The 55,897-nt window shown below is 71.7% G+C and carries 54 protein-coding genes (1 of these 54 cut by a window edge); 23 read left to right on the top strand and 31 right to left on the bottom strand.

Features of this window, described 5'->3' with window-relative positions; translation table 11 throughout:
• The 5 genes from DEJ12_RS13760 to DEJ12_RS13740 all read left to right on the top strand — a co-directional run.
• Nucleotides 1–627, top strand: the 3' portion of a protein-coding gene (locus DEJ12_RS13760; protein ID WP_111030419.1) for an SMP-30/gluconolactonase/LRE family protein. The gene continues 240 nt to the left of window position 1, outside the view; 627 of the gene's 867 nt are visible here — the last part of the coding sequence; the start codon falls outside the window, past its left edge; its stop codon occupies nucleotides 625–627.
• Nucleotides 624–1,223: a hypothetical protein gene (locus DEJ12_RS13755; RefSeq protein WP_146245549.1), complete on the top strand. Its 600-nt coding sequence runs from the start codon at nucleotides 624–626 to the stop codon at nucleotides 1,221–1,223. The genes DEJ12_RS13760 and DEJ12_RS13755 overlap by 4 nt, the downstream gene beginning before the upstream one ends.
• Before the next feature lie 49 nt (nucleotides 1,224–1,272).
• Complete coding sequence (locus DEJ12_RS13750) at nucleotides 1,273–1,641, top strand: SdpI family protein (protein WP_111030417.1); 369 nt, start codon at nucleotides 1,273–1,275, stop codon at nucleotides 1,639–1,641.
• 22 nt (nucleotides 1,642–1,663) lie between these two features.
• The gene (locus DEJ12_RS13745) at nucleotides 1,664–2,581 is read left to right on the top strand and encodes a phosphotransferase family protein (RefSeq protein ID WP_111030416.1); all 918 of its coding nucleotides are present in this window, start codon (nucleotides 1,664–1,666) and stop codon (nucleotides 2,579–2,581) included.
• Nucleotides 2,582–2,806: 225 nt separating this feature from the next.
• Complete coding sequence (locus DEJ12_RS13740; RefSeq protein ID WP_152377666.1) at nucleotides 2,807–3,814, top strand: SPFH domain-containing protein; 1,008 nt, start codon at nucleotides 2,807–2,809, stop codon at nucleotides 3,812–3,814.
• Between the two features lie 186 nt (nucleotides 3,815–4,000).
• Here the strand turns inward: DEJ12_RS13740 and DEJ12_RS13735 are convergent, their stop codons facing one another.
• From DEJ12_RS13735 to DEJ12_RS13715, 5 genes are all read right to left on the bottom strand, one after another.
• Nucleotides 4,001–5,269, bottom strand: a complete 1,269-nt coding sequence (locus DEJ12_RS13735) for a sugar ABC transporter permease (RefSeq protein ID WP_111030415.1) — start codon at nucleotides 5,267–5,269, stop codon at nucleotides 4,001–4,003.
• Complete coding sequence (locus tag DEJ12_RS13730; protein WP_111030414.1) at nucleotides 5,266–6,030, bottom strand: ATP-binding cassette domain-containing protein; 765 nt, start codon at nucleotides 6,028–6,030, stop codon at nucleotides 5,266–5,268. Before DEJ12_RS13730 ends, DEJ12_RS13735 begins: the two co-directional genes overlap by 4 nt.
• Nucleotides 6,031–6,159: 129 nt before the next feature.
• Nucleotides 6,160–7,275: a sugar ABC transporter substrate-binding protein gene (locus DEJ12_RS13725; protein ID WP_111030413.1), complete on the bottom strand. Its 1,116-nt coding sequence runs from the start codon at nucleotides 7,273–7,275 to the stop codon at nucleotides 6,160–6,162.
• Nucleotides 7,276–7,481: 206 nt separating this feature from the next.
• The gene (locus DEJ12_RS13720; protein WP_111030412.1) at nucleotides 7,482–8,654 is read right to left on the bottom strand and encodes an ROK family transcriptional regulator; all 1,173 of its coding nucleotides are present in this window, start codon (nucleotides 8,652–8,654) and stop codon (nucleotides 7,482–7,484) included.
• Nucleotides 8,655–8,770: 116 nt separating this feature from the next.
• Nucleotides 8,771–9,706, bottom strand: coding sequence for a ketopantoate reductase family protein (locus DEJ12_RS13715; RefSeq protein ID WP_111030411.1), 936 nt, complete (start codon nucleotides 9,704–9,706; stop codon nucleotides 8,771–8,773).
• Between the two features lie 78 nt (nucleotides 9,707–9,784).
• On the opposite strand from DEJ12_RS13715, the gene DEJ12_RS13710 reads away from it, so the two are divergent.
• Nucleotides 9,785–10,351, top strand: a complete 567-nt coding sequence (locus DEJ12_RS13710; protein ID WP_111030410.1) for a TetR/AcrR family transcriptional regulator — start codon at nucleotides 9,785–9,787, stop codon at nucleotides 10,349–10,351.
• A 4-nt stretch (nucleotides 10,352–10,355) separates the two neighbouring features.
• Here DEJ12_RS13710 and DEJ12_RS13705 read toward each other — a convergent pair whose 3' ends face one another.
• The 3 genes from DEJ12_RS13705 to DEJ12_RS13695 are packed head-to-tail and all read right to left on the bottom strand — an operon-like array spanning nucleotide 10,356 to nucleotide 12,918.
• Nucleotides 10,356–11,315, bottom strand: a complete 960-nt coding sequence (locus tag DEJ12_RS13705) for a hypothetical protein (protein ID WP_258370498.1) — start codon at nucleotides 11,313–11,315, stop codon at nucleotides 10,356–10,358.
• Complete coding sequence (locus DEJ12_RS13700) at nucleotides 11,312–12,274, bottom strand: NAD-dependent epimerase/dehydratase family protein (RefSeq protein WP_111030409.1); 963 nt, start codon at nucleotides 12,272–12,274, stop codon at nucleotides 11,312–11,314. Before DEJ12_RS13700 ends, DEJ12_RS13705 begins: the two co-directional genes overlap by 4 nt.
• Complete coding sequence (locus tag DEJ12_RS13695) at nucleotides 12,271–12,918, bottom strand: MerR family transcriptional regulator (protein WP_111030408.1); 648 nt, start codon at nucleotides 12,916–12,918, stop codon at nucleotides 12,271–12,273. The genes DEJ12_RS13700 and DEJ12_RS13695 overlap by 4 nt, the downstream gene beginning before the upstream one ends.
• Before the next feature lie 339 nt (nucleotides 12,919–13,257).
• On the opposite strand from DEJ12_RS13695, the gene DEJ12_RS13690 reads away from it, so the two are divergent.
• From DEJ12_RS13690 to DEJ12_RS13675, 4 genes are read left to right on the top strand one after another with little or no spacing between them, the layout of a single operon-like run.
• Nucleotides 13,258–13,827: an alternate-type signal peptide domain-containing protein gene (locus tag DEJ12_RS13690; protein WP_111033128.1), complete on the top strand. Its 570-nt coding sequence runs from the start codon at nucleotides 13,258–13,260 to the stop codon at nucleotides 13,825–13,827.
• Nucleotides 13,828–13,850: 23 nt separating this feature from the next.
• Complete coding sequence (locus DEJ12_RS13685) at nucleotides 13,851–14,402, top strand: hypothetical protein (RefSeq protein WP_111030406.1); 552 nt, start codon at nucleotides 13,851–13,853, stop codon at nucleotides 14,400–14,402.
• Nucleotides 14,399–15,667: a fibronectin type III domain-containing protein gene (locus DEJ12_RS13680; protein WP_111030405.1), complete on the top strand. Its 1,269-nt coding sequence runs from the start codon at nucleotides 14,399–14,401 to the stop codon at nucleotides 15,665–15,667. The genes DEJ12_RS13685 and DEJ12_RS13680 overlap by 4 nt, the downstream gene beginning before the upstream one ends.
• Nucleotides 15,664–16,335, top strand: coding sequence for a signal peptidase I (locus DEJ12_RS13675; protein WP_181433039.1), 672 nt, complete (start codon nucleotides 15,664–15,666; stop codon nucleotides 16,333–16,335). The genes DEJ12_RS13680 and DEJ12_RS13675 overlap by 4 nt, the downstream gene beginning before the upstream one ends.
• Here the strand turns inward: DEJ12_RS13675 and DEJ12_RS13670 are convergent.
• The gene (locus DEJ12_RS13670; RefSeq protein ID WP_111030403.1) at nucleotides 16,241–17,422 is read right to left on the bottom strand and encodes an epoxide hydrolase family protein; all 1,182 of its coding nucleotides are present in this window, start codon (nucleotides 17,420–17,422) and stop codon (nucleotides 16,241–16,243) included. The two genes, DEJ12_RS13675 and DEJ12_RS13670, sit on opposite strands and share 95 nt — an antisense overlap.
• Nucleotides 17,423–17,515: 93 nt before the next feature.
• Between DEJ12_RS13670 and DEJ12_RS13665 the strand changes: the two genes are divergently transcribed.
• Both DEJ12_RS13665 and DEJ12_RS13660 read left to right on the top strand, forming a co-directional pair.
• Nucleotides 17,516–18,109 carry a MarR family winged helix-turn-helix transcriptional regulator gene (locus tag DEJ12_RS13665; RefSeq protein ID WP_111030402.1) on the top strand — a complete coding sequence of 198 codons (594 nt, stop codon included), beginning with the start codon at nucleotides 17,516–17,518 and terminating at the stop codon, nucleotides 18,107–18,109.
• Nucleotides 18,106–19,026, top strand: a complete 921-nt coding sequence (locus tag DEJ12_RS13660; protein ID WP_111030401.1) for an NmrA family NAD(P)-binding protein — start codon at nucleotides 18,106–18,108, stop codon at nucleotides 19,024–19,026. The genes DEJ12_RS13665 and DEJ12_RS13660 overlap by 4 nt, the downstream gene beginning before the upstream one ends.
• Here DEJ12_RS13660 and DEJ12_RS13655 read toward each other — a convergent pair.
• The 3 genes from DEJ12_RS13655 to DEJ12_RS13645 form a co-directional block, all read right to left on the bottom strand.
• Complete coding sequence (locus tag DEJ12_RS13655; protein WP_111030400.1) at nucleotides 18,995–19,312, bottom strand: hypothetical protein; 318 nt, start codon at nucleotides 19,310–19,312, stop codon at nucleotides 18,995–18,997. The two genes, DEJ12_RS13660 and DEJ12_RS13655, sit on opposite strands and share 32 nt — an antisense overlap.
• Entirely contained in the window at nucleotides 19,309–19,578 is a 270-nt protein-coding gene (locus DEJ12_RS13650) for a hypothetical protein (RefSeq protein ID WP_146244995.1), read from the bottom strand. The genes DEJ12_RS13655 and DEJ12_RS13650 overlap by 4 nt, the downstream gene beginning before the upstream one ends.
• Before the next feature lie 144 nt (nucleotides 19,579–19,722).
• Complete coding sequence (locus DEJ12_RS13645; protein WP_111030398.1) at nucleotides 19,723–20,544, bottom strand: hypothetical protein; 822 nt, start codon at nucleotides 20,542–20,544, stop codon at nucleotides 19,723–19,725.
• Between the two features lie 256 nt (nucleotides 20,545–20,800).
• Between DEJ12_RS13645 and DEJ12_RS13635 the strand changes: the two genes are divergently transcribed.
• Complete coding sequence (locus tag DEJ12_RS13635; RefSeq protein WP_111030396.1) at nucleotides 20,801–21,400, top strand: TetR/AcrR family transcriptional regulator; 600 nt, start codon at nucleotides 20,801–20,803, stop codon at nucleotides 21,398–21,400.
• Nucleotides 21,401–21,412: 12 nt separating this feature from the next.
• Here DEJ12_RS13635 and DEJ12_RS13630 read toward each other — a convergent pair whose 3' ends face one another.
• The 11 genes from DEJ12_RS13630 to DEJ12_RS13580 form a co-directional block, all read right to left on the bottom strand.
• Nucleotides 21,413–22,552, bottom strand: coding sequence for a nucleotide disphospho-sugar-binding domain-containing protein (locus DEJ12_RS13630; protein ID WP_111030395.1), 1,140 nt, complete (start codon nucleotides 22,550–22,552; stop codon nucleotides 21,413–21,415).
• Between the two features lie 22 nt (nucleotides 22,553–22,574).
• On the bottom strand, nucleotides 22,575–23,945 hold the full coding sequence (locus tag DEJ12_RS13625) for an FtsX-like permease family protein (protein WP_111030394.1): 1,371 nt from the start codon (nucleotides 23,943–23,945) through the stop codon (nucleotides 22,575–22,577).
• A 1-nt stretch (nucleotide 23,946) separates the two neighbouring features.
• A complete protein-coding gene (locus DEJ12_RS13620; protein ID WP_111030393.1) occupies nucleotides 23,947–24,681 on the bottom strand; it encodes an ABC transporter ATP-binding protein in 735 nt (244 codons plus the stop codon).
• On the bottom strand, nucleotides 24,678–25,370 hold the full coding sequence (locus DEJ12_RS13615) for a hypothetical protein (protein WP_111030392.1): 693 nt from the start codon (nucleotides 25,368–25,370) through the stop codon (nucleotides 24,678–24,680). Before DEJ12_RS13615 ends, DEJ12_RS13620 begins: the two co-directional genes overlap by 4 nt.
• A gap of 129 nt (nucleotides 25,371–25,499) precedes the next feature.
• The gene (locus DEJ12_RS13610; protein WP_220034782.1) at nucleotides 25,500–28,325 is read right to left on the bottom strand and encodes a LuxR family transcriptional regulator; all 2,826 of its coding nucleotides are present in this window, start codon (nucleotides 28,323–28,325) and stop codon (nucleotides 25,500–25,502) included.
• A gap of 72 nt (nucleotides 28,326–28,397) precedes the next feature.
• Complete coding sequence (locus DEJ12_RS13605) at nucleotides 28,398–28,913, bottom strand: MarR family winged helix-turn-helix transcriptional regulator (protein WP_111030391.1); 516 nt, start codon at nucleotides 28,911–28,913, stop codon at nucleotides 28,398–28,400.
• Between the two features lie 94 nt (nucleotides 28,914–29,007).
• Nucleotides 29,008–29,364, bottom strand: coding sequence for a nuclear transport factor 2 family protein (locus DEJ12_RS13600; protein ID WP_244993449.1), 357 nt, complete (start codon nucleotides 29,362–29,364; stop codon nucleotides 29,008–29,010).
• A 60-nt stretch (nucleotides 29,365–29,424) separates the two neighbouring features.
• On the bottom strand, nucleotides 29,425–29,916 hold the full coding sequence (locus tag DEJ12_RS13595; protein ID WP_181433040.1) for a nuclear transport factor 2 family protein: 492 nt from the start codon (nucleotides 29,914–29,916) through the stop codon (nucleotides 29,425–29,427).
• Entirely contained in the window at nucleotides 29,909–30,868 is a 960-nt protein-coding gene (locus tag DEJ12_RS13590) for an alpha/beta hydrolase (protein ID WP_111030389.1), read from the bottom strand. Before DEJ12_RS13590 ends, DEJ12_RS13595 begins: the two co-directional genes overlap by 8 nt.
• Nucleotides 30,869–30,950: 82 nt before the next feature.
• Nucleotides 30,951–31,898, bottom strand: a complete 948-nt coding sequence (locus DEJ12_RS13585) for an SDR family NAD(P)-dependent oxidoreductase (RefSeq protein WP_111030388.1) — start codon at nucleotides 31,896–31,898, stop codon at nucleotides 30,951–30,953.
• Nucleotides 31,891–32,490, bottom strand: a complete 600-nt coding sequence (locus DEJ12_RS13580; protein WP_220034783.1) for a type 1 glutamine amidotransferase domain-containing protein — start codon at nucleotides 32,488–32,490, stop codon at nucleotides 31,891–31,893. Before DEJ12_RS13580 ends, DEJ12_RS13585 begins: the two co-directional genes overlap by 8 nt.
• 89 nt (nucleotides 32,491–32,579) lie before the next feature.
• Here DEJ12_RS13580 and DEJ12_RS13575 point away from each other — a divergent pair, with 89 nt between their 5' ends.
• Entirely contained in the window at nucleotides 32,580–32,963 is a 384-nt protein-coding gene (locus tag DEJ12_RS13575) for a helix-turn-helix transcriptional regulator (RefSeq protein ID WP_111030386.1), read from the top strand.
• Here DEJ12_RS13575 and DEJ12_RS13570 read toward each other — a convergent pair.
• Together DEJ12_RS13570 and DEJ12_RS13565 are read right to left on the bottom strand one after the other, a co-directional pair.
• Nucleotides 32,960–33,706, bottom strand: a complete 747-nt coding sequence (locus DEJ12_RS13570; protein ID WP_111030500.1) for an NADPH-dependent F420 reductase — start codon at nucleotides 33,704–33,706, stop codon at nucleotides 32,960–32,962. The two genes, DEJ12_RS13575 and DEJ12_RS13570, sit on opposite strands and share 4 nt — an antisense overlap.
• Nucleotides 33,707–33,742: 36 nt before the next feature.
• Nucleotides 33,743–39,214 (bottom strand): discoidin domain-containing protein, encoded by a 5,472-nt coding sequence (locus DEJ12_RS13565; protein ID WP_111030385.1) that lies wholly within the window; start codon nucleotides 39,212–39,214, stop codon nucleotides 33,743–33,745.
• 151 nt (nucleotides 39,215–39,365) lie between these two features.
• On the opposite strand from DEJ12_RS13565, the gene DEJ12_RS13560 reads away from it, so the two are divergent.
• Complete coding sequence (locus tag DEJ12_RS13560; RefSeq protein WP_181433041.1) at nucleotides 39,366–40,520, top strand: low temperature requirement protein A; 1,155 nt, start codon at nucleotides 39,366–39,368, stop codon at nucleotides 40,518–40,520.
• A 76-nt stretch (nucleotides 40,521–40,596) separates the two neighbouring features.
• Here DEJ12_RS13560 and DEJ12_RS13555 read toward each other — a convergent pair whose 3' ends face one another.
• Together DEJ12_RS13555 and DEJ12_RS13550 are read right to left on the bottom strand one after the other, a co-directional pair.
• Nucleotides 40,597–42,426: a BCCT family transporter gene (locus DEJ12_RS13555; protein WP_258370501.1), complete on the bottom strand. Its 1,830-nt coding sequence runs from the start codon at nucleotides 42,424–42,426 to the stop codon at nucleotides 40,597–40,599.
• 53 nt (nucleotides 42,427–42,479) lie between these two features.
• Nucleotides 42,480–42,764 carry a YrhK family protein gene (locus tag DEJ12_RS13550; RefSeq protein WP_111030383.1) on the bottom strand — a complete coding sequence of 95 codons (285 nt, stop codon included), beginning with the start codon at nucleotides 42,762–42,764 and terminating at the stop codon, nucleotides 42,480–42,482.
• Between the two features lie 258 nt (nucleotides 42,765–43,022).
• Between DEJ12_RS13550 and DEJ12_RS13545 the strand changes: the two genes are divergently transcribed.
• The 4 genes from DEJ12_RS13545 to DEJ12_RS13530 are packed head-to-tail and all read left to right on the top strand — an operon-like array spanning nucleotide 43,023 to nucleotide 48,720.
• Nucleotides 43,023–44,294, top strand: coding sequence for an ABC transporter substrate-binding protein (locus DEJ12_RS13545; protein ID WP_111030382.1), 1,272 nt, complete (start codon nucleotides 43,023–43,025; stop codon nucleotides 44,292–44,294).
• 25 nt (nucleotides 44,295–44,319) lie between these two features.
• Nucleotides 44,320–45,291 carry a carbohydrate ABC transporter permease gene (locus tag DEJ12_RS13540; RefSeq protein WP_111030381.1) on the top strand — a complete coding sequence of 324 codons (972 nt, stop codon included), beginning with the start codon at nucleotides 44,320–44,322 and terminating at the stop codon, nucleotides 45,289–45,291.
• On the top strand, nucleotides 45,288–46,199 hold the full coding sequence (locus tag DEJ12_RS13535; RefSeq protein ID WP_111024510.1) for a carbohydrate ABC transporter permease: 912 nt from the start codon (nucleotides 45,288–45,290) through the stop codon (nucleotides 46,197–46,199). Before DEJ12_RS13540 ends, DEJ12_RS13535 begins: the two co-directional genes overlap by 4 nt.
• Nucleotides 46,200–46,209: 10 nt before the next feature.
• On the top strand, nucleotides 46,210–48,720 hold the full coding sequence (locus DEJ12_RS13530; RefSeq protein WP_111030380.1) for a TIM-barrel domain-containing protein: 2,511 nt from the start codon (nucleotides 46,210–46,212) through the stop codon (nucleotides 48,718–48,720).
• A 68-nt stretch (nucleotides 48,721–48,788) separates the two neighbouring features.
• Here DEJ12_RS13530 and DEJ12_RS13525 read toward each other — a convergent pair whose 3' ends face one another.
• The 4 genes from DEJ12_RS13525 to DEJ12_RS13510 are packed head-to-tail and all read right to left on the bottom strand — an operon-like array spanning nucleotide 48,789 to nucleotide 52,094.
• Nucleotides 48,789–49,835: a LacI family DNA-binding transcriptional regulator gene (locus DEJ12_RS13525; RefSeq protein ID WP_111030379.1), complete on the bottom strand. Its 1,047-nt coding sequence runs from the start codon at nucleotides 49,833–49,835 to the stop codon at nucleotides 48,789–48,791.
• 54 nt (nucleotides 49,836–49,889) lie between these two features.
• Complete coding sequence (locus tag DEJ12_RS13520) at nucleotides 49,890–50,603, bottom strand: GAF and ANTAR domain-containing protein (protein WP_111030378.1); 714 nt, start codon at nucleotides 50,601–50,603, stop codon at nucleotides 49,890–49,892.
• A complete protein-coding gene (locus tag DEJ12_RS13515; RefSeq protein WP_111030377.1) occupies nucleotides 50,600–51,313 on the bottom strand; it encodes a GAF and ANTAR domain-containing protein in 714 nt (237 codons plus the stop codon). Before DEJ12_RS13515 ends, DEJ12_RS13520 begins: the two co-directional genes overlap by 4 nt.
• A complete protein-coding gene (locus tag DEJ12_RS13510) occupies nucleotides 51,306–52,094 on the bottom strand; it encodes a helix-turn-helix transcriptional regulator (RefSeq protein WP_111030376.1) in 789 nt (262 codons plus the stop codon). The genes DEJ12_RS13515 and DEJ12_RS13510 overlap by 8 nt, the downstream gene beginning before the upstream one ends.
• A gap of 184 nt (nucleotides 52,095–52,278) precedes the next feature.
• Here DEJ12_RS13510 and DEJ12_RS18080 point away from each other — a divergent pair, with 184 nt between their 5' ends.
• From DEJ12_RS18080 to DEJ12_RS13495, 4 genes are all read left to right on the top strand, one after another.
• Nucleotides 52,279–52,611: a hypothetical protein gene (locus tag DEJ12_RS18080; RefSeq protein WP_071405799.1), complete on the top strand. Its 333-nt coding sequence runs from the start codon at nucleotides 52,279–52,281 to the stop codon at nucleotides 52,609–52,611.
• A complete protein-coding gene (locus DEJ12_RS13505) occupies nucleotides 52,605–53,645 on the top strand; it encodes a helix-turn-helix domain-containing protein (RefSeq protein WP_181433042.1) in 1,041 nt (346 codons plus the stop codon). The genes DEJ12_RS18080 and DEJ12_RS13505 overlap by 7 nt, the downstream gene beginning before the upstream one ends.
• A 134-nt stretch (nucleotides 53,646–53,779) precedes the next feature.
• A complete protein-coding gene (locus tag DEJ12_RS13500) occupies nucleotides 53,780–54,889 on the top strand; it encodes an acyl-CoA desaturase (protein ID WP_110864824.1) in 1,110 nt (369 codons plus the stop codon).
• Between the two features lie 16 nt (nucleotides 54,890–54,905).
• Entirely contained in the window at nucleotides 54,906–55,115 is a 210-nt protein-coding gene (locus DEJ12_RS13495) for a cold-shock protein (RefSeq protein WP_071405807.1), read from the top strand.
• Nucleotides 55,116–55,897: the final 782 nt, after the last annotated feature.

Below are 55,897 nucleotides of genomic sequence, written 5' to 3'. Positions count from 1 at the left end.
GTCGTCGCCGTCGACCCGGACGGCAGCACCTCGGTGTTCGCCGACCTGTCCACGATCGAGTCGTCGCTCGTGAACGACCTGGTCGTCGACGCCCAGACCGGGCGGACCTACATCGGTGCCTTCGGCTACGACCTGTACGCGGGCGAGGAACTGCGCCCCGGCCCGCTCTACGTGATCGACACCGACGGCTCGGTCCGCCTGGCCGCCGAGGGCCTGGTGTTCCCGAACAGCGCCAACATCCTGCCCGGCACCCGGACCCTGGTGGTCAGCGAGACGTGGGGTGGCCGCCTCACCGCCTTCGACATCGAGGACGACGGTTCGCTGACCGGGCGGCGCGAGTGGGCAGCCCTGCCCGGTGGCGTGACCCCGGACGGCAGCACCGTCGACCGTGACGGCGCGATCTGGGTCTGCTCGGTCGACACGGGGGAGTTCCTACGGGTCGTCGAGGGTGGCGAGGTGACGGACCGCATCGACGCACCCGGGGACTGCGCGATCGACTGTGCGCTCGGTGGCGAGGACGGTCGCACCCTCTACCTGGCGACCGCCGACAGCTACGACCCGGCCGTGACGGCGACGACGCGCGCCGGTCGGATCAGCTCGGTGCGGGTCGAGGTGCCCGGGTGGTGAACCCGAGCGACCTCGCCGAGGCGACGCGTCGTGCCGAGTACCTGGTCGAGCACGGGCCGACGGTGGTCGTCATGTCGCAGCAGGCGGGGTTCGCCGGCATGTCGATCCTGTGGGCGTTCATCAGCGTTCCCTCCGTGCTCCGCACCGACTCGGTGATCTGGTTCCTGTTCGCCCTGGCCGGAGCGGTCGTGAACGTGACCGCATGGGTCCGTGCTCGACGCCACCGCAGGCTGCTGCCGTACCTCGTCGAGACGCCGCAACAGCCGCTCGGCGTGCTCGCCCCGGCGGACCGCAAGTCCGTCACCCGACAGGTCAGCGGACGAGTACCGGTGCCGCCCGAGACCGTGCCGCTCGTGCGGGCGATGCTCGCGTGGCAGCGGCGGTCCATCCGAACCTCGGCGCCGACCCTGATCGGCACCGGGCTGAGCCTGTTGGGACTCGGAGGCGCCACAGCCCCGACGTTCGGTTCGGATTGGGCGTTCCTGGTGTTCATCGCCGTCGTCGCGGTGTTCGTCACGGTCGCGACGGTGATCGGCGTGCGTCGAAGCCGCCGAGTCCTGGCCGAGCTCGATCGAGCAGGCGCGCCCGTCTCCTGACCTCGTGCGCGTTGCCTCCACCGCGTTAGCGTGGTGCGGGGAGGTCGTGATGGACAGTCCAGGTTGGTGGGCGGCGATCGGCTGTGCCGTGCTCCTGCTCATCGTCGACGCGGCGATCTGGGGCATCGTGTCGGTCGCTGCGGACGGCCTGGGGCGGAACCGTGCAGCGGGCATCCGGCTGCCGTCACTCATGCGGAGTGGCGCGGCCTGGCGCGCTGGGCACCTCGCCGCCCGCCGGGTCATGCGGCCGTTGCTCATCGGTGCCGCGGTCGTGGCGATCGTGTCCGTTCCGGCCCAGCTCATCCCGGCGCTCTACGTGGTGCTGCTCGGGCTGTTCTTGGCGACCACGCTGGCGGCGCTCGTCGTCGGTGCGGTTTCGGCATCCCGCGCCGCGAACAGCGTTCCTCGCGACGATTGATCGGAGCGGCCATGCTGGTCCCATGTCGGACGAGGTGGTCGAGCAGGAGTGGTTCCGAGTCGTCCTGCGCTCCGTCGGCGGATCGGTCGACCGGATCGAACGGCTGCACGGCGGGGCGGTGAACCACACCTACCGGGTGGACCGTGCGGGTGCTGCTCCGGTCGTACTGCGTTTCCCGGTTGACCCGCTCCGGCAGGACGAGTACCCCGTCGAGTCGTGGGCCGCACGAAGCGCGAGCCGGGTCGGCATCCCGGTCCCCGAACCGCTCGCCCACGGGTCGGAGGGCGGTGTCCACTTCTCGGTGTCGGCGTACGTCGCGCCTGACCCACGACCGATCGACCGCCCGTGGCGGTGGCTCGGTCGCTCCGCGCGAGCCGTCGCCATGATCCCGCTCGTCGATGCGCCTCGGTCGTTGTTCACGAGGTTCGGCGACGACCTCCGGCTCGCCTGGACGGCGCACCTCGACTACAACCTCGACGCGCTCGGCGACGACGATCCGCTGCTCCGTGACGGTGCCTACGCGTCGCCGGACCGGTTGCGTGATCGTCTCGCTCCGCTGTCGGAGGCGCAGTTCGAGTTCGGGCTGGCCCACGGCGATCTCGCACCTCGCAACCTGATCTCCCGCGGTCCGGGCCAGCGGCCGGTGCTCATCGACTGGGGCGCAGCGGAGACCGGGCCGGCACCGTGGACGGATGCCCGCCGGGTGTTCACGTGGACGTTGATCGACGGGTCCGTCACCCGCGCGGACCACGACGAGTTCATGACGGCTGCCGGACTCACGTCGGACGACGACCACCGGCGGCTCGCGTCGATGACTGCGCTGCACCTGCTCGACGTCACACGGTGGGCGCGTGACCGGCGACCGGACCTGTACGACGAGTACCTCGGACGCTGCCGCAGCGGACTCGAGCGCATCGAGGAGATCGTCGGACCGGCCTAGCCCACGCGGCCCCGACCCGAGCGCATCCGCGCGGTGCGAGGTTGTACACGTGGTGCGAGGCATCCGGGCTCGCACCAGGTGTGCAACCTCGCACCAGACGGAACCGGCGCCCGGCGACAGGGGCGACACGGACGGCGCGCATCGCCCGCCACCACGCGCACCCGCGTCACCCGCACCCCTCCGGGTACGGCAGACTCAACGGACAAGCATCCAGGAGTGATCGTCATGTTCGTCGCCGCCATCGTCTTCCTCGTCATCGCGCTCGTCGCGCTCTTCTTCCGAACACGCACCTACTCCACCCCCGCACGACCGGCCACACCCGGTCGCGAGGCACGTCCCGCTGTCCCGACCCGCCGCCCGAACCTCATCGCGACGTGGACAGCAGCAGCCGCGGGCGTCCTGTTCGTCGGGCTCACGCTCGGCAGCACCCTGTACGCGCAGGACACGGGCGAGTCGAAGGTCCAGGTGGACATCTCCGGCAACATCGTCGGACAGACCACGGACTCCGGGTTCCACTTCAAGGCACCGTGGGCGACGCTCCACACGTTCAACATCCGGAACCAGACCGTCACGTACATCAACGCGGTGAACGGCTCCGACTCGGACAACAACGGCAACGTCCGCTCCGGCCCGTACGTCACGGTGCAGGACCAGGACGGCGTCTCGTCGAACGTCAGCCTGAACCTGCAGTACAGCATCGACGCGAAGTCGGTCACCGACATCTACCGGTCGTACAAGACCGAGGAGAACTTCAAGACGCAGTTCATCGGCAACTCGGTGCGCAGCGTCGTCCGCCAGGTGCCGAACGACTTCACCACCATCGAGCTCATCACCAAGCGCGGCACGGTCGAGAAGGCGATGATCCAGGCGCTCGAGACGCGGTGGAAGGGCTCTGGAGTGCACGTCGACAACTTCGCGCTGCAGGAGATCACCCCGCCGAAGTCGGTCATCGACGCCTACGCCACGGCGCAGCAGGCGCAGATCCAGGTCACGAAGGAGCGCGCGCTCCTGGATGCCAAGAAGGTGCAGGCGCAGCAGCAGGTCGCCGAGGCGCAGGGTCAGGCCGACGCCAACGAGGTCCTCAACGAGCACCCGCTCTCCGACGCCGCGCTCAAGCAGCGCGAGATCGAGGCGCTCAAGAGCGCCGGCGACAACGGCTCGCTGATCGTCGTGCCGCAGGGCACCGACAACATCCTCAGCCTGCCCGGTACCTCGGGTTCGAAGAGCAAGTAGCGCGCCGAGACGCCGCCCAGTCGCCGAGACGCCTCCGTTTTCGGAGGCGTCTCGCGCACGGGGCGGCGTCGCGGGAACACGACGGCGTCTTCCGGATCCGAGACGCGCGCCGAGACGGACGGGAGGCACGGTGCCAGCTGGCACCGTGCCTCCCGTCCGTCCGCGTGGCGGGGTCCGGGGCCCCGCTCAGGCCGCGCCGTGACTGGCGCGACTGCGCCGCGAGAGCGAGTCGATGATGACGGCCAGCAGCAGGACCGCGCCGGTGATCATGTAGCGGATCGACGAGTCGAGGCTCAGCAGGGTGAGCCCGTTCGAGATCGACTGGATCACGATGATGCCGAGCAGTGCCGACCAGGCGCTGCCTCGGCCACCGAACAGGCTGGTCCCGCCGATGACGGCTGCGGCGATCGCGTTGAGGTTCGTGTCCCCGGCGCCGGACGACAGGCTCGCCGAGTTCAGTCGGGCGGCGGCGAGGATGCCGCCGACGGTGGCGAAGAGCGAGGTCAGCATGAACACCGAGATGTAGATGCGGTTCACCCGGATGCCGGAGCGCCGTGCAGCCTCGACGTTGCCGCCGACCGCGAAGACCGAGCGGCCCCAACGGGTGCGCTTCAGTACGAAGTTCATCAGCACGACCAGCACGATGAAGAACACGAACGAGGTGCCGGTGCCGAAGTCGCGCGACAGGTACCAGACCATCAGCGCGAGGCCGAGGAACAGGGCGACGGCCTTCACGACGGTCAGGGACATCGCCCCGGTCGACAGCCCGGCACGGCGGCGGCGGGCAGCGCGACGGACCTCGGTGAAGAAGAGTCCTCCGGCGGCCAGGACGGCGAGCAGGTACGCGAGCCACGGCGGCAGGTACGACGCCGACGCGAACTGCACGATCGGGGAGTCGTACGGCAGGTTGATCGAGCCGTTCGGGCCGAGGATGAGCAGCTGCAGCCCGAGGAACCCGAGCAGACCGGCGAGCGTGATGACGAAGCTCGGCACCCCGAAGCGGGTGAACAGCAGGCCGTAGAGCAGGCCGGCGGCGGCACCGACGGCCAGGGCGACGGTGAGCACGAGCCACAGCGGCCAGCCGAGCGTCGTGAGGCCCTGGCCGAGGATCGCGGCGGAGAGCCCGCTGACGCTGCCGACGGACAGGTCGATCTCGCCGAGCAGCAGCACGAGGACGATGCCGATCGCGATGGTGCCGACCGCGGCGCACTGCAGGGCGAGGTTGACCAGGTTCCCCGGGGACAGGAAATCGGGGGAGAGTGCCTGGAACACCGCCCAGATGACGATGAGCCCGACGACCACCGGCAGCGAGCCGATGTCACCGCCGCGCACCCGGCGGACGAACGCCTTCGCCGCGCCGCCGATCCCCTGGTCGCGCAGGAGCCGCTCGTCCTGCAGGTCCGCGGCCGAGGGCGGCGGGGTCGCTGCGGTGAGGGTCTCGTCGGTCTTGCTCATGCGCTGGTCTCCTGCTCGGTGCGGGCGGCGGCGCGACGGGTGACGGCGTTGTCGGTGGCGCCGGTGATGGCCGCGATGATCTCCTCGTAGGAGACGTCGTCGATGCGGAACGTGCCGTTGTTCCGCCCGAGTCGCAGGACCGCGACCCGGTCGGCGACGGCCTGCACGTCTGCGAGGTTGTGGCTGATGAGGACGACGCCGAGGCCGCGCTCGCGCAGGCGTTCGACGAGGTTGAGGACCTCGGCGGTCTGCGCGACGCCGAGTGCTGCGGTGGGCTCGTCGAGGACGACCACCTGCGGGTCGCCGATCAGCGAGCGGGCGATCGCCACGGTCTGCCGCTGCCCACCGGACAGCGACGCGATCGGGATGCGCACCGAGGGGATCCGGGCGGCGAGCTGCTGCAGGAGCTCCCACGATCGGCGCTCCATCTCCTCCTCGTCCAGGAACGGGTGGGCGATCTCGCGACCGAGGAACAGGTTCGAGACCACGTCGAGGTTGTCGGCGAGGGCGAGGTCCTGGAACACCGTGGCGATGCCGAGGGTCTGGGCCGCCGCGGGGTTCGGGACGGTGACCTCGTCGCCACCGAAGGTGATCGTGCCGTCGTCGGGCGTGTAGACCCCGGCGAGGATCTTCACGAACGTCGACTTTCCGGCGCCGTTGTCGCCGACGATGGCGACCACCTCGCCGGGGTAGACGTCGAAGTCGATGTCGCTGAGGGCCTGGACGGCGCCGAACCGCTTGGTGATCCCGCGCAGGGACATCACCGGGTCGGCGGAGGGGTGTGCTGCTGGTGACGCGTTGCTCACGGGTGTCGTGCTCACGGGTGTCGTCCTCGATCGGTGAGGCCCGCCCGGTCCGCAGTCGGACCGGGCGGGCAGAGGGGGTCGGACCTACTTGATGCCGGCGCTGTCGCAGGCCGACTTGTACTGCGCGGTGCAGATCTTCGACACCTCGTACAGGCCGTCCTTGACCACCGTCGACTGGACGTTGTCCGTGGTGACGGCGACCGGGTCGAGCAGCGTCGACTGGACGCTGGCGCCCCCGGCGGTGTCGACGGTGGTGTCGCCCTTCGGGGTCTCACCCTTCGCGAACTGGATCGCCAGGTCGGCGGCCTTCGACGCCTCGGGCTTGAAGGCCTTGTAGACGGTCATGTACTGCTCACCGGCGAGGATCCGCTGGATCCCCGCGAGCGAGGCGTCCTGCCCGGTGACGGGCGGGAGCTCGGTGACGCCGGCCGACTTCAGGGCCGCGATGACACCGCCGCCGGTGTCGTCGTTCGCCGCGTAGACGCCGGTGATCTTGTCCTTGCCGAGCTTGCTGATCTGGCCGGCTGCCCAGTCCTGCGCCTTGGCGGGGTCCCATCCGGGGGTGTCGTACTCGGCGAGCACCTCGTAGCCGCTGTCGTCGATGACCGAGTGGGCGCCCTTCTTGAACTGCGAGGCGTTGTTGTCGGTGGGGGAGCCGTTCACCATGATGATGCCCGAGCCCTCCGGGACCTTCTTCGCCTTGAGGGCGTCGACGAGGGCCTGGCCCTGCAGCTCACCGACCTTCTCGTTGTCGAACGAGATGTAGTAGCTCAGGTCGGGGCTGTTGATGAGCCGGTCGTAGGAGATCACCGGCACCTTCTTCGCCTTCGCCTGCTGGACGATGGACGCTGCGGCCTCGCCGTCGAACGGGTCGAGGACCAGGACCTTGACGCCCTGCGTGAGCATCGACTGGGCCTGCTGCAGCTGCTTCGACGCGTCGCCGTCGGCGTTCGCGTAGATGACCGAGCAGCCGCTGCACTGCTTCTTCACCTCGGCGGTGAAGAGCGGACGGTCGGCGCTGGCGTAGCGGGCGGTGACGGAGTCGGGCAGGAGCAGGCCGATCTTGGCCTTCGACGCGTCGCCGCCGCCTCCGCCGGAACCGGTCCCGGCGTCCGCGCCGTTGGAACAGCCCGCCAGGGTGGTGATCGCGAGCAGCAGGGCGCTGACGCCCAGCATCGCTCGTGTGGTGGATTTCTTCATTGAAACGTCCTCCAACAGTGGACCGCCCCCATCGGCGGTGCCCTGAGTGTGACAGCGAGCGTTCTTGGCTGCAAGAGTTGAACGCAAGGACCGCGCGCCGTGACGAAAACGTTATCCGGAGGGCGCGGAGCGGCACGGCCGGCGCAGCGCGGAGCGCCCCGGCCTGCACGGGGTGCCCCGGCCGGCACGGCCCGGCGCGTCTCCGCCTAGCGTGCGCGCGTCACGTCCACGGCCTCGATCGCCAGGGCCAGCGCGCCGGTCACCGAGGCCTTCTCGCCGAGCTGCCCCTGCACCACGTCCGGCGTGCCGTCCACGTCGACGATCAACGACGACTCGAGGGCCTGCCGCATCGGTCCGAGCAGGAGCTCCCCGGCACGCGCGAACTCGCCGGTGACCACCACCCGCTCCGGGTCGAGGACGTTGCACAGGCCCACCGCCGCCGAACCGATCGCCCGCCCGGCGTCGGCCACGGCACGCATGCAGACCTGGTCGCCGCCCATCGCCCGCAGGATCAGGTCCGCCAGCTTGAGGGTGCCGACCTCGTCGCGGACGCCCTCGAGCACCGCGGGCGCGCCGGCGATCGCCTCGAGGCACCCGCGGTTCCCGCACCGGCACAGGGGCCCGTTCGGCAGGACGGGGGTGTGCCCGAACTCACCGGCGATGCCGTGGTGCCCACGGAACAGGTGCCCGCCGAGCACGAGTCCGGCACCGATGCCGTTGCCGACGTCGAGCGTCACCACGGTGTCTCGGCCACGGGCCGCCCCGCTCCGGTGTTCCGCCAGGGCGGCGAGGTTGGCCGAGTTGTCGACCTGCACGGGCTTGTCCATCCGCCGGGCGAGCGACTGGCCGAGCGCGACGCCGTCCCAACCCCGCAGGATCCCGCCACGCGCCGTCATCCCGGTGCGTGCGTCGATCGGGGCGGCCACGGCGAGGCCGACTGCGAGCACCTCGTCCATCGACGACTCGATGGATTCCACCATGTCCAGCACCAGCAGCGCGGTCTTGTCGAGCTCGGCGTCGGCCCGGTGGTCCCGGGCCAGGGGCATGTGCCGCTCGGCGAGGACGGCGCCGTTCAGGTCCGACAGCGCCAGCCGCAGGTGCCGCGGCGAGACGTGCACCCCGGCGACCAGCCCGAGGCCGTGCGGCAGGGTCACGCGGAGCGCCCGACGGCCGCTCGAGGTGCTCGGCGTCGCGTGCAGGGCGCCGGTCGCGACGAGTTCCTTGACGATGTTCGAGACGGTCGCGGGGGAGAGTCCGGTCACCCCGGCGAGCTCGACCTGCGTCAGCCCGCCGTGCCGCTTCACCGCGCTGACGACCCGGACCCGGTTGGCTTCACGAAGTGAAGCTTGGTTCCCCGGACTGCGGCGCGGCTCTGACACGGGGACAGCGTAACGGGCGGGTCCGGAACGCTCGCCGTGACGGACTGGAGGCACGGTGCCAGCTGGCACCGGGCCTCCAGTCCGTGCCTGGCCGCGTCCACCGCCCGCACCCGTCGTCAGACGCGTCGCGCCGTCCGGTCGAGGCGCGGGGTCGGGATGTCCAGGGCGGCGGCGGTGCGCCGGACGTCCTCGAGGACCGCGAGGGGTTCGGCGGCGGAGGGGTCGTCGTGCGCGGCGAGGCTCGCCCGCGCGATCGGGACGAGCGCCGTGGCCGTGGCCACCACGGCGGCCGTCACCCCCGGGCGTCGGACGGGCAGGGTCGTGGAGCGGTGTCGGGAGAGGTCGACGCCCCGTGCCTCCAGGACCGGGCGGAGCTCGCGGCCGGTCAGGAACGCCTCGCGGAGCGCGTGCCGGTCCCCGACCATCGTCGCCAGGCCACCGCTCTGCAGGGCCTGTGCGAACATGCCGGCGTCGAGCACGAAGTGCAGCCACAGCCAGCCGCGGATGTCGTCCTCGTCCTGCACGGTGAACCCCGCCCGCTGGAACACCGACCGCACCAGCTCCCGCCGGTCCGGAGCCGTGCCGGTCGTCCCGAGCCGGACCGAACGGAGTACGGCGCCGTGCAGGACCCCGTCGGCGTCGAACCCGCCGCCGGCGCCCGGGAACCCGAACAGCACCCGGTCCGCGGCGAGCGGTGCGACCGCGGCGAGGGGTTCGTCCCACACGTTGCCGAGGACCAGCACCGTGGCGTCGCCGATGCGGGGCGACAGGGTGGCCACGGCCTCCTGCAGTCGGTGGTGGCCGACGCTGAGGACGACGAGGTCGTAGGCGTCGTCCGTGTCGATCGACTCGACCAGTCTCGTCGGCGACGTCGATCGGGTCCGCTGCCCCAGGGGTCCGCGGCGGCCGTCGATGACGTCGGTCTGCACGGTGTCGCCGTACTCGGCAGCACGCCCCGGCCGCACCAGGTGGTCGACCTGGTGCCCGGAGTGCTGGAAGGCCTGGCCGTAGATCGTGGCGATGACGCCCCGGCCGAGCATGAGGATCCGCATCAGGCACCTGTCCGCTAGTCTGGAGACGATCTCCACTTGGAAGATATGGAGATTGTTTCCACTTGTCAAGGAGTGCCCGTGCCGGTCGAGGAACCCCTGCCTGCCGAGAAGCCGATGCGCGCCGACGCCCGTCGGAACCGCGACGCGATCGTGGCCGCTGCCCGGACGGCGTTCGAGCGTGACGAGCAGCTCCGGTTCGACGACTTCGCCGGACGCGCGGGAGTCGGCGTCGGCACCCTCTACCGACACTTCCCGACACGCGAAGCGCTGGCGGCTGCGGTCTACCGGGGTGAGGTCGACGTCCTCTGCCGCCGTGCTCGTGACTCGACGCGACCAGCGGCCGAGAGCCTCGACGACTTCCTGCACGGGTTCGTGGAGTACGTGGTCGACCACGCGGGGCTCGCGCGCACCCTCGCCGCCGTCGTCGACGCCACCACGCAGGCCGAGGGTGGGGGAGACCTGGAGCGGACGCTCGCCGAGCTGATGGCGCGCGCTGCTGCCGACGGCACCATCCGGTCCGACGTCGCCCCCGGGACGGTGCTCATGCTGCTGCACGGCATCGGGGCCGGGATCGATCGCCCCGGGTGGGCGACGGAAGCCCGTGCTGCCGCCGACCTGATCTCCCGAGGGCTCCGGGTCCGCTGATCCGTCAGTGCAGTCGCGCCGCCGGAGCGGTGCGGGCACGGAGCAGGCGGGCACGGAGCAGCACGGCCGCGCTCGCAGTTGCGGCGAGCACGACGAGTGACCACGCCACCGCGCCCACCGCGCCGGCGGGGTGGACCACCGACTGTCCGACCGCGGCCTGCACAGTGAGGAGCACGGTGCCCGCCGCCCACGCGACCGCGACGACGACCACGATCCGCACCTGCGTGGTCGGGTGTGCCAGCCACGGCAGGCGCCGTCCGGCGGCGGCGACGAGGAGTGCCACCAGCGGGAGCACCTGCAGGGCGTGCATGCCGACGAAGTGGGCGACCCGGTAGTCACCGCCGACGGTGCTCCACCCGAGCAGTGGCACCCCGGGGCCGCCGTCCGCGATCCCCACCGTGTGGGCGCCGACGATCCCGTCCGGGGCGCTGAGCTGGGTGGGGGTCGGGCCGGTCATCAGGAACGCGACCCCGATGCCGCCGAGCGCGATGACGGCACCGGCACGGACGGCGACCGTCAGTGCCGGGGTGGGCAGGCGGAGGAAGAACAGCGCGATCGAGGTGACGAAGGTGCAGAGGTAGAGCGTCGTGATCGCCACCGCCATCACCGCCCACACCACCACGTGCACGCTGTTCGACACGTTGAAGTGGCTCGTCGTGCCGGTGGCGGCGGCCCACACGATGAGCACCTGTTCCACCACCAGGGCCACGGCGACCACGGTGCCGAGTCGGCGAGCCAGCGTCTGCCACTTCGGCAGGTGGGCGATGAGCCACGCCCACGTGACGGCGTAGAGCAGGATCGACAGCGAGAACTTCAGGGGCTTCATCCACGCCGGTGCTCCGAGGATGGTCCGGGGATCCACGACGAGTCCGACGAGGCAGACCGCGGTGGACACGACCATCAGGCCGGCGACGGCCATGAGTGCCGGGTGCCACGTGACCGCTCGGCGGACGGCGGCGATCACCGGGTCACGCTCCGGGCGTGCAGCAGGGCGGCGGCCACGACGTCGGCGGTGGGGGTCGGGTGCACGCCGAAGGTCTGCTCGAACGCCGACGAGTCGAAGACGTAGGGGTCGGTGTACTGGTACCGCAGCTCGAGCGTCTCGCGGGCGGACGTGTTGAACAGGGCACCGAAGCGCAGCGTGGCCGACGACATCACGGCCGTGCGAGCGGCGGGTGCCCCGGCGAGCTCGACGTACTGCCGCCCGGTCAGCGCCGGGGCGGTCGGCAGGTGCCAGGTCCGGCCCGTCGCACGGTCGTCGGTGCCGAGGACCACGAGCGCGTCGCCGATGTCGGTCGTGGCGGTGAGGGAGTGCGGCTGGTCGGCGTCGAGCAGCCAGGTCGGGCGCTTGCCGGCGGCGATCCTGTCGACGACGAACCCGTTGAACACGCTCGTCGTCGCCCCGGGGCCGGTGAAGTCGGCGCTCCGCCCGATGGTGACGGCCAGTCCGCGTTCGGCCGCGGTCCGCAGCTGTTCGAGGGCGGCCGCGCGCACCGCACCCTTCCGGCCGGAGGGGTTGATCGGGGTCGCCTCGGTCATCGGCCCGGACACGCGGCCGTAGGCGTAGACGTTGTCGAGGTACACCAGGTGGGTGCCCTCGGCCAGGGCTGCCTCGACGACGTTGTCGACGATCCGCGGCCACTGGTCGGCCCAGACCCCCGACGAGTACGGCAGTCCGGCGACGAGGTACGCGACGTCGGCGCCGTGCAATGCGCGGCGGACGGCGGTGGGGTCGAGCAGGTCGGCGATGAGGTGTTCGGGGGTGGCGTTGGCGCTCTCGCTCTCGTTGTTGCCTGCCGTTGCTGGTGTCGACGGGCGCCGGCCGACGGACACGGCGGTGACGTCGTGCTCGCGGAGGGCTCGGAGCGTCTCGCGCCCGACGACACCGTTGCCGCCCAGGACGACGTGCAGCGGAGCGGTCATGCGCCGGCCTCGTCCGCCTCGGCGACGGGGAACAGGTCGTGGGTGGCGTCCTGCTGCGCCAGGCGCCGGAGTCCTGCGAAGAGCGGATCGCCGAGGACGGTGCCGATCACCATCAACTCCGCCATCGCGGTCCGGCCGTCGCGGTCCTGCAGCGCGGCGACGTCAGCACGTGCCGCGCTCGCCGCTGCCGACACGTAGGCGTCGAGGTAGTCGTCCGGAGCGTCGAACCCGATGGTGCGCAGCCCGTCGAGCGCCCGGGCCGCGGTCTCGAGTCCCGGGTTGTCCGACGTCGCGCACCAGCCGGCGGTCGACACCCGTTCCTCGATCCGGGTACGGGCCTCCGGGGTCGCCTCGGGCTCGGGGGAGCGCGGGGTGGTCATCGCGTACTGGGCGACGGCGAAGACCTCGGCCAGCGGTGCGGTCTCGGCATCGAGCACGGCCAGGACCTGCTTCGTCACGGCGACCGAGAGCCCGCCGGTCTCCAGGAGTGCCCGGACGAGCCGGACCCGTTCGACGTGCCGGTCGTCGTAGGCGGTCTGGTTCGGCGCCGACTTCTCGCCGGGAGGCAGCAGGCCTTCGCGTTGGTAGTACTTGACGGCGGTGACCGGCGTGGACGCCGCTCGGGCAAGTTCAGATATTCGCACTATCGGAGAGTAGCGGTATCTACTTGTGTCCACAAGGCTCTCGCCTCCGAGTGAGCAGGTGAGGGTGTGTCAACCTGCCAGTCTGCCTGTGCCTCCGCGCAGATCGGCACGCGGGGCATTGTCATGTCATACTCAGCGAAGCAGCACGACCGGCCGTCGGCGGGTCCCTGCTCGCAGGGCTTCGTCTCCTGCACTTGCCGCTCCCAGCAGGTCGAGCACCACGTTCCCCGGTCGATGCGCCGCGCCCTTCCCCGGGGCGTGGCTGCCAGCAGCTCATCGAGCTGTCCGCTCGCACGTGGTCGACGCAGATCCGACGTTCGACGTCGCAGAGAGCACACCATGAAGAAGATCATCACCGCCTCGATCATCGGCGCAGCGGGCGTCGCCCTCCTGCTCGGAGGCGCCGGCACCTTCGCGCTCTGGAACTCCAGCGCCGAGACCGCCGGGGGCACCATCGTCGCCGGCGCACTCTCGATCAAGCCGACCACGCAGGCGGCGAGCTGGACCGTCAACGGCGGGTCGCCGCTCTCGACACTGGACGGCTACCCGATCGTGCCGGGCGACGTCGTCACCTACTCGCAGGACATGGTCGTCACCGCGAACGGCAAGGGATTGAAGGCCACCCTGGCCGTGGACCCGGCATCGGTCGAGGCCACCTCGACGTCGGCTCCGGCGGACGTCGCGCTGGCGAAGTACCTGTCGGCGAACGCGGTGCTCACCGCGTCCGGGGACGGGGTCTCCGGTGCTGCTGCGCCGTACACGGTGACCGGGCAGACCGGCTCGCAGCAGGACGTCCGCGTCGGCGTGACCATCGCCTTCCCGAAGAGCACCACCCCCGGTGTCGAGGACGGCACGCAGAACGGGTCGGTCGACCTCGACGCCATCGCCGTGACCCTGACCCAGGCGTGAGCCGCCGGCGCCGAGGGGGCGCGATGACCGGCTGGCCGACGGCGACGTTGCTCGCCGCCGCCGCGGTGGGGATCGTGGCGGTCGTCGCCATCTCCACCGACGGTGGCACGTTCGCCCTCCTCAGCGCCCGGTCCTCGACCGAGCCCGCGACGATCACCGCCGGGTCCGCGGACCTGTCGCTGAGCAGTCTCGCGCTGCCGTCCGCACCGCTCTACCCCGGTGCCACCGAGTTCGGCGTGGTCACCGCGACGAACACCGGCGACGTCCCCCTCGACCTCGGCGTCGCGATGGCGCGAGCCGGCACGACGACGTCGGCCTCCGGTGTCCGCAGTGACCTGCAGGTGACCGTCGGTGCTGCGACGTCGGCGGCCGTGTGCCGGGCCGGCAGCGTGCGCCCCACGTGGTCCGGCACGCTCGACTCGACCTCGCCGCGGTCCGCGGGCATCGCACTGCCCCCGGGTGCCGCCGTCGTCCTCTGCCTCGCCGTCGCGATGCCGGCCGACGCAGCCGCCTCGCAGCAGGGCCTCTCCACCGACTTCACCACGACCATCAGCGGGACGCAGGCAGGATCATGACCGACCGCACTCCGCGTCGACGCGTGCTCCTGCTCGGAGCGACGGCCGCCGCGGTCGTCGCGCTCGAACTCGTGAGCGGCGGGACGGCGTGGGCGACGTGGACCGCCCCGGCACAGTCCGTCCGGGCCGCCGCGACGACCGGCTCCGTCTCGGTCGGCATCCGCGGCGTCGAGGACCTCGCCACCACGTACTCCTCCGCCGCGCTGTCCCACACGGCGCTCGTCACGGTGTCGAACTCGGGGTCCGTCCCCGCCACCACCTCGTTGTCGCTCGCAGCGACCGCCGGATCCGCGGTGTCGAGCGCCGTCCGGATCGACGTCTGGCAGTCCACGAACGCCAACCCCTGCTCCGGTGCTCCGTCGAGTGCGGCGATCACCGGTTCGGGCACGACGATCGCCCCCGTGGTCGCCACCCTCGCCGCCGGCGCGAGCCGTTCGACCTGTGTGCGGACGTCCGTCAGCCAGGGCCAGCGCTTCGACCTCTCCGGAGGCTCGACCACCCTGGACGCGACCGTCACCGCCCGTCAGGGGGCCTGGGTCGGCACCGCGCACGCCCGCGCCGCCCAGAACGTCGCCGACACCGTCACCCCGTCGGTGCCGTCGAAGACCGCCGAGACCGACAGCAGCATCACCGTCACCTGGGCAGCGCCCGCGGACGCCAGCGGCATCGGTTCCTACGCCGTGTACCGGGACGGCGTCCTGGTCAGCGTGACGTCGGCGTCCGTCCGGTCCTTCACCGACACCGGTCTGCAGGTCTCGAAGTACTACGCGTACACGGTGCGAGCGGTCGCCAGCGGGACGGGCGGCCACGCGTCGCCGTCGTCTCCCGGCATCCAGCACGCCACCGGCTGGTACACGTCGACGAGCCGGTACGTCCTGCGGAACGACGCCACCGGCACGTGCGTCGCGAGTGGTGGGTCGGCGTCCGGCTCGCCGATCACCACGACGTCCTGCACGACCAGCGCGACGCAGACCTGGCGCTTCACGCCCGAGGATGACTGGCTCCGGATCACGTCTCCGTCGAACCCGTCGCTGTACTGGGACGCCCCGAGTGACCGCTCCGCCCTGCTCCGTCCCGACAACGACATCAGCGCCCAGAAGTGGACGGCCGAAGCGGTCGGCGCGGGCAGTGGGCTCTTCCGGTTCCGCAACCGGAACGACCTCTGCCTGACGGCGTCGAGCGGGTCCGCCACCGCCAACCCGATGACGGTCGCCGACTGCAGCACGTCCGGACTCCAGCTGTTCTCCCTCCGGGCCACGTCGTGACGACCGCAGTGTTGCAGGCGAAGCCGGAGCGGGAGCCGCAGCCGCAGCCGCAGCCGCAGGGTGCCCGCTGGTCGAGCGCCCTCCGGCTGCTGGGGCAGACGGCCGCGGTCCTGCTCCTGATCGCCGTGGTCGGGCTCGCGGCGCTGGCGATCCTCGTGCCGCGGATCACCGGTTCGGTGCCGCTCACCGTGCTGACGAGCTCGATGGAGCCGGGGATGCCACCGGGCACCCTGGCGGTCGTCCGCCCGGTGGACCCCTCGGACATCGGTGTCGGCGACATCGTCACCTACCAGATCCGGGTCGATCGGCCCGGCGTGATCTCGCACCGCGTGGTCGCCGTCGCGATCGGCGCCGACGGTCGCCGCCTGTTCACGTTCAAGGGCGACAACAACTCCGCCGTCGATCCCGAACGGGTCGTCGCCGCGCAGGTCATGGGGCGGGTCTGGTACTCGATCCCCGGCCTGGGGTTCGTGAACACCGCCGTCGCGGGCGACGCGCGCGCCTGGCTCGTGCCGACGCTGGGCGGCGTGATGATCGGCTACGCCCTGCTGCTGGTGATCCGCTCGGTCGCCGTCACCGGAGCCCGCGGAACGTCGCACGGACGTCGTCGACGAGCAGCTCCGGCTGTTCGAGCATCGCGAAGTGGCCGCCGCGCGCGACCTCGTTGAAGAACACCAGGTCCGTGTACCGGCGCGCTGCCCAGCGGCGCGACCGGCGGACGTACTCGCCGGGCATGATGCTCAGCCCGACCGGCAGGGTCAGTGGTTCCTCGACGGTGCCCGGGGTGGCCCAGCCGGTCCGCGTCGCCTCCCAGTAGATGCGCGCCGAGGACGCAGCGGTGTTCGGCAGCCAGTACAGCAGGACGTCGTCGATGATCTCGTCGAGCGGGAAGAGCCGTTCGGCATCGCCGTGTTCGTCGTGGGAGCCGCCGACGTCCTGGAACATCGCGTAGATCCACGACGCCAGCCCGACGGGGGAGTCCGCCAACGAGTACCCGATGGTCTGCGGGCGGGTCGACATCTGCTGCGAGTAGGCCGACAGCTCCTGCCAGTAGTGGCCGCTCTCCTGCAGCATGACCTGCTCGTCGGGGGAGGCGTTCCGGGCTTCGTCGTCCGTCGGCATGAACAGCGCCATGTTGAGGTGGATCCCGGCGAGCCCGATGTCCCCGGCGGCCTGCAGTGCCGCGAGCTCCGCGGTGACGGTGGCGCCGAGGTCGCCGCCCTGGGCGAACCAGTCCGTGTACCCGAGCCGGGACATCAGTGCCGACCAGGCCCGCGCGGTCCGGGCGGTGTTCCACCCGGTCGTCGTCGGCTTCCCGGAGAAGCCGAAGCCGGGCAGGCTCGGGATCACGACGTGGAAGGCGTCCGCCGCGTCGCCGCCGTGCGCCACCGGGTCGGTGAGCGGACCGATCGCGTGGCGGAACTCCAGGACGGAACCGGGCCAGCCGTGGGTGAGCAGGAGCGGACGGGCACCGGGGACGGCGGACCGGACGTGCAGGAAGTGGACCTCGAGCCCGTCGATGTGGGTCGTGTACTGGCCCCAGCCGTTCAGCAGCGCCTCGGTCCGGCGCCAGTCGTACTCCGTCGTCCAGTGTTCGACGAGGGCGCGGATCTTCTCGAGTCGGGGTCCCTGCGAGGTGTCCCCGACGGTCTCGGCATCGGGCCAGCGGGTGGCCAGCAGACGGCGGCGCAGGTCGTCGAGCTCCACCTGGGGGACGTCGAGGGTGAACGGGGTGATGGCTGCGGTGTCCGACATGGGGTCCTCGGCTGCTCGGCGTCAGGGCGGCTGTCCGTCTTGATCGCAGATGATCTTTGCACAAGACGATCTTGTTCCGGTACGGTCTCCGGTATGGACAGTCCGACGCCGACAGACGCACTCCCCGAGATCGACTGGGGTGCCGAAGGGATCGAATCCGAACTCGGGTGGGCGCTGCCGCTGGCGCTCCAGGGCTTCACACGGCTGGGCAGCGAGGCGGTCGCCGACGTGCCGGGAGGTCCCCGTGGTTACCAGGTGCTCGTCGCGATCACCAGCGAGGAGCCGTCGTCGCAACTCGGGCTCGCGCAGCGCCTCGGGATCGACAAGACCCAGATGACCTACATCGTCGACGCGCTCGAGGCGGGCGGGTTCGTCGAGCGCCGCCCCGCCCCGACCGACCGGCGGGTGCGGCAGGTCCACCCCACCGACGCCGGCCGTGCCCTGCTCGCCCGGACGCGGTCCGCCCTGCGCGGCGCCGAGGGCGTGCTCATGCGGCACCTCGACGACGACGAACAGGCGACGCTGCGCCGGCTGCTGGCCCGCGTCGCGCTCACCGCCGGGCTCGGCACCGCCGGACCGGACCAGGCGGACCCCACGTTCCAACACCCCCTCGCCGTCCCGGAGCGATCCCGACGGCGCACCGCGACGACCACGTCGACGACCACTGCAGTGAGGCCCCGCCCATGACCACCACCATCCTCGTCGCCGGCGCCACCGGCGACCTCGGGCACCGCATCGTCCGCGAGCTCACCCAGCACGACGTGCGAGTACGGGTCCTCACCCGGCCCGGCAGCACGACCGCCGCAGAGCGCTTCGGCGACGGCCCCCGTGTCGACGTCGTCGCCGCCGAGTACGGCGACCACGACGCCCTGACCCGGGCCGTGAGCGGCGCCGACGTCGTGGTCTCCGCCGTCAGCGGGACCCGTCCGGTGATCGTCGACGCCCAGCGCGCGCTGCTCGCGGCGACCGTGGCGGCGGGCGTCCGGCGGTTCATCCCGTCCGACTACTCGGCCGACTACCGGCGGATCGCACCCGGCACCAACCGCAACTTCGAGCTGCGGCGCGAGTTCGCCGCCGACCTCGACGCTGCCCCGGTGCAGGCGACCTCGATCCTGACCGGCATGTTCACTGACCTGCTGACCGGCGAAGCCCCGATGATCCTGTTCGGCCGTCGGCTCGTCCTGTTCTGGTCGTCGGCGGACCAGGTGCTCGACTTCACCACGAAGGACGACGTCGCCAGGGTCACGGCGCTCGCCGCCCTGGACGACGATGCTCCGCGGGTGATCGAGATGGCGGGCGACCAGGTCACCGCACGCGACGTCGCACGCACCATGAGCGAGCTGACGGGGGAGCGCTTCCGGCTGCAGTGGGCCGGCACCACCGGGACCCTGTCCGCAATGAGCGCCGTCGGCAAGCGCCTGTCGAAGGACCCCGACGAGACGTTCCCGGCATGGCAGGGGATGCAGTACTTCGTGAGCATGTTCAGCGGGCAGGCGCAGCTGCACCACGTCGACAACGACCGCTACGGCGTGCAGTCGTGGACGAGCGTCCGTGACGTGCTCCGCGCGCACCTCAGTGGACAGGGCCACCCGGGGACGGACTGACGGGCGCGGTGTGCGGTCGTCGGCGACGGAGCAGGAACACGAGCCCGACGACGACGACCGGCACCAGCGCGAGTGCGGCGAGCCAGACGAGGACGTCCCACTCCGGTGAGAGCGGCACGCCGAGCGTGCTCGACGAGGTCCGCCAGACCTGGTCGCCGGGCCCCTCGTGCTCGTCGGCCCCGGTAACCGGGAACAGCAGCGCCGTCACGATCGCCCAGCCCACCAGCACCGCGACGGCGATCAGCGTCCACGGACGCGGATTCGCCGCAGGACCCGTGCTCGTCATCGGACGGCCCTGCCAGACCGGGCCGCCCGGACGATCTGCCAGACGCAGACCGCGAGCACGACGGCGCCGGTGACAGCCGCGACCCACGTGCCGGCGACACCGATCATCGGCGTGGTCGTGCAGGAGCTCGTGCCCGCTCCGGGGACGGCGTCGAGACAAGTGGTCGTCTGGACCACCAGCAACATCGACACCGTCACGGTGACGACCACCGCGATCGTGGCCCACCCCACCACTCGTTCCACCGTGCGCTCCGTCCTGCCTGCCATCGGTGGCTCAACCATGCCGCACGCCGGGCCGGACGGGTGTCTCGATCCGGCAACGAATCGGCCGTGCCGACAGGCGGACTGGAGGCCCGGTGCCAGCTGGCACCGGGCCTCCAGTCCGTCAGCCGCTCGCGGTGACTGCATCGCTCACGCCACGACGGCGGCCGGCGGCACCGGTCCGACGATCGCCGCGACGTCCCGTCGCCGTGCGGCGCCGGTCCGCACCCCGTGCGCCACCGACAGGGACACGGCTGCGGCGACGATCCACGCACCCAACGTGAGGAGCGCGCCCGTCGCGCCAGCCCCGTCGAAGTAGCTGAACCCCGTGACGGCGCCGAACGCGGCACCCGGCGGGAGGGCCTGTCCGACGGTGGCGAGCACGGGTGGCAACAGGTGGGTGCTGATCGTCGCACCGCTCGTCGCGTTGCCGAGGGTTGTGAAGAGGAGCGTCGAGACGATCACGCCCATCGGTCCGACGATCGAGGTGATCGCCATCGTGGACAGCGAGACGGCGACGGCGAGGAGCGAGAGCACCACGATCACGGCGCCCGTCGCTGCGGGGACGGCGCCGTCGATCGGCCCGGCGATGACGGCGACCACCGCGGCTGCGGCGATGCTCCCCACCACCGTGACGACGATCCGGGTGCGGAGGCGCGCGAGGGCGCCGAGTGAGTTCATGACCTGCGCCAGGATGAACGCCGCCAGGGTCGTGCCGAAGACCAGGTAGAACCCCGCGATGCCCTGGGCATCGTTCGTCGCGAGCGGGACGACGTCCTGTGTGCTGGTGACGGAGGCACCGGCGCCGGCCGCGACCCCGGAGAGCATCGTGGTCGCGGCGGTCGTCGCGCTCCGTCCCTCGGCGCCTGCCGTGTACAGGGACCAACCGTCGCTGCCGGGGACGAGGGCTGCGACCGCGTCGCGGGACCGGACGAGGTCGCGTGCGTCGGAGGGGGAACCGGCGGTGCGCACGTCGGCGGTCGCCGAGCGCCTCGCCCGCCGCGTCGGCCACCTGGGTGCCGACGACGGCGATGGGCAGGTGGTGGGGTGTCGGGGCCTTCTGCAGGCCGATGTACAGGCCGGCGAACGCTCCGGCGACGGTCATCGCGACCAGGATCTGGGTGACGAGGACGGGCAGGACCCGGCGGACCGGGGGGAAGCCGGCGGGCTTCGCAGCGTTGTTAGTAATCGATTCATTACTCATGGAATCGGATGATACCCTCACGGCATGGAGACAGCAAGGGGTCCGGTCCCGAAGGGTGCGGAGCGCATGGCCGGCAGCCAGCGGCGCGAGGCCACCCTGACCGCGGCGGCCGCCGTGTTCGCCCGGCAGGGGTACCACGGCGCGACCACGGAGCGCATCGCCCAGGCCGCGGGCATCAGCCAGCCGTACGTCGTCCGGATGTTCGGCTCGAAGGAGAACCTGTTCCTCGCCGTCGTCGACGGGTGCCTCGAAGCCGTGCTCGACGCGTTCCGGGCGGCACTCGACGACGGGCAGCCGGGCACCGTCGCGTCCCGCCTCGGCGCTGCGTACCGTGCGCTCGCGACCGAGGACGGCGTGCACCTCATCGTGATGCAGTCGTACATGCTCGGTGCCGACCCCGTCGTCGGACCGGTCGCCCGAGACGGCTTCACCCGGATCCTGCACTTCCTGGTCGAGGAGGCCGGGCTGTCGGAGTCCGCGGCGGAGTCGTTCCTGGCCAAGGGGATGCTCATCAACACGCTGCTCGGCATCCGGCTCGGGGACCAGGACGACCCGCTCGCGCAGCGGTTCACCCAGACGGTGTTCGGCCCGGACCCCACAGGACCCGGGCCGACCGACCGCTGACGAGCGTCGTCGTCAGGCGACGCGCTCGACCCGTTCGACGAGCTCCCTGACGGCGTCCGTCGCGCTCGGGCGCTGCGCGGTCTCGTCGCCCAGTCGCCGTGCCGCGGCGAAGTGACTGCGCTCCGCGAGCATCCGGTGCACCGCAGGACCGACCGCCGACGGCTCGTCGACCACGACCGCGACACCGGCCTCGGCGGCACGGGCGGCGTTGATGAACTGGTCCGCGCCCTGCGGGAGCAGCACCATCGGCACGCCCACGCTGGCCGCGGCGAGCGCCGTGCCGGCGCCGGCCGCTGCGACGACCAGGTCCACGCCCTCGAGCAGCTCGCGCATCGGGCGGAACGGCACGAAGTGCACGTGCTCGCTGTCGTCGAGGCGCTCGCCGATGACCCCGACGGTCGCCACCAGGTCGGCCTCGTCGGGCTGGAACCCGTCGAGGATCGCCGTCAGCAGCGCGGCGTCGCCGAAGACCGTGCCGAGGGTGACGAGCACCCGCGGTCGTCCTCCGCGCACCGAGACCGGTGCGAGCGGCTCGGCGGCGGCGGCGGTGTCGGGTCGGCTGTGCGGTTCGGAACGGAACGGGATCGTGACGGGCGGCTGCGTCCACCCGGGTGCCTGCAGCGACACCGGCGTCGGGTCGAGCAGGGCGATGGGCGGGGTGGGCACCACTGCTCGCTCGGCGTAGCGGGGGAGGACGAGCTCGGCCATCGGGCGGCGGAACTCCTCGGGGACCTCGGGGCCGAAGGCGACGATCGCGTACGGCACGCCGAGTTCCGCGGCGACGAGCGGTCCGACCAGGTCGACGGCGTCCGCGACGACCACGTCGGGCGCCCACCCGCGCGCTGCGCGCTCGGCGTCGTCGGCGGTCAGGTCGACGCGGGTGCCAGCGAAGAACTCGGCGACGGCCGCCGGTTCGGGCCGGTTCGCGGGGTCGCTGCCGGGGATGCGGCGGGCCACCTCGGCGAACAGGTCGGGAGGCATGGGTCCGGCCGCCAGGACCGGCACCGTGGGCAGTTCGGTCGCCATGGGCTCGCGCATCCCACCACTGGTGAGCAGGGCGACGTCGTGGCCGGCCGCCTGTGCGGCACGGGCGAGCGGGACGAGGGGCAGGAGGTGTCCGAGTGCGGGGACGCCGGAGAAGAGGATGCGCAAGAGGGGTCTTCCTGGTTCGGGGTCAGTCGGCGGCGAGGACGAGCGGGATGCTGCGTCTGCGTCCCGCGAGGAGGGGGATCGTGCCGGCGGCCACCATGAGCACGAGGCTCACGAGGGCGGCCGGAAGGGCGGCTCGCAGACCCAGGTGGGGCTGCGTGCCGGGGACGGTGACCGCGAGCGCGACGGCTTGTCCGCAGCCGGTCAGCACGAGGACGACGGCGGCGACGAGGACCGCGGTGCCGACGAGGATGACGGACTCCCAGGCTGCGCGGGCGAGCACGGTGGCGCGGGACCCGCCGGCGGCCTCGACCAGCGCGGCCTCCTGCTCGCGGGTGCGTCCGGCCATCAGGACGGTGGCGGCCGCGCCGAAGAGCGAAACGAGCAGCGGCCCGCCGAGCATGAGCAGGACGCTCTGCAGGTCGAGTCCACCACCCGATGACGACCCCGTGGTCCGGTGCACGGCGTCACCCAGGGTGTCGAAGCCGGCGAAGAGGCTTCCGGGCAGGGCGATCGTGATGACGAGCGCGCTCACCGTGGCGCTGCTCCGGTCGACGGAGAACGCGGCGGCGTTGCGTGCGAGGAACCACGATGCCGATCGGTGCGTGGGCACCACCGCGGTCCATGCCCGGAGGGCGACCGGGAACACCGCGTGGCCGATCGCGGTGCAGGCCGCCGTCAGGAGCGGCCCGATCAGCAGCACCTGGCCACCGGTCCGGACGCCGGCGTCGACGATCGAGCTGGTCAGGAGCCCGGCGAGCAGCAGTGCGACGGCACTCGCGGCCCAGCGGGTCCAGGTCGTCCGGGTGCGGACGGACTCGGGCTCCCGCAGGACCTCGATCGGGCGGACGAGACCGGCTCGGCGCGACGGCCGGAGACTGCTCAGGACGACGACGAGCGTCACCGCGAGCACGACCGCGACGGCGCTGGTCGGTCCGAACCCTTCGTCGAGGTCCCGGAGCCCGTCGGACTCCGACAGCCCGAAGTGCAGGAACGCCGGCACGAACGGGGCCACGACGAGGCAGCCGATCGTGCTGCCGACCAGTGCCACGACGGCGAGCTGCAGCCGGACGACGACCGTGACCGTGCGGGACGGCACCCCCACCAGCTGCCAGAGCGCGTAGCCCCGCCGCTGCAGGTCGATCGTCAGGCGGGTGACGCTGCCGAGGACGGCGGTGACGGCGATGATCGTCAGCACGACGACGAGCGAGGCGAGCGTGGCGAGGCCGCCGGCCCGGAGCAGGTCCGTCGGCCTGCCTGACCCGATGAGCGCGAAGCCGGTCTCGAGCATCCCGGCCGCGATGGCGGCAGCCGCCGCGGTGGCTGCGCTGACGACGAGTGCGCCGATCCAGGTGCCGGCGTTCTGCCGCAGGTCGCTCAGGACGAGTCGGAGCACGTCAGGCCTCCTGCGCGGCGGCGGTCAGTGCTTCGAGGACCGCGGCGGCGTCCGGGTGCGCCAGCTCGCGGTGCACGGCCCCGTCGCGCAGGACGAGCACACGGTCGGCACGCGCAGCCGCTTCGAGGTCGTGCGTGACCATCACCACCGACCTGTCACCGTCGGCCACCCGGCGCAGCAGGTCGAGGACCGCGTCACCGGCGGTGGTGTCGAGCGCGCCGGTCGGCTCGTCGGCGAACACGACGTGCGGTTCGGACGCCAGGACCCGGGCGATCGCGACCCGCTGCTGCTGCCCGCCGGACAGCGCGCCCGGTCGGTGGTCGCCGCGGTCGGCGAGTCCGACCGAGGCGAGCGCCGCGTCGACCTGGTCCGCGGAGACCGGCCGGTGGGCGAGGCTGGCGGGCAGCGCGATGTTCTGCCGCGCGGTCAGCGACGGGATGAGGTTGAAGGACTGGAACACGAAGCCGACCGTCGAACGGCGGAGTGCCTGCAGTTGCTTCGGTCGGAGGGTCTCGAGGCGTTGCCCGGCGATCGACACCGATCCGCTGTCGTAGGGCTCGAGGGCGGACAGGCAGTACAGCAGCGTCGACTTGCCGGAGCCGCTGGGGCCGACGACGGCGACGAACTCGCCCGGCAGCACGGACAGTGAGACACCCCGGAGCACCGGGACCCTCGACTGTTCCGGCCCGGGGAACGACTTCGTCAGGTCGTGTGCCTGCAGGAGGGGTTCGGTCATGGTGTCAGTCCGTCTCGTTCTCGTCGTCGTTCTCGGATGTCGGACCGCAGGATGCCGAGGACCCGCGCGTACCGACGCTCCTGGTAGATCCCGTGCACAGCGGCGAGCAGGACGGCAGTGACCACCCCGGCGGCCAGGGACCCGGACGGCGCCCACGTGCTCGCGGTCAGCAGTGCCGCCCCGGCACCGGCGACGATGCAGTTCACGACCGCGATCGCGCTCGACAGCGTGAAGAACACCCCGCGCCAGGACAACCGGAGCCCGATGTCGAGCAGCTCGTTCGGCGCGATCCGGTCCTCGGGCACCGGGAAGTACCGCGGGACGCCGGGCAGGATCGTGCCGTACCAGCGGCGGATCCGCTGCATCGCGGCGAGGGCGACCACGTCCTCCAGCGAGGTCTGGACGAGTCGCTCGTAGGTGAAGACCCCGAGCAGCACGACGACCGGGATCACCACGGCGAGGTAGCCCGTGGCGAAGTCGGTGTCGGCCAGGAACCCGAACGCCACCAGGGCGCTCGACAGTGTCGTCAGGTAGATCGCGGCCCGGGTCGACGACTCCGAGACGGTGATGCCGCGCGCGGTCTGGAGCACGAAGTGCTCGGTCACGAGGGCCGTGAAGAACGCGCTCGGCGCGTCCGGCAGCCGCGCAGCCGCGTGGTCGGCGGTGTCGTCGGCGGAGCCTTCCGGCATGGGCGCCTCCCGGTGGTCGTCGTGGTCGCGACCCGATGCCGGGTCGCCGCCACGAGGCTCGCAGCTGGTCCGCCCACGGTGCATCCGTTGCGTGACGTAACCCGTGCCTCCAGGTCGTCGCCCGGTGCGTCAGTCCGTCGGACCGGACGCTGCCAGCGCGGCCGCCAGCTCGGTGCGACTCGTCACGCCGAGCTTGGGGAACACCTTGTACAGGTGGGTGCTGACGGTGCGGTGCGACAGGTAGATGCGGTCCGCGATCTCGCGGTTCGTCATGCCGGCGGCGGCGAGCCGCGCGATCTGCAGCTCCTGGGGTGTGAGCCGTTCGCGTGTCGGCGCCGTCGTGCTGTCGGCCCGTTCCGGGGCCTCGCCGGCTGCGCGGAGTTCCGCCGCGGCGCGGGCGGCGAAGCCCGCGGTGCCGGCGGCGTCGAACGCGTGGAGCGCCTCGCGGAGGTGCAGCCGTGCCTCGACCACCCGGCGCTCGCGGCGGAGCCACTCGCCGAACAGCAGCTGGGTCCTCGCCAGTTCGACCGGGGCGTCGGCGAGGCGACCGGCCTCGATCGCGCGGGCGTAGAGGGACTCCGGGTCCGCGCCGCCCGCGCCGTCGGTGTCGGTTCCCGTCGAGTCCGTGCCCTCGGCGAGCAGGGCCCGGCTCCGCACGACGAGGGCGGTCAGGTGTGCGGACCCGGTGGTACGGGCGACCGCCTCGGCCTCGGCGACGTTCTCGACCACCGAATCGGGTCGACCGCCCCGGACCGCGGCCTCGGTGCGGTCGGCGATCGCCCACAGGGACCGGGTCGCGTGGACGGTCATGTGCGTGAACTCGATCTGGGCGTCCCGGTGGCGCCGCTGACCGAGGGCGACCAGTCCCGCTGCCCACCGCGCGTCGGCGCTGGCCAGGGCGAGCCGCCCGCCGTGCGCGAACTCCGAGCCCTCGCGCAGGGCGGCCAGCGCGGCCTCGTCGTCGCCGAGCAGGGCGTGGCCCCGGGCGAGCGTGGCGTAGGCCATCCCGGCGATGAGCGGGAGCTGGACGTCGCGGGCGATGCGGACGGCGTACTCGGCGTCGGCCAGGCCGTCCCGCACCCGCCCGCGCAGCATGAGCACCGTCGCCCGGCCGCGGAGCGCCTGGGCCTCGTCGGCGACGGCGCCGAGCTGGTGTGCACGCTCGTACGCAAGCTCCCAGCACGTCAGCGCGGTCTCGAGGTCCTGCTGGGACTCGGCGGCGATCGCGAGGGACGCCATCGCGAGCGGCTGCTCGGTGAGCTGCGGCACCAGGTGTGCGAGTTCGGTGCGCAGGTGGTGGGCGGAGCCGAGTGGCGCCAGCACGGCGAGGGCCACCGACTTCAGCGGGCTCGCCGAGCGTGTCGCGAGCAGGGCCGCCTCGATGTCCTTCCACTCCGATCGCGGCAGGTTGCGGCCGCGGGCGTTGAGGGCCGCCGCCCAGAGCACCCGCACGAGCCGGTCCGCGTGCTCCGGGCCGGCGAGCACGGGCCGGATCCGGCGGAGTTCGATGCGTGGTCGACCGGCAGCACCCGTGGTCAGGCTCAGCACCGTCTGCGTGACGGCGGTCTCGGTGACCGTCTCGGGGTCGGCGGCGAGGGAGTCGACCTGCTCCAGGAGCTCGATCGCCTCGGCCGTCATGCCGGCGGCCCGTGCGGTCTCGGCAGCCCGGCCCAGCCGACGTGCCCGACCGGTGACCCCCTGCGACAGGGTGGCCGCACGCTCGTAGGCCCGGACCGCCTCGGGGCGGGCACCCCGTTGTGCCGCGCGGTCGGCGGCGGTCTCGAGGTCGGCGGCGATGGACTCGTCCCGCTCGAACGTCGCCGAAGCCCGGTGCCAGGCGGCGCGCATGCCGTCGGTGACCACCGACGCGAGTGCCCGGTGCGCCGCGGACCGTGCAGCGGCCGAGGCGTTGCCGATCACCGCCGAGCGCAGGAGCGGGTGGCGGAAGCGCAAGGAGACGAGGTCGGTGCGGAGGAGCCCGAGTTCCTCGAGCGGCTCGAGGTCGTCGACCCCGAGGTCCATCGTGCGGGCCGCCGCCATGACGTCCTGCAGGCCGGCGTCGTCGGCCGCCGCGGCGAGCAGCAGGAACGAGCGGCTGCCGGACGGGACGGCGGCGACCTGCTCGAGGAACGCCTGCTCGAGCCGCCGCGTGGTGGGGAGCCGGGACGCGATGGTGGCCGGGCCGCCCGTGGTCCAGGTGACGGGCAGTTCGTGCAGGGCGAGTGGGTTGCCGCCGGCCTCGGCCAGCACCCGTCGCCGGACCGAGGTGGACAGGGTGCCGGCGTGGGCGTCGAGCAGGGCCTCGGCGGCGTCGTGGGCGAGCGGTCCGAGCTCGAACCGCGTGAAGCTGCACGGGGGCACGGCGTCCGGGGCGTGTCCGGTCCGGACCGCCGCGATGACGACGACCGGGGTGTGCGTGAGCCGGCGTCCCACGAAGTCGAGCACCTCGGTGGTGGACCGGTCGAGCCACTGCAGGTCCTCGGCGCGGACGAACACCGGACGGTGCGACGCGGCCTCCTCGAGCAGCCCGAGCGTCGCGGTGCTCACCAGCAGGCGGTCCGGACTCGGGCCGTCCTCGACCGCGAGGGCCGTGAGCAGTGCGGTGCGCTGGCGCGGCGGCAGGGCGGACGCGAAGGGGAGCAGTGGGTGGAGCAGCTCGTGCAGGCCGTCGAAGCCCACGCTGTTCGCCCCCTGGATGCCGGTGCAGGTCAGCACGCGGAAGCCGGTCCGCCGCGCGTGCCGCTCGACGGCGGCGAGCAGCGTCGTCTTGCCGATGCCCGCCTCACCCTCGACCAGGACCGCGGCGCCGCGCTCTGCCGCTTCATCCTCGGCCGCCCCGTCCGCAGTCACCGCCGCGGCGTCGTCGAGCAGGCGCGTGAGGGCCGCGAGTTCGTCCGCGCGGCCGAACAGTGCACGGTCGGGGAGCGGCGGTGACACGGCTCGTTCGGCGTCCACACGCTGCCCTTCGCTCGTTTAGGTGATCTTTCACCTAAGTTACGTCGCGCTGGTGCGTGAGGGCAAGCGGAGCTAGGGGTGGTCGGCCGGTCGGGGCAGGGTGCCGTGCTCGAGCACTGACTCGTACACGCGCTCGAGCACGTCGGCGAAGCCCGCCAGCTCGTCCTCGCGCAGGTCGCTGAAAAACATGTCCTTGACGAGTTCGGTGTGGCGCGGCGTGGCTTCGCGGAGCGTCCGCCAGCCCGTGTCGGTCAGGGCGACGGCGGTGGTGCGCCGGTCGTGCTCGCTCCGACGGAGTTCGAGGAACCCGCGTTCGGCCATGCGTTTCGCGTGGTGCGAGGCACGGCTGCGCTCCCACCCGATGCGGGTCGCCAGGGCCGACATCGTCATCTCGCCGCCCGGCTCGCTCGTGAGGGCGACGAGGACGTCGTAGTCGGCGAGCGAGATGTCGCTGTCGGCGCGCAACTGCCGGTTCATCTCGTACCGCAGGCGCAGCTGGAGCTTCATGTAGGCGTACCAGGTCCGCACCTGCTCGGCGCTCATGTAGGCGTACGGGGACTCCGGGGGCACCTCGTGCTGCATCGACATCGCCCGTGTCCTCCTGCCTCGCCCACCGTCCAGACGCCCGACCATCATCGCAGGGTGCGTGACACTGCGGCGGGTCGGGCGTCTGCGGGTGGGTTCAGCTGGTCAGCAGCGTGTAGACCTTCGCGATGCGGTCACCCTCGACGAAGCAGATGTCCATCCCGGACACGACGGGCGGCGCTCCCTCCGGTCCGAAGTGCCAGGCGAGGTACCCCATCCCGTGGTTCTCGTAGACCGGGCCGGCCGGCGAGAACACGAACCCGGGAGCCTCGTCGAGCAGGCGCTGCGCCTTGGTGTGCAGGGCGTCGTGGCCGGTGACGACCTCGTCGGGGTCCAGGAACTCGACGTCGGGGGCGTAGGTCCGCTCGATGGCGGCGCGGCGGCGGTCCGGGTCGCGTTCCCCGAACACCTCGAACAGGTTGGCGTGCATGAGCGATTCGAGCGGTTGCGACATGGTGTCTCCGTCGGTGGTCGGTGGTCGGTGGTCGGTGTCGGTGTGCGGTGGCGGTCTCAGTCACGTGTGCGACGGGGACCGGTCGGTCCAGTCGAAGACGAGGTCCCGGTGGGCGATCGCCCACGCGCCCTCGACCCGGACGAACCGGTCGAGGTAGCGGATGGACATCGTCAGGAGCACCCGCTCGCCGCCGTCGTGCAGGACGTGGAACGCGACGCAGTACGTCTCGCCGTCGGCGGTGTCGGGCCCCGTGAACCGGATCGTGGACTGGCCGTTGAGGTACGTCGTCACGTCGTACCGGGCGATCAGTCCGGCGAACGTCTCGGCCAGGTGCGCTCGACCGTGGATCGTGTCGACCGGCTCGTGCGAGGAGGGGTCGCCCTCGTACAACACGACGACCCCGTCCTCGGTGAACACGGACGCCTCGAGCACGGCGTCGCGTCGGTCGGCCCCGCGGGCGTAGGTCGCCAGCAGCGTCCGGATCTCCTCGCGCGCGACGAGCGTCTCGAGCGTCTCCGGGGTGCTCGCGCGGGCACGCTCCTGCTCAGGCAAGGGCGGCACGGAGCGACGCGGTGGCGAGCATCAGCGCGTGCTTCGCGGCCTCGGTGTCGTGCAGTGCGTTCACCATCACGAAGTCGTGGACGATACCGCCGAAGCGGGCGTTCGTCGCCTTGACGCCGGCTTCGCGCAGGCGTGCCGCGAAGGCCTCGCCCTCGTCGCGGAGCACGTCGGCCTCACCGGTGATGACGAGGGTGTCGGGCAGCGTCGCGAGCACCTCGAGCGGTGCGCGGAGCGGCGACACCGTGGGCAGGGCGCGCACGGCCTCGTCGGTCGTGTACTGGTCCCAGTACCACTGCATGCCGGCTCGGGTGAGGAAGTAGCCCTCGGCGAACTCCTCGTACGAGCCGGTGTCGAACGCGGCGTTCGTCACCGGGTAGAAGGCGACGAGCTTCACGAACTCGACGTCCCCGCGCTCGGCGGCGAGGAGCGCCAGGGCGATCGCCATGTTGCCGCCGACCGAGTCGCCCGAGACCGCGAAGCGCGAGGCGTCCAACCCCTTCTCGCCGCCCTCCTTGACGACCCACTGGGCTGCGGCGTAGGACTGCTCGAGCGCGACCGGGTGGCCGACCTCGGGGGAGCGGTCGTACTCCGGGAACACGACGGCGGCGTTCGACCCGATGGCGAGGTCGCGCACCAGGCGGTCGTGGGTGTGGGCGTCGCCGAAGACCCAGCCGGCACCGTGCACGTACAGGATCACGGGCAGGTTCGCGGTGGTGCCGGCTGGCTTGACCAGGCGGATCTTCACGGTGCCGGTGGGACCGCCCTCGATCTCCAGCCACTCCTCGTCGACCTCGGGCTTGAAGATCGGGGAGTCCTGCACGGAGTCGACCGCCTTGCGTCCCTCGGCGGGCGGCAGGTCGTTCAGGAACGGCGGGTTCGACGTCGCGTCGACGAACTCCTGGGCGGCGGGCTCCAGGGCGATGTGCTTCGGGTTTCCGGTCATGGTGGGCTCCTCGTGGGTCGCTGGTGACGGATGGTGCGTGGCGTGCTCCACGCTGACAGGAGGCCCGTCCCGGCAGCATCCGTCAGGTGACGTATCCGGAACCCAGCGTCCAGAGCCGCTCCGCGGCACCGTGGTCCAGCGCGTACCGCGCCACCCCGCGGTCGTGGCCGGTGCCGTCGTCGAGCACGGGCGACTCCTGGTTGTCCTCGAAGTACCGCCCGGTCACGCCGGCGACCAGAGGGGAGGCGACCAGCAGTGCCGACGTCGCCGCGCCCTGCGCCGCGGTCTTGAAGAACGGCTGCTCGATCCGGTTGCCGTCGTCGTCGAGTGCGCCCATCGCCCGGAGCGTCGCGTCGTCGAGGTGGCGCTGCAGCCGGGTCGTGATCCAGCCGGGCATGACCGCGTTCGCGGTGACGCCGTGCTCCGCCCAGCGGTCCGCGACGCCCACCGCGAGGAGCACGTCGGCCGTCTTCGACTGCGCGTAGGCGGCCCACCGGTCGTACGGACGCACGGCGAAGTGCGGGTCCTCGAAGTGGAACGGGGAGCGCAGGTGCGCGGTCGAGCTCACCGTCACCACCCGGGCGGACCCGGCGGCGAACAGGTGTTCCCGCAACCCGAGCAGCAGGGCGAAGTGGCCGAGGTGGTTCGTCGCGAGCTGCATCTCCCAACCCGATGCCGCGAGTTGCTTCTCGGGCAGGGCCATCACGCCGGCGTTGGCGACCACCCCGTCGACCGTGCCCTGCCACGCGTCCGTGAACCGGCGCACGGAACCGAGGTCGCTGAGGTCGAGCGCACGCGGCACGACCCGGCCACGGGCCTCCAGGTCGGCGAACGCCGCGTCCGCGCGGGCCGTGTCGCGCACCCCGACGACGACCTCGGCTCCGGCACCGGCGAGGGCGCGGGCGGTCTCCGCGCCGATGCCGGAGGCGCCGCCGGTCACCAGGTACCGGCGGCCGTGCAGGTCCACGTCGGCGAGGACGTCGGCCGCGGTGGCGGACGCGGAGAAGGGGGTGCGGACGGGGTCAGACATCGTCGCGCTCCGTCCGTACCGTGGCGAGCCGCTCGAGGATCCGGGCCAGCTGCTGCGGCATGTCGCCGGGCTTCCGGGCGGTGACGAACTGGCCGTCCTCGACGACCGGCTCGTCGATCCAGGTGCCGCCGGCCGCACGGACCTCGTCGGCGACCTCGTGCCAGGACGTCAGGCTGCGTCCGTCGACCAGCCCTGCGGAGGCCAGGACCTGGGGTCCGTGGCACACGGCACCGATGAGTCGGCCCGTGGCGGCGAAGTCCCGGAGGAACGCCAGGGCCTCGGGGACGGTCCGGACCTCGGCCGGGGCCAGGCCGCCGGGGATGAAGACCGCGTCGTAGTGCTCGGCGGTGGCGTCCGCGACGCGCTGCAGCCCGGTCCGCAGGGACAGGCCGACGTACCCGGTGACGGTCCCGCCGTCGGGCGTCAGGACGTCGACGTCGTAGCCGGCCTCGACGAACCGGTAGTAGGGGTAGAAGAACTCGACGTCCTCGACGCGGTCCGCCGTGACGATCGCGATGCGGCCGATGGGCGGTCGGTCGGCGCGGATCGCGGCACGGTTGTCGGTGACGCGGGGGTCGGTGGTGGTGGGCACGGTGGTCACTCCTTCGGTTCCGAGGTCGTTGCCTCGGCTTTGTTTGACAAGCATCAAACCGTTGGGATCATTCCTGATAGGTTTGATGCATGTCAAACGAAGAGCCGAAGGTCGGGCACGATCCCTTCCCGCTGCCCGACGTCGACGACCTCGAACTCGTTCGGGTCCTCCGGGCGGCCGGTGACCCCGCGCGACTCGTGATCATCGAGCGACTGTCGGACGGCGACTACCACCCGTGCAACCTCACCGACTACCGGCTCGACATCCACAAGACGACGCTCTCGCACCACTTCAAGGTGCTGCGCGAGTCCGGACTGACCCGGACCCGTGTGACGGGACGCGAGCACGCCGTGCAGCTGCGCCGGGACGCGCTCGAGGCGCGCTGGCCCGGGCTGCTCGACACCCTCGTCGCGGCTGCGGTGCGGGACGACCCCGAGGCGCAGGCGGCGCCCGGGGTGGCGGCCGCGGGCTAGCGGCGAGTCGCTGCCGCCAGGGCGGCGGTCATGCCGGCCCGGTCGTGCCGCACGCCGTACGCCGGCTGGTCGCGTTCGTACCGCCAGCCCTCGCTCAGCGGTCCGACGTCGACCACGTCGAACCCGAACCGGTCGAGCAGCTCGGTGACGACGGCCTTCGCGTCCGCGTCGTCCCCGGCGACGGTCAAGGCTCGGCGCCCGGGCGTTCCGGCGGGGGACCCGTCCGTGGTGACGTCGGCGGCGCCGAGGTTGTTGAACGCCTTGACGACCCGGGCGTCCGGCAGTGACCGCTGGAGCAGCTCGGAGGTGGTCTGCACCGCACCCTGCTCGAGCTCGTCCACCGGTCCGAAGAACTCCGGGTAGTAGTTGCCGGTGTCGACGACGACCTTGCCCGCGAACGCCTCGGCCGGCAGGTCCCGGTAGCCGTTGATCGGGATCGAGACGACGACCACGTCACCGGCCCGGGCGGCGTCGGCGACGGTGGCTGCTCCGGCACCGGGGGAGAGCTCGTCGATCAGGGACTCGAGCGTCTCGGGCCCGCGGGAGTTCGCGAGGACGACGTCGAGACCGACGGCGATCGCGCGGCGGGCGATCTGCGCGCCGACGTTGCCGGCGCCGATGATGCCGAGGGTCTCGATGGGGGTGGTGGTCATGGTCCGTGCTCCTGACGTGGTTCGGGTGGTGTCCCGCCAGGATCCGTGGTCCGGCCGGTCGGGGGCATCCGTCGGACGACGTAACCGCACCACGGCGGCTCCGCCGTCCGACGGGTGCTGCCCCGGCTACCGGATCTCGAGGTCGTACAGCGAGTAGCCGTACGGGGTCGCCCGTTCGACACCGTGCACGCGGACGTACCGCCACGAGCCGTCCAGGGCGTGCCGGTCGGTCCCGCCGTCACCGTCGGTCTCGGCGGCGAGCGTCGTCCACCCGTCGTCGCCCGCGTTCCGCGCCTCGATCCGGTAGGAGCGTCCGAAGGCGTCCTCCCACCGGAGCACCGCGCCGTGCAGGCGGTGCGGTGCGCCGAGGTCGACGGCGAGCCACTGGTCGTCGGTGTGCCCGCTCGCCCAGCGCGATCCCGGGTCGCCGTCCACGGCGTTCCGCGCGGGGACGCCGTCGCCCTCGTCGGCCGATGACGACACGGTCGCCCGTCGTGCCAGGTCCGGCGTCGGTTCGCCCTGCGTCGAGGTGACGCGGAGGTCCCAGAGGGAGACACCGAACGCGGTGTGCCGGCGGTCCGCGACGACCCGGACCCAGCGGCCGGTGACGTCGTCGCCCTCCAACCGGTGGATCACCTCGCCGCCGGTCCCGTGGGCTTCTTCCGCGACGGTCCGCCAGGGGGCGTCTTCGTCGTCGCGGACCTGGACGCGGTAGGCCTCGGCCCACGCGGCCTCCCAGTCGAGCTGCACCTGGTCGATCGGCACGACCTGCCCGAGGTCGACCGCCAACCACTCACCGTCGCGTGCTGCGCTGGCCCACCGGGTCCGGTCGTCGCCGTCCACCGCATTGCCGCCGGACAGGTCGCCGCGCTCGTCCGACGAGGTGGTGACGGGCTTGCCGGCGGCCACGTCACGAGAGCGGGCGGGTGCCGTTCCGCCGTCGTCGTCACCGTCGGTCGCCTCGTCGAGGGTCGTGACGGTGGCCGTCCCGGATGCTCCCGGCACGGTGGCCGTGACCGTCGCGGTCACACCGCCCTCGGCCGCTGCGGTGACGACACCGTCCGGTTCGACACTTCCGCCGCCGTCGACGGTCCACTCCGGACGGTCCGCGGCGAGCCGCCCGCCGAACCCGTCGTGGTCGAACCCGTAGGCCACCATCCGGACCGTGTCACCGGCGCGGACGGTCGCGGTGCGCGGCGCGACGAGCACGTCCTCGACGTCGACGGTCGAGGCCGCCGGGGTGCCGGACACGTGCACCTCCCAGATGGAGTACCCGTACCCGGTGAGGCGGTCAGTCAGGTGCAGGCGCACGAACCGGGCGGTCTCGCCCACGGGCACCGTGTCCATGTCGGCGGTGGTCTTGTCGACGGTCCGCACGTCGCGCCAGGGGCCGTCGGCGGTGTCCCGGACCTGCAGCACGTACCGTGCGGCGGCGGCGTTCTCCCAGTCCACCCGCACGGTGCCGACGTCGGTCAGCTGCCCGAGGTCGATCGTGTAGTCGACCTCGTCCACACCGTGCGCGCTCTCCCACCGGGTGCTGCGGTCCCCGTCGACGGCCTTCCCGGCGACGTTCCCGCCGTCCGAGGAGCTCGCGTCGACGTCGGCACCCGCTGCGGCGTCGGGGATCGACGTCACCGAGGCGACGACCGCCGAGCCCTCGACACCGCCACCGGTCGCGACGACGTACCCGGAGCCCGCGGCGGTGGTCGTCACGGTGCCGTCGGTCCCGGCGCTTCCGGCACCGGTGTACGACCAGGTGACGTCGGCGGGCAGGGCCGCCGGGTCGCCGTACTGGTCGTGGCCGGCGGCACGGAACCGCTGTGGCGTCCCGACGACGAGCCGGTCGAAGCCGGGCGTGACGTCGAACCCGGTGAGGACCGGTGCCGGTGCGACCCGGAAGGCGTACGACCCGTGCACCCCGCCGATCGTGGCGGTGACCGTCGCCTGCTCCGCGCGCTCCGATGCGCGGTGGAGGCCATCGGCGCTGATCGTGCCGGTGTCGGTCGACCAGGTGACGTCGTCCAGGGCGACGGTGGCGCCGTACTGGTCGTAGCCGGTGGCGGTGAAGGTCGTGGTCGCGCCGGGGACGATCGTCTTCGGGGCGCCCTCGGTGCTGACGACCACCTCGGTGAGTCGCGCGTCCAGGTGCGACGTGATCTGCGTCTGCGCCGGGACCGCGATCTGGCCGATCACCTCGGTGCCCTCGTAGACGTCGTACGTGTGCTGCACGGTGTCGGGGTTGTCGAGCACGTAGCTGATCGTGCCGTCCGGTGCGCGGAACACCTGGCTGAGCGGGTCCGAGGTGTGCCGGTCGGTGACCTCGGTGCCGACGGTCCGGTTCGACATCGCCTGGTGGTAGACGAGGCCGGCCATCGACTGTCCGGTCACGGCCGGGTCGTCGGCGGCCCACAGTGCGGCGTGCACGTCGGCGTAGGTGTCCGGGTCGTACTGCCCGAGGAACCCGAGCACGACGTTGCCGAGGGCGTCACCCATGCCGCTGAACACCCGTGCGGCGTGCTCGGTGTCCTCGCCCGGGGTGTGGTCGGTGAGGTCGACGCCGTACAGCTGGTCGATGGTCGCGGTGTCGGCGCGGAAGTCGTCCACCAGGAACGGCATCAGCGGGGACGGCGTCGGCCAGTCCTGGGGCTTCCGGTCGGCGGTGGGACCGTCGAGCTCAGTGGGCACCAGCGAGTCGGGCAGGTTCTCCGGGGTCCAGTACCGGTCCGGGAACACCACCCGTCCGTCGTCCTCCACGCTCACCAGCAAGGTGTCGGTGGCCGGGTCGTACAGGGGGTTCGCCGCGGTTCGTCGGGTGATGTACCCGGGGTGGTTCGTCTCGACCGCGCGGATCGCGTCCTGCAGCTCACCGATCGCGGCCGGGCGGTCGCGGGTGATCTTCACGTCGCCGTAGCTGCCGACGCCCCACCACTTCTTCGTGAGCATCTGGATGCGTGCCGCGTTGCCGTCGGTGACGCCGGCCTGCCCGATGGACTCCGGGCGGGCGGCCATCATCTCGCGCATCAGTGCCTTCGAGAAGCCCGGGTCCCAGCCGAAGTAGTCGAACCACGGGGCGATCGGCATCCACTGGATGCCGGAGATCCAGGCGGGGTCGCCCGAGAAGTACGTCGCGTGGGCCTGCCCGGAGTCGAACAGGATCCCCGCCTGCCCGTGCTCGTACTCGTCCGGGAACGCGCCGTTGCCGTCGTACGACGCCGAGGCGGGATTGCCGCGGACGTTCTGCCAGTAGTCGCGGACGGCCGCGCGCTCGGTGACGTACTGCACCGCACCGGCGGCCTGCATCTCCTCGTCGCCGAGGACCGAGCCGAGCAGGAAGAGCCCCGCCTCGGACTGGATCGCCTCGGACGACGACTCCTGGTTGTTGCCGCCGGGTGACGACACGCCGCCGGCGTTCGACCGGCCCTCCCAGACGCCGAACGTGCGCATGTGCGGGAACCGGGCGTCGTCGCGGTCCCAGTTCGCGTACTGCTTCGCGACGAGCGTCGCCATGCCCTGGTACTTCGCGGCCCACTCGTGGTCGACCCGGCCGAGCATGGCGGTCGCGACGGCGAAGTACCCGTAGTGGAAGTGGTTGTCGTTGAACTGCGCGGACCCGTACGAGTCGGCGAACCCGATCAGGGCCTTCCACGTCGGGTACATCGCGAAGAAGTGCTCCGCCTCGCCGTCCGTGTACGTGTACCAGTCGGTCAGGGCGCGCTCGAGGGTGTCCTGCAGCGTACGGGCGTCCTCGGTGGCACCGATCTGCCGCGCGATCGTCATGTACTCGGCGAGCTGCAGGACGTCCTTGCCGCCCCAGTAGGTGTCCCCGCCGTACGTCGTCTTCGCGGCGTACTCGTGCAGGTACTCGCGCATGATGCGCTCGGAGTACGGGGCGTCGCCGACCGTCTCGGGCGTGGCACCGATCGGCGTGATGCCCGTGAACGCGTAGTCCAGGGTCCAGCCGTCGTGGCCGACGGTGGTCCGCATGGTGCCGCGCGGGGTCTCGTAGGTGGCGCCGGTGAAGCGCAGGTTCGTGGTGGCGTCGGCGTACTGGTGCTGCAGCCAGCCCTGCACGGTGTCGTGGTTGTCGCCCTGCAGCGTGTCGGTGCGGATCGACCACTGCTGGCGGACGTTCGCCGCCGCCGGGTCGTACGAGTACGTCATCGTCGTGTCGCGGGGGACCGCGAACGCGGTGCGGTGCAGGTCGTCGAGGGACAGCCCCTGCTCGGGTACCGCGCTGAGCACCAGGTAGAACGTGCCGGATGAGGCCTCCAGCGCGTTCCCGACCCGGGTGAAGGTCGTCCCGTCGGGGGCGTGCACTCCGAAGACGTGGCCGTCCTGGCGGATCTCGAACCGGTCCGTCGTCACCGGCAGGTCGAGCGGTTCGCCGTCTCCGTCGGTGATCTCGGCACCGTCCTGCAGGGTGAGGCGCGGGGTCATGCCGTGGAACTCGAACCACTCGTACGGCGAACCCTGCACGCTCGTGACGTCCATGTACTGCCCGCCCGGGCCGTCCTGCGGCATCCGCCAGCTGACGTTCCAGTCGCCCCAGCGGAGCGCGTCGGCCTGCTTCGCCCGGAACGTGGTCGCGAAGCGGTTGGCGAGACCGTCCGGGGCGTCGGTGAGCAGGACCTGGTCGACCAGCACGTGTGCCCACCCGGCCCGCAGGTCGTCGACGATCCGCAGCTGCGCGGACTGTCCTCGGTGGGCGGCGACGTCCCAGCTGTCCCAGCGCAGCTGCTCGCTGTCCGTCCCGGTGCTGCTCGCCACGACGTCGCCGTCGACCAGGAGCTGCACGGCTTCGTGGTCGGGGTGCCGGCCACCGCCGACCAGGAACGCCAGGGTCGAACGGTCGATCGTGAACGCCGGCGAGGTGAGCGTGCCGGTCGCGCCGTCGCCGTCCTCGTCGCTGAACGAGTTCAGGAAGCGTCCGCCGAGCCACCCGGAGACCGCGCTCTGCCCGCTGGCCGTCCCGGTGGCGGTGGCCGTGAAGGCGTCACCGGTCGCGGTCCAGCCGTCGGGCAGGCCGTCCTCGAAGTCGGCGAGGGTGCGGTCGCTCGCGTCGGGGGTCGGCTCCACCGTCCCGCCCACCGTCACGGGGGACTCCAGGCGCATCGCCGTGCCGTCGTTGTTCCACCGCGTCGGGATCGTGAGCTTCGTGCCCGCGGCACTGTTCGACGAGACGAACGGGTACGCCCACATCTCGCCGGAGTACTTGCTGACCAGCAGGTCCGTCCACCACTGGTTCGTCGGCACCGGCTCGCCGGCCTTCGACGGGTCGATGTACAGCCGCTGGTCCAGCGTCTTCCGCACGTCGGCGATGTCCGTGATCTCGTCCGGCGGGGCCGGCGCGTAGGAGCCGGAACCCACCTGCACGCCGTCCGCGGCCGGACCGACGCGGGACGAGCCTCCAGGCTGTTCCTGCGGTGCGGCCACCGCAGCGGTCGGATCGGCCGGTGAGCGCGGGGTGTCCGAGGTCGCGGCGTGCGCCGGGGTGACGGCGAACGCCAGCAGCGTGGCGGCGGTCAGTGCGCCGGCGGTGGCGCTGACGGCCGCTCGGCGGAACGACCTGGGACGGACGGCGGGACGCGGTGAGGTCACCGGGACTCCTGTCGGAGGGGTTCGGCCGCGCACGACGTACACGGCCGTGGACGGCGGGGTCTGGTGGTGCGGGGCCTGCACCCGGACAGATCGGCCGTGACGGTCGCACCGTCAGCAGTCCGCGTTCTGGGGATGCCCTACCGTTGGCCCCATGCCGACCATCGGACTGCGCCGGATGGTGCCGCGCGACCCCGACCAGCGACACCGGGCCGCGAGCCCCCTGGAGCTCCTGTTCGACCTGGTGTTCGTCGTCGCGGTGGGCTTCGCCGCGACGAACCTGCACGAGATCGAGCTCGAGGGACACGTCACCTCCGCCGTCCTGGCCTACGGGCTGGTGTTCTTCTCGATCTGGTGGGCGTGGATGAACTTCACCTGGTTCGCCACGTCGTTCGACACCGATGACTGGCTCTACCGGGTGATGACCTTCGTGCAGATGGCCGGGGTGCTCGTCCTCGCCGCCGGGGTGCACGCGGCCATGGTCGAGAACGACTTCACGATCGGCGTCATCGGCTACGTCGTCATGCGGCTGGCCCTGGTCGCGCAGTGGATCCGCGCCGCCGCGTCCTCCACCCGCTACCGCCGGACCGCCGTCCTCCATGCGGTCGGCATCACGGTCGTGCAGGTGCTCTGGGTCGTCTCCCTGGCCCTGCCCGACGACGTCTGGTCGTACGCGGCACCGCTCCTCGTGCTCGCCGAGCTGTCGGTGCCGATCTGGGCGCAGACCTCGACGGGGACGGCCCCGTGGCACACCCGGCACCTGGCCGAGCGGTTCTCCCTGTTCACCCTCATCGTCCTGGGCGAGGGGCTGGTGGCCTCGGCCGGCGCGGTGATCGACGCCCTCGCGCACACCGAGCACCTCGGAGCCCTGCTGGCGCTCGCCGGGTGCGGGCTGGTGATCACCGTCGGGATGTGGTGGATCTACTTCTCCCGCGAGCAGCACGCGCACATCCGTTCGCTGCCCACCGCGCTCGTGTTCGGCTACGGCCACTACTTCGTCTTCGCCGCCGCCGGTGCCCTGCCCGCGGGCATCGAGGTCGCGGTCAGCGCCGACGCCGGACACGTCGCGTTGTCGTCCGCCTCGGTCGCCGCGACCGTCGCGGTGCCGGTCGCGGTGTTCGTGCTGTCGATCTGGGCGCTCGCGATCCGGCCGTCGCTGTCGGCACGGGCCAACGCCGTCGTGGTGGCCCTGGTGCTCGTCGTCCTCGCGTCGATCGCGGTGCCGGCGGTGTCGCTGCCGGTCACGGCGCTCGCCGTGGTCGCGGTCGTCGTGACCCTCGAGGTCGCGTCCGCACGGACCGACACCTGACGCACTGACGGACGGGAGGCACGGCGCCAGCTGGCACCGTGCCTCCCGTCCGTCAGGTGGTCGCGTCGACCGCCCGTCAGCGCTCGGGCTGCTCCGTCGCGGGCCCGTCGTCCGCTGCCGGTCGCGCGTCGAGGCTCGGGTCGACCGCCGGGTCGGCCGAGATCGACTCGGGCCGCACCGGGAAGTCCTCGAGCGCGCCCGCGCCCACCGCGGGGGCCGCGGTTCCGCGGCCACCGCGCACACGGTTCTTCACCGCGGCCCACGGACGGCCGAGGCCGGACCGTGCCGGACGCTCGGTCGGCGCCTCGACCTCGAGGCCGTAGTAGGCGCCGACGTGCTCGAGCAACACCTCGCGCTCGGCCTTGTCGTAGGCCCGGCGCTCGCGCGTGAAGGCGATGATCGTCGACCAACAGGTGAGCAGCAGGACGATGCTGAACGGCAACGCGGTCGTGATCGCCGCCGTCTTCAGGGCGTTCAGTCCACCGCTGAGCAGCAGGGCGACGGCGAGCAGCGCAGCGACACCGGCGAAGAAGACCCGCAGCCAGTTCTTCGGCTCGATGTCACCGCCCGACGCGATCATCGCCATGACGAGCGAGCCGGAGTCCGACGAGGTCACGAAGAACACGCCGATGAGCAGGATCGCGCCGTAGGTCAGGACCATGCCGGCGGGCAGGTCGCCGAGGACCGCGAACAGTGACCCCTCGATGTCGACCGAGCCGTCCGAGCCGATCAGGCCACCCGAACCGTCGGTCTGGCGGTGGATCGCGGTGCCACCGAGGACGGCGAACCACAGGAACGTGAGCGCGGTCGGCACCAGCAGGACACCGAACACGAATTGGCGGACCGTGCGGCCCTTGGAGATGCGGGCGATGAAGACACCGACGAACGGCGCCCACGACATCCACCAGCCCCAGTAGAAGGTGGTCCAGGCGCCCTGCCAGGCCTCGCCCTCGGCGCCCTGCTGCGCGGTGACGTTGAACGACAGGCCGACGATGTTCTGCAGGTAGGAGCCGATCGACTGCACGAAGTCCCGCAGCAGGAACTGCGTCGGGCCGACGATGAGCACGAACAGCAGCAGTGCGGCGGCGAGCAGCAGGTTGAAGTTCGACAGGATCTTCATGCCCTTGGTCACACCGGTGACGAGCGAGACGATCGTGACGGCCGTGATGACCGCGATGATGGCGATCTGGCTGACGATGCTGCTGTCGGCGATGCCGGCGCTCTCGAGTCCGGCGCCGATCTGGATCACCCCGAGGCCGAGCGAGGTCGCGACGCCGAACAGCGTGCCGACCAGGGCGATCACGTCGATCAGGTTGCCCCAGCCGCCGCGGACGCGGTTGCCGAGCAGCGGTTCGAGGGCCCAGCGGATCGACACCGGGCGACCCCGGCGGTGGATCGCGTACGCCAGGGCCAGGCCGAGGACGACGTAGATCGCCCATGCGTGCAGGCCCCAGTGCAGGAACGTCTGGGTCAGTGCCTGCTGCGCGAGCTCCTTCTCGGTGCCGGTGACGCCGGGGCGCGGGGAGGCGAAGTGGCTGAGTGGCTCGGAGACGCCGTAGAAGACGAGGCCGATGCCCATGCCGGCGGCGAAGAGCAGTGCGAACCACGAACCGGTCGAGAACTCGGGCTCGTCCTGGTCCTTGCCGAGCTTGATGTCACCGAAGCGGCTGAAGCCGACGAACAGCGAGAAGCCGACGAAGAACGCGGCGATCAGCACGTAGTACCAGCTGAAGTTCTTGACGATGCCGTCCTGCAGACCGAGGAACAGCGCCTCGGCGGTGGAGGGGGAGATCAGGGTGAAGGCCACGAACCCCAGCACGATGACGGCGGCGGGCCAGAACACCCACCGCCGCAACTGCGGTGTCGTGGTCACGGGTCCGGGCAGGGGAGGAGTGGTGCTTGCCATCCCTCCATGGTGCCTGCTCGCGTTCCTGTGTGTTCGCCCAGGCGTGTCGTGGTTCAGAAATCGCGCGCGGACTCCGTGGGGTTCCCCCGGCCGACCCGACCGAGGTGGAGCCTCCGGGACAGCCGGATCACGGGACGGATGAGCAGTTGGACGCTCCCGATCAGGAACAGCCAGGTGCCGGCCGTCGTGGTGGTCTCGGAGAAGAAGAGGACGCTACCGACGATGAACCAGAGCGCCACCATCACGTCGTTGATGATGCTGATGGTCTCGTAGACCCCGCGGATGCGGAGCTCCTCGTGCCCCACCCGGAGTGCGATGTCCCGTTCGTCCTCAGCCATCAGACGATCCTGCCAGCTCCGTGCCGTGTCCGTCCCGGTGGGCGGCGGCGCGCGGCGGTGGACGCGCTGCGCGGCGGACGGGAGGCGCGGGGCGGGCTGGCACCGTGCCTCCTGTCCGTAGGGTGCACCGACTACTGCCACATGCGATTACAACGTTGACGTACGCTTTACAGCGCTGTAAACAGGAGCCTGCGCGACGATGCGCGACGAGGGAGAGACCCGATGGTGGGAAGCAGGACCGCAACACTCCAGGCGGCGGTGAGCCGGCGGGGGTTCCTCGCGGGCGCGGCCGGTGGCATCGCACTCGGCACGATGGCGCTCGCCGGGTGCGCGACCCCGGGGCGTGCCGCCGGTGGAGCCACGACGCTCCGCTTCTACGAGCAGAAGCAGGAGGTCATCGCGTACTTCGACAAGCTGCTGCGGAAGTTCGAGGGGGAGCACACCGGCTTGTCGGTCGTGCACGACAGCACGGCGGCCATCGCCCCGCAGTTCGTGCGCGGTGAACCGGCGGACGTCGGCTGCTTCAACGACAACCTCGAGCTCGCCCGGTACATCTCGCGCGGCGTGCTCAGCGACCTCGGTGACCTGCCGTCGGCGGCGCGGGTCCGCCCCGACATCGACACCCTGACGAACCAGTACGCGAAGTTCGAGGACCGCACGAGCGTGCTGCCGTACTCGCTCGCCGCGGCCGGGGTGATCTACAACAAGCGGATCTTCGCCGAGCAGGACCTGCCGGTCCCGACGACGTGGGACGAGTTCGTCGAGGTCTGTCGGACCCTGCAGAAGGCCGGCATCACGCCGATCTACGCCACCGACCGGGACACCTGGACGCTCTGGCAGGGCCTGTTCGACTACTCGGTGGGCAGCCTCGTCGACACCGGCTCGTTCTTCCGGAAGATGAAGGCCCTCGGCGCCGACGTCGGCCCGGACTCCGAGGTGTCGTTCGAGAAGGACTTCGCGGTGCCGATGGAGCGCGCGAAGACCATCTCGTCGTTCTTCAACCGCGACCACGCCACCCGGGCCTACGCCGACGGCAACCTGGCGTTCGGCAAGGGCGAGGCCGCGATGTACCTGCAGGGCCCGTGGGCGCTCGGGCAGATCGCGCTGATCGACGACAAGCTGCCGGTCGGCACCTTCGCCCTGCCGGTGTCGAACGACCCGGGAGACCGCAAGGCCCGGGTCAACATCGACCTCGGGCTCTGGATCCCCACGGCGTCCGAGCACCCGGAGCAGGCGAAGGAGCTCGTCGAGTTCCTCATGCAGCCCGAGGTCATCGACGCCTACAACCGCGACAACCTGGCGTACTCGCCCCGCATCGACGCACCACCGCAGCAGGACGAGCGCCTCGCCGGCCTGCAGCAGTACGTCGACGACGCCGCGTTCTACCAGGGCGCCGGCACCTTCATCCCCACGTCGATCCCGCTCGGCAACTACCTGCAGTCGGCGATCCGGAGCGGGGACTTCACCTCGATGCTGCAGCGGCTCGACTCGGACTGGCGGCGGCTCGCCGGCCGTTCCGCGACGGTCTGAGCCGGACCAGGACACAGGAGTCACCATGACCATGCAGACCCCGCTCTCCCGCGACACCGACCCGGACACCTCCGGACCGGCGACCGACGCAGCCCGCACGCACCGGCGTGTGGGTTCCCGCGGTGTCGGTTCACTCAGCCGCACGGAGGGCATGTACTACCTGTTCCTCGTGCCGGCCCTCGTGCTGTTCACGGCGTTCGTCGTCGCCCCCGCCTGCGTCGGCGTCTTCTACAGCTTCACCGACTACCTGGGGTTCGGGCAGTGGGACTTCATCGGCGTCGAGAACTACCGGGCGCTCGTCTCCGACCCGGCGATCCTGGCGTCGTACGGCTTCACGCTCGGCTTCGCGGCCGTCACCGTCGTCGTCACGCAGGTCGTCGCGCTGTCCCTGGCGATCGCCCTGGCGAAGAAGATCCGGTTCGCCGCCGGGTTGCGGTCGGTGTTCGTCATCCCGATGGTGATCTCGGGGATCATCGTCGCCTACGTGTTCAACTTCCTGTTCTCGAACACCGTGCCGGCCCTGGCCACGAGCGTCGGTTTCGGCCCGCTCGAGCAGAGCATCCTCGGCGACCCGAACCTCGCCTGGCTCGCGATCGTGATCGTGTCCGCCTGGCAGACCGTGCCCGGCGCGCTCCTCATCTACACGGCGGGCCTGACGTCCATCCCCGAAGAGCTGTACGAGGCCAGTGCGCTCGACGGCGCGACCGGCTGGAAGCAGCTCCGCTCGATCACGCTCCCGCTGCTCGGCGGCTTCATCGTCATCAACACCGTGCTCGGTGTGAAGGGCTACCTCGGCGCCTACGACGTGATCGTCGGTCTGACCAACGGCGGCCCCGGCAGCGCGACGAGCAGCGTCGCGATGACCATCTTCGGCGGCTTCACCGGCGGCGACTACGCCTACCAGATGGCGAACGCGACCGTGTTCTTCATCATCACCGTCCTCATCTCCGTGCTGCAGCTCGCGGCGACCCGCGGAAGGAACCTGCGACTCGCATGACCGCCATCGACACCCGACCCCCGACCGACACCCGCGCCGTGACCACTGGCGGCGGCGGACGTTCCGGCCGCGGCCACCGCCGACGACTGGGCGGCACGAACTGGACGCTGACCGTGGTCCTCGGCCTCGCGTCGCTGACCGTGCTCATCCCGCTGTACGTGACGCTCTCGATGGCGTTCAAGACGACCGAGCAGTCCGTCGACGGCAATGCACTCTCGCTGCCGTTCCCGTTCAACCCGGGCTCGTTCGCCGAGGCCTGGCAGCTGACCCGGTTCCCGGTGTCCTTCTCGGTGTCGTTGGGCGTCGCGGCGCTCACCGTCGTCGCCACGCTGCTGCTCAGCTCGTTCGCCTCGTACGCGATCGTCCGGAACTGGCACAAGCGGTTCTTCCGGTACTCGTTCGTCTACCTGCTCGCGGCGATGTTCCTGCCGTTCCCGGTGGTGGCGCTGCCGCAGATCAAGCTGACCGCCGAGATCGGCCTCGACAACCCGATCGGCGTCGGGATCCTGCACGCCATGTTCCAACTGTCGTTCAGCGTGCTGCTCTACTCGGCGTACCTGCGGTCGATCCCGGTCGAGCTCGAGGAGAGCGCCCGCATCGACGGGGCGTCCACGTGGCAGATCTTCTGGCGGATCATCCTGCCGCTCCTCGGCCCGATGAACGCGACGGTCGGCATCTTCGCGTTCCTGGCATCGTGGAACGACTTCATGATGCCGTCGCTCATCACGGCGGATCCGGGGTTGCAGACCCTGCCCGTGGTGCAGAACATCTTCCAGAGTCAGTTCGGCACCAACTACAACGTCGCCTTCGCCTCGTACCTGATGGCGATGGCGCCCACGATCATCGTCTACCTGTTCGCGCAGCGCTGGGTCATCAGCGGCGTGACGCAGGGCGCGGTCAAGAGCTGAGAGGCACCACGTGAGCAGCAGCACCACCGGCACCAGCACCACCGGCACCACCGGCACCACCTGCGCCGTCCTCCCCACCATCCGTCCGTTCCCGGGGTCGGACCCGGTCGCCGACCCCGCAGCCGTCGTCACCGGCGACCACTGGCGCATCACCGTGCTCGACGCCGGGGCGTTCCGCATCGAGTGGAGCGACGACGGCGGGTTCGAGGACCGCGCATCGACCTTCGCGATGCGCCGACGCCTGCCCGTGCCGGCGTTCACCGTGGAGCGGACGGCCGCCGCCGACGGCACCGGCACCGCCGCCGGCGTCGTCGTCGTCACCACGGATCGCGCCCACCTGCGCTACGACGGCCGCCCCTTCAGCCCGAGCGGCCTGGTCGTCGAGACCACCGGTCCGGACGCCAACCGCTGGCGCTGGGGGCAGGAGCCGCGCGACCTCGGCGGCACCGGCCGCACCCTCGACGACGTCGACGGCCGGATGCCGCTCGAACCGGGGATCCTGGCCCGCGACGGCATCACCGCGCTCGACGACAGCGAGTCGTTCCTGTTCGCGGACGACGGCTGGATCGGCACACGGGTCCCCGGGCGCCGCGACGTCACGGTCTTCGCGTACGGCCGCGACTACGACGCCGCGCTCCGCACGTACCACGCCGTCTCCGGGCCGCCCTCACGGATGCCGCGGTGGGCACTCGGCAACTGGTGGAGCCGGTACCACCCGTACAGCGACACCTCGTACCTCGAGCTGCTGGACCGCTTCGCCGCCGAACACCTGCCGTTCTCGGTCGCCGTCATCGACATGGACTGGCACCGGGTGGACTCGGTCCCGCCGCGCTTCGGCAACGGCTGGACGGGGTACTCCTGGGAGCCGTCGCTGTTCCCGGACCCCGAGGCGTTCCTCGCCGAACTCCACCGCCGGGGGATGCGCACGACGCTGAACCTGCACCCTGCCGACGGCGTGCGGGCATTCGAGGACGCCTACCCCGCGGTGGCCCGGGCGATGGGCGTCGACCCGGAGACCGAGCAGCCGATCGCGTTCGACCCGACGGACCGGCGGTTCCTGCAGGCCTACTTCGAGCAGCTGCACCGCCCGCTCGAGGAGCAGGGCGTCGACTTCTGGTGGATCGACTGGCAGCAGGGTCGTGAGACCGGGCTGCCCGGGGTCGACCCGCTGTGGCTGCTCAACCACTTCCACCTGCTCGACTCGGCGCGACACGCGCCGTCGGGCGGAGACGCAACCGGCGACACGACCGCGGACACCGACACCGACACAACCGCAGTCCCGGCCCCCGTCGACGGCATGACCTTCTCACGCTACGCCGGCCCCGGCAGCCACCGGTACGCCGTCGGGTTCTCCGGTGACGCCGTCGTCTCGTGGGCGTCCCTGGCGTTCCAGCCCGAGTTCACCGCCACCGCCGCGAACATCGGCTACCCCTGGTGGAGCCACGACATCGGCGGCCACACCCGCGGCGTCCGCGACGACGAACTCGCCACCCGCTGGGTGCAGTTCGGGGTGTTCTCGCCGATCATGCGCCTGCACTCCGCGAACAACCCGTTCATCCGCAAGGAGCCGTGGGCGTTCCCCGCCGAGGCCCGCGCCGCGATGGGGGAGGCACTCCGCTTCCGCCACCGCCTGGTGCCGTACCTGCACACGATGAACCACGGCACCGCCGAGGGCACCGCGCTGGTCCGGCCGCTCTACCACCTGGAGCCGCGCCGCGACGAGGCGTACCGGGTGCCGAACACCTACGCGTTCGGTTCGGAGCTGCTCGTCGCCCCGATCGTGGCGCCGCGCGACCCGGTCAGCCGGCACGGGGTGGCCCGCGCCTGGCTGCCGCCGGGCACCTGGACCGACGTCTTCACCGGCAGGGTGTACGCGGGTGACCGGTTCGTCGACCTGCACCGCACGCTCGACACGGTGCCGGTCCTGCTGCGCGCCGGTGGGATCCTGCCGCTCGCCGCGGCCGACCAGCTCGACGCCACCGTGAACCCGACGGCGTTCGAGGTCCTCGTCGCACCGGGTGCGGCCGGCGAGTTCACCCTGGTCGAGGACCACGAGGGCGAGGGCAGCCGCACCGCCCGGACCCGCCTGACCTGGGATCCCGAGAACGCCGAGTTCCGGGTGCACGCCACCACCGGGGCCCTCGACGTCGTCCCCGCCCACCGCGACTGGCGGATCACGTTCCTCGCCGCACCGGCCGACGGGCAACCGACGTCGGCACGCTCGGCCGACCGGTTCTCGGTCGACGTGTCCGTCGACTCGGCGTCGGGCGGATCGGTCACGCTGGTCGGCGCTCCGGTCGTCGGTGTCGACGCACGGGAGGCCGTGCGGCGGGTCCTCGAGGGCGCGCAGGCCGGCAACCCGGAGAAGCTCGAGGCGTGGGAGGTCGTGGCGAAGGACCTGCCGCGCGCGGACCGCATCGTCGAGCTCGGCACCGTCGGGCTGCCCGACGCCCTGCGGGACGTCGTCGTCGAGCTGCTCGGCAGCGTGCACCCGGGGGAGTCGGCTCCCGCAGGCCGCTGACGGCAGTCGACGGGGAATTGCGGACGGGAGGCGCGTGGCGGCACCGCCACGGGCCTCCAGTCCGCCGTTCACGCGCTCTGGTGCGCCGCCCGGTCGGACGTGCCGTCCGCGTACGGCGCGCTCTCGCCGACGAGCAGGCGGTGGCCGACCGTGACCAGCCGGCCCGGCACGTCGGAGCCGTCCATCCGCTCGACCAGCAGGTCGAGTGCGGTGTCTGCGAGGGCGACTGTGTCGGGCGCGACGGAGGTCAGGCTCGGCACCAGGCTCGACCCGAGGCCGACCGCGTCCCACCCGACGACGGCGACGTCGCCGGGGGCGTCCAGTCCGCGCAGGCGCATCGCCCGGAGCGCCCCGAGCGCGGCCAGGTCGTCGCGGCAGAGCAGACCGTCGACCCGCAACCCGGCGTCGAGCGCGGCGCCGAAGGCGACCTCGGCACCGGCGGCGTCACCGACCTCGCGGGGGACCAGCAGCGCGTCGTCGAGCGGCAGGTCCGCGGCGACGAGTCCGGCGCGGTAGCCGTCCAGACGCAGTCCGGACGTGCGCGACGAGGGGCCGGTCTCGTGCCCGAAGAACCCGATGCGGCGGCAGCCGAGCGCCACGAGGTGCGCGACGGCCTCGGTCGCGGCCCCGGCGTTGTCGATGACGACCTGGTCGGCGTGCGGGGGCCGGACGTCCTCGCCGAGGAACACCACGGCGGTGTCCCCGCGGATCCGGTCGATGGCCTCGGGCGTGAGCACCTGCGGGTGGATCACGACCCCGTCGACCACACCGGCCTCGCGTCCCCGCACCGCTGAGCGTTCACCGTCGGGGTCGCCGCCGGTCTCCTCGAGCAGGAGCTGGTAGCCGCGGTCGGCACACACCCGCGAGAACACGTGGGCCAGTTCGGCGAAGTACGGACGCCGCAGGTCGGGGAACGCGAAGGCGAGCATGTTCGAGCGTCCGGTCGCCAGGGACCGCCCCGAGACGTTCGGGCGGTAGCCCAGCTCGTCGATCGCGGCCTGCACCCGGCTGCGCATCGGGTCGCTGACGTGCTGGTAGCCACGGACGACGTTGGACACGGTCTTCATCGAGACGCCGGCGTGCGCGGCGACGTCCTGCAGCGTGACCTTGCCCATCCGCTCACCGTAGCGGGCGGAGGGGCACCGGACCCGGGGGACGGGCCGGGCTCGTTACGGGACGAGTCGGCGCTGCACGATCGCGCGGGCGACCTCGGAGAGCGGCTCGTGGTGCTCGAGCGCGTACCCACGGATCACCGCGAAGGCGTCCTCGATCGAGACGCCGCGCAGGTACGACACGACGCCCTTGGCCTGCTCGATGACCTCGCGTGACCCGATGGTCCGCTGCAGCTGCGCGCGGACGACCTCGTGCTCGCGCAGCGACCGTTCGTGCAGGATGCCGATCGTGGCCACGTCCGCCAGGGCCCGGGCGACGCGCAGGTCCGACTCCGCGAGGGCACCGACGCCGGCCCCGAACAGGTTGAGCGTGCCGATGACGTTGCTCCCCAGCCGGAGCGGGACGGCGTGCACGGAGCGGAACCCGAGCGCGAGCGCACCCGTGCGGAACATCGCCCACTCCGCCGGGGCGACCTCGATGTCCGGGCACGTCACGACCCGTCCGGTCGCGAACGAGGTCATGCAGGGGCCGGCCTCGGCGTCGAGCTGCAGCACCTCGACGAGACGGGTCGCCTCGGAGGTGGAGGCCACGACCTCGAGCTCCTGGTCGTCGTTCGCGAGCAGGATGCCCGCGGCGTCGATGTCGAGCACGTCGGCGCACGTCTCGACCAGGGTCTGCAGGAGTTCCACGACGTCGTAGGCGTCCACCAGGGTGTCGGCGAGCGACGTGAACGTCTCGAGGATCCGGGCTTCTCGGCCTGCCGTCGTCACTGGACCTCCTCGATCAGGTCGCCTCGCTTCTCGAACCGGACCGTGCCGTCGAGGATCTCCTCCGCCACCCGCCGCATCGTCGTCCGACGCGCGAAGGCGTGGCCCTGCAACAGCAGGTAGGCGTCCTCGGGGCTGATGTCGAGCTGCGCGAGCACGACCCCGGTGGCCTGGTGCACCACGCGCCGCGACGACGGGCTCCGATCCAGCAGGGCGTCGTCCTCGTCCGCGATGGAGCGGAGCGCGCGGCGCAGGACCCGGCGGCTGACGGCCGAGGCGAGGGTCATGGCCTGCCGCACGGTGTCGTCTTCGATCGTCGCGGGCTCCGGCACGTACACGTCGACGGCGCCGAGCGGGAACGGCCCGAACGCGACCGGGAACGCGAAGACCGCCCCGACGGGTTCGCTGCGCACGGCTTCGTTGAAGGCGGGCCACGCGGCGTTCGGTCGACGGACGACGTCGGTCTCCAGGACCGGGGCATCGTTCGCCAGCGCGGTCCAGCAGGGTCCCTCGGACAGGTCGAACTGGATCTCGTCGACGCGGGTGGCGACCTCGTCCGTCGCGGACACGGTCTCGCTCGGGCACAGTTCACCGAACGTCGAGATCGAGACACCGCCCATCGGCAGCGCGAGCGCGAACGGCCGACTGAGTTCGTCGTCGGCGATCTCCGCCGACCGGAGCGCACGGAGTGCACGCTCGAATGCGTCATCCATGGGCGCCTTCCCTGCCGTCTCTCGATCCTACGCGCTGGTCGGTGTCGGACGATCCGGACGGCGCAGGCACGTTCGGCGGTGGGCCGGCGCGCCAGGCCGGCAGCTCTGCGGGCGGGTACGACCCCTGCTCGTCCTGCACCCGGAGCATCGCGTCCAGGGCCACCAGCGTCACGCCGGAGGTCTCACGCACCACCGTCCGCACCGCGTTGCCGAGCAGGAACGCCATCAGGTCCTCGCTGCCGCCGTCCGGCCGGTAGTCCCGCCACGGACCGGCGCCGGCGCGTTGCAGGGCACCGGCGAGCACCGCCTTCGCGTCGTCGACGTCGACCTCGCAGTCGAGCACCAGGCGGAAGCGCCGCTGGTTCCGGTCCGACAGGCTCGGTGCGCCGTCCTCGTCGTCCTCGGGAACGAAGGACCGCAGCGCCGACGAGGGCGCGATGCCGTACGCCGCACGGAACGCCGCAGCCATCCGGCCCGCGTTGCTGAACTGCCAGCGTTCGGCGATCTCGGCGATCGTCCGCCGGTCCGGCGCCCCGGAGGCTTCCTGCAGGTCGCGACGGACACCCTCCAGGCGCACGGCGCGCAGGAAGGTTCCGGGGGACTGCCCGATCTCGGCCTGGAACCGCTTCTGCAGGCTCCGCGGCGACAGCTGCACGGCCGCGGCGACGTCGGCGACGGTGATGTGGGTCGCAGCCTGCTCGTGGACGAACCGCATCGCATCCCGGACCGCACGCGAGAGTCGGGGCGGGCCGTCCTGGGTCGCGCTGCTCCCGTCGCTCATGCGCCGACCGTACGGGACCCGCCGATGGCGCGCTCCCAGGGCACCGATCGAGGCGACGGATGATCCACCTTGCGCGGTACGAAGTCAACCCCTGACATGACCGGAATCGTCCTGTCGATACTGAAAGTGTCTCGGGCATCGCGGTCGAAGTGATGCGCCACATCGAACCGACAGGGAGGGCGCGATGGGACACCGCCAGGGATCCACGACCGTGATGACCGAGGCCGCCGTCTGGCAGCAGGTCGTCCACACCGATCGGATCCGTGCGCTCGCCGCGACGGACCCGACGGACATCCGCGTCCAGCCGGTCGACGCCGGGTGCTGGCGGGTGGTCGACGCCGCAGCTGCATGGGGGGATCCCGACATGCTGCTCGGCTTCATCGAGCGCACGGTGGACGGGTTCGACTGCACGCTCATGGCGGCGCTGCACGAGCACGACCGGCGAGCGAGCCTGCAGGACGCCCGCGCCTGGTTCGAACACCGCTGCGGACAGCGCTTCGACGAGGCACCGTGCTGACCGCGGTCCACGGGATCGACGCCGCCCGGACCGTCACCGCGAGGATCGACGCGCAGCGACGCCGCACCGAACGATCCGGTACCGACCGGGCCTTCGCCGCACGCGTGCTCGCCCAGGCCGGGCACGGCCGTGACGTGCGCTTCGACGTCGAGGACGACGCCTTCCGGCTGCCGTTCCGGTTCCGCTACCGGACCCGACGGGACGGTTGCGTGAGCCTCGTCACGGCGTCGGCGACCTCCGGCTTCTCCGGGGTCTTCGAGCCCATCGACCGCATCGTCGTCGGGTGGTCGAGCACCGGAGGTGTCCGCATCGCCGTCGAGGACGGCGTCGTCCTCGAGACCCGCCCGGGCATGCCCGTCCTGATGCCGACGTCCGGGGAGTTCTCGGTGCGCGCCCCGAAGGGCACGCTGCAGCTCGTGAGCATCGACCGGTCGCTCCTCGACCAGGTGCGCTCGTCGCTGGGAGCAGCGTCCGAACTGCCGACGCGGGGTGCTGAGCCCGCCGTCGCGGCCCTCGAACACCTGCGCCGGTGCGTCGAGCAGGTGGCCGTCACCGCGACGCGCGACGGGTTCACGTCCGGTGCCCGGACCGGTGCGCAGGTCGCGCTGGTCGAGGCCGTCCTCGGAGCCTTCGGCGTGCGGACGCCCGCGGTCCTCCGCCGCGCGGTGACGCCGTCGACGGTCGAGCTCGCCGAGGCCTACCTCGACGGACACTGCGAGCAGATGTTGTGCCTGGCCGACATCTGCAACGCCGTGGGCGTGAGTCCGCGGACCCTGCAGACGGCGTTCATGCGGGAACACGGGGTCTCGCCGATGACGTTCCTGCTGCGGATGCGGCTCGATCGGGTGCGCGCGGCACTGGAGTCCAGCAGCCGGCACGAGACGAGTGTGAGCGAGGCCGCGATGGCCTGGGGCTTCCGGCACCTGGGGCGGTTCTCGGGCACGTACTTCCGTCGGTTCGGGGAGTACCCGGGACAGACGTTGCGCGCATCGTCCGGTCGGTGCGCGGACGGTCCGGAGCGCCACGCGGGCTGAGTTCGTGCACTGCGCAACGTGTTCTGGACACCACGGTGAACACGCAAGTTCGGCCCCTAGGGTCGCCGCAAGCGCAATCGCGTGAACTCCCTCGAACCGGTTGAAGGACCGATCCGTACCGGAAGGCGGTCCACATGACCACCACTCCGCTCGCTCCGGGTTACACCCGCACTCGTCCCGCTACGGGGGCCCGCAAGGGCACCTCGACCTACTCCGCGCTCCTGGCGCAGGTGAAGGAGAACGGCCTCCTGCGCCGTCGTACCGGTTTCTACTGGGCACTGTTCGGCGCACTCGTCGGCAGCCTCGCCCTCACCTGGGTCGCGTTCGCGTTCCTGGGTGACTCGTGGTTCCAGCTGATCGTGGCCGGTGCGCTGGGCGTGCTGTTCACGCAGTTCGCGTTCCTGTCGCACGAAGCCGCGCACCGTCAGGTGTTCGAGTCCCAGAAGTGGAACGACCGCGCGGGCCGCTGGCTCGGCACGTTCCTCGTGGGCCTCAGCTACTCGTGGTGGATGAACAAGCACACCCGTCACCACGGCAACCCGAACACCGTCGGCAAGGACCCGGACATCGCCCCCGACGGCATCCGGTTCCTGCCGGAGGACGCCGCCGCCGTCAAGGGTGGCGCGATGAAGACCTTCATGCGCTTCCAGGGGTGGCTCTTCTTCCCCCTCCTCACGCTCGAGGGCCTGAACCTGCACCGCTACGCCGTGATGTCCATCGTCACCGGCAACGGCACCAAGGCCGACAAGAAGCACCGCCTCATCGAAGGCGCCCTGCTCGTTGCCCGTTTCGCGATCTACCTGACGGTGGTGTTCTGGTTCCTGCCGTTCGGGATGGCGTGCGCGTTCCTCGGGGTGCAGCTGGCCGTGTTCGGCGTGATGATGGGTGCCTCGTTCGCCCCGAACCACAAGGGCATGCCGACGATCGCCCACGACGCGAAGGTCGACTTCTTCTCCCGCCAGGTGCGCACGTCGCGCAACATCCGTGGCGGCTGGTGGGTGTCGTTCCTGATGGGTGGGCTGAACTACCAGGTCGAGCACCACCTGTTCCCGTCGATGCCGCGTCCGGCGCTGAAGCAGGCCCGCCTGCTCGTCCGTGACCACTGCGACACCCTCGACGTGCCGTACACCGAGACGACGCTGTTGCGCTCGTACGGGATCGTCGTCCGGTACCTCAACCGCGTCGGACTCGCCGCCCGCGACCCCTTCGCGTGCCCCATGGTCGCGCAGCTGCGCATCCACTGACGCCGTGCTGACCGCCATGCCCACGGGCACCGTCAAGTGGTTCGACCACAGCAAGGGGTTCGGCTTCATCCACCCCGACGACGGGTCCCAAGACCTGTTCGCGCACTTCTCCAGCATCGTCGCGGCGACCGGCTCCCGGCCGCTCGCCCAGGACGACCACGTGCAGTACGAGATCGGGCCCGGCAAGAAGGGCCCGCAGGCGGACAACATCTCGATCATCCGCTGATCGGCACCACCACGAGCAACGCCCCGACCGGTCCGGTCGGGGCGTTGCTCGTTGCGCGCGTCGCCGTCGCTGGCCGAGCCTCGCTCCGCTGGACAGACCGCGCGTCCCGGCACCCGCAACCTGTCCGCGGGCCGAGTCTCGGTGGGGGCCGCCGGCCCGGCGCACCATGGGACGGACGGGAGGCCCGGTGTCAGCTGGCACCGTCCCTCCCGGCACGGCCGTCGTGCCGCTGGCGAGCGACGGCGGAACCGGCGGATGGGCCCTCCCGTCTGCCTGCGCGCAGTCCACGGCTGCGGGCTGGGCTGTCTTTCGCGCTGAGCGACAGACCACGCGAACGTGAGCACGTGAGGTGTCGCCCAGCCCGTGACGACGGCCGCGGCCGCTGGCCCGGCGTACCCACACGACGGACGGGAGGCCCGGTGCCAGCTGGCACTGGGCCTCCCGTCCGTCGTGTGCGCCCGTTCTTTCCCATCGCGCGCGCGTTGGTTCGCAAGAACGGGCGTACCTGGTCGAAAGAACTCGCCAGGTACGCCCGTTTCCGCCCAGTACGCCCGGTTCCAGCAGGTATGCCCGGTTCCGCCAGGTACGCCCGGTACCGCTCGACGCACGTCGTGCAACGCAAGTCGGCCCGGGCCACGCTGCTGCGTGGTCCGGGCCGACTGGTGGTGCGGGGTGTTACTTGATCTGTGCGGTGATGGTGGCGGTGCCGACGAGGAGGCCGCGCTTGACGGCGTCGGTGCCGAAGGTCTTGTTCAGCAGGCCGGCGGCGTCTTCGGAGATGT

It is taken from the genome of Curtobacterium sp. MCLR17_059 (assembly GCF_003234665.1).
Classification (GTDB): Bacteria; Actinomycetota; Actinomycetes; order Actinomycetales; family Microbacteriaceae; genus Curtobacterium; species Curtobacterium flaccumfaciens.
The sequence above is the reverse complement of the archived record's forward strand: the minus strand, read 5'-3'. Positions and strand labels throughout refer to the sequence as shown.

Coding starts and splice junctions, on each gene's coding strand:
- DEJ12_RS18080 (WP_071405799.1), top strand. CDS start 52,279: ATGGGACACCGCCAGGGATCCACGACCGTGATGACCGAGGCCGCCGTC.
- DEJ12_RS13535 (WP_111024510.1), top strand. CDS start 45,288: ATGACCGCCATCGACACCCGACCCCCGACCGACACCCGCGCCGTGACC.
- DEJ12_RS13665 (WP_111030402.1), top strand. CDS start 17,516: ATGGACAGTCCGACGCCGACAGACGCACTCCCCGAGATCGACTGGGGT.
- DEJ12_RS13555 (WP_258370501.1), bottom strand. CDS start 42,426: ATGGCAAGCACCACTCCTCCCCTGCCCGGACCCGTGACCACGACACCG.
- DEJ12_RS13655 (WP_111030400.1), bottom strand. CDS start 19,312: ATGACGAGCACGGGTCCTGCGGCGAATCCGCGTCCGTGGACGCTGATC.
- DEJ12_RS13495 (WP_071405807.1), top strand. CDS start 54,906: ATGCCCACGGGCACCGTCAAGTGGTTCGACCACAGCAAGGGGTTCGGC.
- DEJ12_RS13620 (WP_111030393.1), bottom strand. CDS start 24,681: ATGACCGAACCCCTCCTGCAGGCACACGACCTGACGAAGTCGTTCCCC.
- DEJ12_RS13725 (WP_111030413.1), bottom strand. CDS start 7,275: ATGAAGAAATCCACCACACGAGCGATGCTGGGCGTCAGCGCCCTGCTG.
- DEJ12_RS13680 (WP_111030405.1), top strand. CDS start 14,399: ATGACCGACCGCACTCCGCGTCGACGCGTGCTCCTGCTCGGAGCGACG.
- DEJ12_RS13575 (WP_111030386.1), top strand. CDS start 32,580: ATGTCAAACGAAGAGCCGAAGGTCGGGCACGATCCCTTCCCGCTGCCC.
- DEJ12_RS13510 (WP_111030376.1), bottom strand. CDS start 52,094: ATGAGCGACGGGAGCAGCGCGACCCAGGACGGCCCGCCCCGACTCTCG.
- DEJ12_RS13685 (WP_111030406.1), top strand. CDS start 13,851: ATGACCGGCTGGCCGACGGCGACGTTGCTCGCCGCCGCCGCGGTGGGG.
- DEJ12_RS13540 (WP_111030381.1), top strand. CDS start 44,320: ATGACCATGCAGACCCCGCTCTCCCGCGACACCGACCCGGACACCTCC.
- DEJ12_RS13560 (WP_181433041.1), top strand. CDS start 39,366: ATGCCGACCATCGGACTGCGCCGGATGGTGCCGCGCGACCCCGACCAG.
- DEJ12_RS13745 (WP_111030416.1), top strand. CDS start 1,664: ATGTCGGACGAGGTGGTCGAGCAGGAGTGGTTCCGAGTCGTCCTGCGC.
- DEJ12_RS13715 (WP_111030411.1), bottom strand. CDS start 9,706: ATGCGGATCCTCATGCTCGGCCGGGGCGTCATCGCCACGATCTACGGC.
- DEJ12_RS13605 (WP_111030391.1), bottom strand. CDS start 28,913: ATGTCGATGCAGCACGAGGTGCCCCCGGAGTCCCCGTACGCCTACATG.
- DEJ12_RS13740 (WP_152377666.1), top strand. CDS start 2,807: ATGTTCGTCGCCGCCATCGTCTTCCTCGTCATCGCGCTCGTCGCGCTC.
- DEJ12_RS13600 (WP_244993449.1), bottom strand. CDS start 29,364: ATGTCGCAACCGCTCGAATCGCTCATGCACGCCAACCTGTTCGAGGTG.
- DEJ12_RS13750 (WP_111030417.1), top strand. CDS start 1,273: ATGGACAGTCCAGGTTGGTGGGCGGCGATCGGCTGTGCCGTGCTCCTG.
- DEJ12_RS13690 (WP_111033128.1), top strand. CDS start 13,258: ATGAAGAAGATCATCACCGCCTCGATCATCGGCGCAGCGGGCGTCGCC.
- DEJ12_RS13650 (WP_146244995.1), bottom strand. CDS start 19,578: ATGGCAGGCAGGACGGAGCGCACGGTGGAACGAGTGGTGGGGTGGGCC.
- DEJ12_RS13515 (WP_111030377.1), bottom strand. CDS start 51,313: ATGGATGACGCATTCGAGCGTGCACTCCGTGCGCTCCGGTCGGCGGAG.
- DEJ12_RS13700 (WP_111030409.1), bottom strand. CDS start 12,274: ATGACCGCTCCGCTGCACGTCGTCCTGGGCGGCAACGGTGTCGTCGGG.
- DEJ12_RS13550 (WP_111030383.1), bottom strand. CDS start 42,764: ATGGCTGAGGACGAACGGGACATCGCACTCCGGGTGGGGCACGAGGAG.
- DEJ12_RS13660 (WP_111030401.1), top strand. CDS start 18,106: ATGACCACCACCATCCTCGTCGCCGGCGCCACCGGCGACCTCGGGCAC.
- DEJ12_RS13590 (WP_111030389.1), bottom strand. CDS start 30,868: ATGACCGGAAACCCGAAGCACATCGCCCTGGAGCCCGCCGCCCAGGAG.
- DEJ12_RS13585 (WP_111030388.1), bottom strand. CDS start 31,898: ATGTCTGACCCCGTCCGCACCCCCTTCTCCGCGTCCGCCACCGCGGCC.
- DEJ12_RS13615 (WP_111030392.1), bottom strand. CDS start 25,370: ATGCCGGAAGGCTCCGCCGACGACACCGCCGACCACGCGGCTGCGCGG.
- DEJ12_RS13635 (WP_111030396.1), top strand. CDS start 20,801: ATGGAGACAGCAAGGGGTCCGGTCCCGAAGGGTGCGGAGCGCATGGCC.
- DEJ12_RS13525 (WP_111030379.1), bottom strand. CDS start 49,835: ATGGGCAAGGTCACGCTGCAGGACGTCGCCGCGCACGCCGGCGTCTCG.
- DEJ12_RS13735 (WP_111030415.1), bottom strand. CDS start 5,269: ATGAGCAAGACCGACGAGACCCTCACCGCAGCGACCCCGCCGCCCTCG.
- DEJ12_RS13500 (WP_110864824.1), top strand. CDS start 53,780: ATGACCACCACTCCGCTCGCTCCGGGTTACACCCGCACTCGTCCCGCT.
- DEJ12_RS13670 (WP_111030403.1), bottom strand. CDS start 17,422: ATGTCGGACACCGCAGCCATCACCCCGTTCACCCTCGACGTCCCCCAG.
- DEJ12_RS13730 (WP_111030414.1), bottom strand. CDS start 6,030: ATGTCCCTGCGCGGGATCACCAAGCGGTTCGGCGCCGTCCAGGCCCTC.